Source organism: Desulfovibrio intestinalis, from assembly GCF_014202345.1.
GTDB classification, from domain to species: Bacteria; Desulfobacterota; Desulfovibrionia; order Desulfovibrionales; family Desulfovibrionaceae; genus Desulfovibrio; species Desulfovibrio intestinalis.
On the sequence record NZ_JACHGO010000005.1, the window covers coordinates 230,687 to 288,357 of the forward strand.

Genomic DNA, 57,671 nt, shown 5'->3' on the forward strand with positions numbered 1-57,671 from the left:
TCCCAATGACCTTCAGCCATGAACCGTGTCAGCACTGCCTGTTCGAGCCAAGGAACTGTACATTGAAAATTGGAAAAAATCTCGCGGAATCGCTGATAAAGCTGCGGCGGCAGCACCATATAGGACATTCGCAGTCCTGGGGAGAGCACTTTTGAGAGGGTACCCAAGTAAATAACGCGCCCATTTGTATCAATTGATTGCATTGATGGAATAGGACGCCCACTGTAACGCAGTTCGCTGTCATAATCATCTTCAATAATAAAGGACTCGTTTTCCATAGCCCAATTCATGATCTCCATACGCTTGCTGATGGGCATAATAACACCCGTGGGAAACTGATGAGAAGGAGCAATATGCGCCACTCTGGCAGACGATTTGGCCAGCACGGCAAGGTCCAGCCCGTCCTCCTTTACAGGAACAGCGATGGTGCTGATGTTAAAACATTCATAAACGGCTCTGGCCCCATGATAGCCTGGCTCTTCAAGAGCAACTAAGCTGCATTCTCCTTGAAGCAGGCGCAAAATGGACATAATTGAGGGCTGCAATCCGCTGCATATGATCACCTGTTCGGCAACGCATCTAACCCCGCGGCTGCGATAGAGATATGACGCCAGCTGATGACGCAGCGGCAAATAGCCCGCAGCACCACTATACGAATGCATTTCAGTGGAATAGCCCGAAGCGGCGTCATCATCAGCCAAAATTTGAGATGTCAGTTTTCGCCAGATGGCATTGGGAAAGGTTGAGCCATCAGAATTTTCATAGCTGAAATTGTAGCGGTAATGTTGATTAATCTTCTGTGCATAATCATTGCCCGCAGGGGAAAGTGGTGCAGGCGGGCTGGATTCCATCTGGTGCAAAAGCCCATAAATGGGATTTACCTTGTATCCGCTGCCTGGCGTGGCTGCTATATAGCCTTCAAGGGCAAGCTGGGCATACGCGCTTTCAACTGTATTTTTTCCAATTTGCATCTCTTTGCACATGGCTCGAAGAGACGGCAGCCTTGTTCCTTCAGCTCTTGCCCCAGACAGTATATCCGCCCGAATCTGACAATATATTTGCTGAAAAAGCGGCATGGCACTGGTGGCATCCAACTTTAGCATGTCCCCTCCACAGGGGGAAAAGGAATTTCTTGAGCCACAAACGGCAAATATGTCGGGTGTCAGGTTAAAAAAAGTAAAACTGTCCCTGTTCATTTGAGCAAAAACATTGCTATGATCAGGCCACACAAACATATACGAGGGGTATTATGCAGGCAAGAATGAAAAAATATCCACTGGCGCAGGAAAAAATAGTTGAACTGCTGACCTCAGAACAAATTGGCCGCCTGGCAACCACTGGCCCGGATGGATTTCCCTATATAACGCCCGTGCATTTTGTTTTTATGTCAGACAAAATTTTTATTCATGGGCTGGCTGCAGGAGAAAAGCTTGCCAATATAAAAAATGACGGTCTTGTTGGCTTTGAAATTGATAAAATGCACGGATTTGTTCAAGATGAATTGCCTTGTGATACAAACACAAGCTATGAAAGCGTGATTATCAGGGGACATGCCGCTCTGGTCACGGATATTGACACCAAGATCGCGGTGTTAAACGCGCTTGTTGATAAATACATACCGCAGCATTCGGGTAAATCTTACCCTGATGCGATGTTGAAAATGACTGGAATTGTTGAAATATCTATTCAGTCTTGCACGGGAAAACACTATCCAGCCTGGGCGCAAAAAGAGCTTTTTCAAACATTCGCACATTGGCGAATTTTCGGGTAGTGTTGGCATGAATCTATACATGGCAACACTACCTGTAGAACAGGCAATATGCTTTTGTATGCAAATTGAAAAAGGCGGAGAATTGCCGATTTCTCCGCCCGGTGGTCACGGCCTGCACTGTCCGTTGCGGCGAACGGCCAGGCTTGCAAAGGATTAATATCGGTCCCTTCGCTTGTGCCACCAGCCCAAGGCGCCCGTTGTGTGACTACTACTTGGGCGTTCCCTGCGGGGTTGACGCAGGGCTGATGGGAAAAGCACCTCTCCCCCCTTGATGTGCTCTTGCCATCAGTATCAATATGCTAGGCGTCTCAGCGACTCGTGAGCAAGTAGGCAGACCAGATACAACAGTCATCGCGCTGATTGCCCAAGCTCTGGATATTGTGAGCATGGTCATCTGCTATTTGAAACCGCAGTAATAGAAATTTCCGTGTAGCCAATTTTTTATTCTACAACTGCTATCAATTCATTCAGAAGGTTTTGCATTTTGCCAACAGCAGGCAAATTCGACAAACGATACTGTTGGGCCAGCGAAACCATATTGGGCATTGCAAGGCATGTGGTGCCGCCTTCATCTTCCCACACCAAAATTCGTAATGGCAGTTCAAACGCGACGAGAGGATTTTTTTGCATTAAAAGTGTCCCCTCCATTGGCGATCCAAACACCAGTACCGTCATTTTTCGCAGTGACAGGTTGACCTCCTGAGCATTTTTATGGTGGTCAAATTTTGCAAAAATGGTAATTCCTCTGCGTTCCAATTCACTTTCAATAGCAGCCAGAGCCGTCACGACATCGCTTTTACGGCGTACAATCTGAATGCTGCAAGTTGCCATTCATGCTACTCATTCTTCCCCCGCTTCATGCCTGCAATAACTTCTGTCAGGCCGTGCGCCTGCTGCGCAGTTTGCCTGAAGCCCCATCATATCTACTTCCTCAGCGATGCTGTCTGTCAGAATGGCGACTCATCTCACTGGGCACAATCTGTTCAACTTTACTGTATGCCATACTCGTTTTATTATTAAAATAGTTTGTTCAATTTGAACTATTTTTTGCTCTTATAACATAATTAAATAAATTATTAACTATTATTTAGATAACATGTCAATAATTTAAGATTATATTCAACACAATTATGTACTTAAAAAATAAATCTATCAATGGTAAATTACATTTACCTGTCGCAGTTATTTTTAATTCATTATAAGAATAAAACAAAAAATAAGTTTAAATCCTAAAATTAAAATACATAATGAAAATTTAAAATATTAACCAGATAAAGATTCAACGTGCTTCCAATTAGAACAAAGCCTCATTTGGCATGAGATGGGCCTCAAAAGTCAACCTGAGCAGCACAAAAAGTCTCTTGTAACTTATTGTAATTAATGAAACTGATACTTTCATTTTTGTAGCATACCCTTGTTATCTATCAATTTGACAGAGGAATGTTGTGATATATTATATTTGCAAGACAAAATAAAATTCATACACAATTGTGAGCATCATCACAGAAAATAAATCAGCTCATTTCTACGGTAACACTAACGGTGCCAATTCCAAAAAATCGCCATACGCGGCAAAGGGAATATCATGAAAATACTGCAGCTTGAATCCACACGCGAATTTTCGGCAAATGCCATGAAGCGGTTTTTTCTTGTTGAGGATTCTCCCAACTTCAAGATCATAAACTTCAACCTTGATGCTGGCGTGACTTTTCCCGTTCATTCGCATGATTTGGACGGTGAACTCTCGATACAGATACTTGAAGGTGAGGGGTTCTTCCTTGGGGCGGATGGTGCCAAGCTTCCTGCCGCTGCCGGAGACATACTGATTTCTGAAATTCGTGAGCCGCACGGTGTGGAAGCAACTACACGCATGCGCCTGCTGGTGACCATAACCCCGCCCATCTAGCCAACCGTTGCTTCGGATCGCTCAGACCCGAATATGCTGTATAACAAGCAGAGGTAGCCATGTTGCTGACCAAGGACACCAGTATTTACACCCTCACCAAAGACTATCCTTTTCTCATTGACTCGCTGGCAACGCATAACAAGAGTTTTGAAAAGTTAAAAAATCCTCTGATGCGCCAGACAGTGGGGCGAGTTGCGTCTGTAGAAAAAGCTGCTGGTATGGGTAATGAGAGTGCGCTTTCACTGCTCTTGTTTATTGCTGGCGAAATAATGATCAATACCGGCGAAGCTGTTGAAATTGCGCCTCCTGCCAGTATGAATACGCAGTCGGGTGACAGAAAGTTGCCTCAGAAAGAGCGCATGGCCGCGCTCAAGGAAATAATTAAAGATCTTCACGACGGCGTGGAGTTCAGCAAACTGCAGGACAAATTCAATCAAACCGTTGGTGATATTTCGCCACAGGAAATTGCCGCGCTTGAGCAAACCCTCGTGAACGAAGGATTGCCAGAGGCGGAAATAAAAAGAATGTGTCACCTGCATGCAGCCCTGTTCCAGAATGCGCTGGAAGAACAGCAAATGCCTCCGGTTTCGCCGGGACACCCAGTTCACACGTATTTGAAGGAAAATTCTCAGGTAAAAAAGCTTGTTGCTGAAATAAGAGAAGTTCTGGGCACGTCCAAGGAGCCTGCTGAATCTGAATGGCCTTTTATGATTGGCCGCCTCAGCTTTCTAACTCAGGAGCTGGCAGGCATTCAAACCCACTATGTTCGCAAAGAAAATCAGCTGTTCCCGCTGCTTGAAAAGCATGATCTGAGCGCTCCCGGCAAAGTTATGTGGGAAGTGCACGATGACATCAGAAACAAATTCCGCCGTACGCAGGAGCTTTTAGCTGAAAAAAGCAGAGTGGACGGGGCCGCAGCCTTGCATGACCTGGTTGATGAAGTTGATGAGATGGTAAGGAAAGAAGAAAATATTCTTCTGCCCATGTGCCTGCAACTGCTCACCGAGGAAGACTGGAGCCGCTGCCGCCTGGGTGACGATGAAATTGGCTACTCATTCGGTATAATGCCCGAAGGTGAATGGACTCCGGTAAAACCAGCGGAAACGACAAGCCGCCCAGACCTTGTAGATCTTTCTACAGGACAGCTGCCGCAAGAAATTGTGGATGCCATTTTGTGTAATCTGCCAGTGGATGTCAGCTTTGTTGGCCCAGACGACAGGGTTGCCTACTATTCTGACAGCGTGCATCGTATTTTCCCAAGAAGCGCCGCTGTTATTGGACGAGAGGTAAAAAACTGCCATCCCTCCAAGTCTGTTCATATGGTCACTGAGATACTGGAAGCCTTTAAAAGAGGAGAGCGCGACAAAGCTGAATTCTGGCTGGAACTTGGCGGCAAGTTCATCCATATTCAATACTTGGCGCTCAAAAACAAACAGGGAACATATCTGGGCTGCCTTGAAGTAGGGCAAGACGCCACACACTTGCGGTCTTTGACCGGGCAAAAGCGCTTGCTTGAATGGGAATGACCGGGCAATAGCGGTCAGGTATTTACAAAAAGGGCAAGGAGTATACAACTCCTTGCCTTTTCTAACGTATTTTTTCTCAGTTCTCACTATTGTAAATACTAGCGAAAAACTTCGTTCTGTGCGAAACTCAACTGCTTCTAAAAACAGGGCGAAGGCCTTATTAACGTTCGCGTGCGGAAGGAAATGTATGGAAAAACAGCTGCGAAAAGCCAAGGACAGATGCTTTCTGTATGCCATTGGCGTTTTTTTTCTGGCATGCTGGGTAATTTTGAAACTGCATGGTTATCTTAGCGGACTGGGCTATGAAGACCGCTCAACCCCCATGCTGTTCATTGATTCAATGCTGTATTTTATGCTCTTTTTTGCGGTAATGACAGTACGGCCAGTCTCCAGCTATCTTTTTTCACTGTATTGCAAAAGACTTCAAAAGAAAACGGAAACAACAGAATCCGCTGCGCAAGGTGGCTAGTCCTTCCCGGTCGGTATTCGCTGTGCATGCGAACCTAGCCAGTTTAAACTGAAATTTTAAAACGCCCCACCGACATATCATCGGCGGGGCGTTGCGTTATTCTGTCATGAGATTTTTGAATTTAGCTATGCGCGCTCAGCAAATAGACACCTAAAGAGTAAAAATCTTAAAATATTTCTGCTCGTTGCCCAATCAGATGAGCCGATTTGCCATCGCAACTGTCATTGTTTGGGGCTGATTCGCCATACTCGCGCTTAATAGTTTCCTGCAACGAACATGTTTCTGCGCCTTTAACTGGGCACCGTGGCGTTAATTCCATCATGTTGCTGCCAGCCTTCAAGGTAGCACGCGATGTGCTGACAGATAGCCGCGTGCTCTTCTTTGCCTTGCCCCTGAATATACATAGGTTTGGCGAAAGAGTAGCGCACAGGCATGCCTGGCTTTACAGGCCCCAGTTCTTTTATCTTTCGGCCCTGTCCCCATGCGTCTGTTTTCAGGGCAATAGGAACCACTGGCACCCCTGCCTTACGGGCAAGCTTGACACCAATGGAGTTGAAGTGACTCTGGTCAAAGACCAGCGACCGCGTACTTTGGGGAAAAACAATGATGGATATCCCTTTTTTGAGTCGCTCAAGGCCACCCTCAAGAACAGCAGTCAAATCTTCTCGAGGATTGGTACGCCCCACAACTATGGGGTCACGCGAACACATGACAGGTCCAAAAAGAGGCATGGTCGTTAAGCTTTTTTTAACAACAAAGGTTACGGGCCTCCTTGGCCGTATCATGCCCGGCAACATAAATGTTTCCAGCGTGCTCATATGGTTGGCCACAAAGAGGCAAGGTCCATCCACCTCATTGATGGCATCCATACCCTGTACTTCAATAGGGCAGCCAATGCGCTCCATCAACTCAGAAACCCACACACTGGCGTGTACCCAGGCAGCGTCATCACATTGCCCCTTGGCAGCTTTGGAGCACAACCAGCGCAAAGGCCCACCAAACAGGCGGCTATAAAAACTGATGGAAGGGAATAGGCGGGTGAATAAGCCCACGCGCGCGTCATGGCTCGCATAGGTGTTACCCGTAAGAAATTTTTGCGCAAAAGCGCCTTCAACAAAACGATGCATGCCTAGTCTTCCGTTTTTTTGATTTTATGCAATTTGCGCCACCACTGAGAAAGGCGAGGCTCTTCACCGTTGTCGCGGGGCTGATAGAAGCGGCGTCCTTCCAGCTCTGGCGGCAAATAAGACTGTTCGATCCAAGAATCTGGATAGTTGTGGGGATACTTGTATTCTTTGCCGTATCCCCATTCTTTTTGCAGTTGTGTTGAAGGATTGCGCAGGTGCAAGGGCACAGGGCGTGGCCCGTTTAGTTTGATTTCTCGTTGAGCGTTGAGATACGCCGCATACGACGCGTTACTTTTGCGGGCCATTGCAAGATACGTCACGGTTTCTGCCAAGGGAATAAAGCCCTCCGGCATGCCCACGAACTCCACGGCCTGCTGGCACGAAACGGCCAGGGGCAGCGCATTGGGGTCGGCCAAACCAATATCTTCCGAAGCCGAAAGAATAAGACGCCGGCAGATAAAACGAGGATCTTCACCGCCCTCAAGCAGGCAGGCAAGGTAGTAAAGGGCGGCGTCAACGTCGCTGCCACGAATGGACTTAATAAGAGCTGACGCCAGTTCGTAGTGATTGTCGCCATCCTTGTCATGACGTACCAGCACTTCCGGCAGGGCAGCCTTAATATGCTCAAGCTCACGCAAATCCGCGGGCAAGGCGGCAACGTATTCCACAAGATTCAGCAAAGTGCGGGCATCGCCGTGAGCAACGCCAGCGAGCAAATCTGCCAGTTCCTCGGACATTTCTGTCTGCAAATCTGCAGCGCCACGTTTTGCCAGTTCAAGAAGTTCCGCACGCCCCAGAGGCCGCAACCGCAATACATGAAGCCGTGAAAGCAGCTGCCGTGTGACACTGAAAGAAGGGTTCTCCGTAGTCGTTGCCAGCAGGGTCAATTCGCCTGATTCGACAAGGGGCAGAAAAAAATCCTGTTGCGCCTTGGAAAAGCGGTGCAATTCATCCAGCACTAGAATGTCTACGCCAGAAAGTGAACGGCGCAGGTGTTGCAAGCCAGCTTCAGGGGCGCTGAGACGTAAAAAATTTTTGCCAGTTGATTTCGCCAGCAATAAGGCAAGAGTGGACTTGCCACAGCCAGGAGGGCCAAAAAAAAGAAGACTCGGCAAACGCTGCGCTTGCATGAGTGAACGCAGCCGCCCACCCAGATGGGTTTGGCCTAGAAAGAGAGCCAAATCATCCGGGCGCATACGCTCGGGCAGGGGCTTGTTCACCGTCATGAACGCTCCGTCCCGGGAAGAGAAGCCTTTGGCAACTGTGACGCCCACCAGTGAATGCCAAGACAAAGGGTTGCCGCTGTTTCACAGCGCAACACACGAGTCCCCAGGCTCACAGCAGAAAAACCTGACACTCTGAGAGTATCCAGTTCACGAGCAGAAAAGCCGCCTTCGGGGCCGATAACATATACGGTCAGGCCGGGTTGTCCTGCCATATTGGGTGAAAGCATGGGTACATTGTCCTGGGCTTCCCACGGCAAGATGCGATAGTCTGCATTGGCTGCATACTTGGCGAGATCGTCCACTCCGCCTTTAAGTATCTTCACCTCAGGCAACCAGGGGTTGCCACACTGCTTGGCTCCGGCAATGAGCTGCCCGAGACAGGCCTCCTGCACAGAGGCGGAAAGGCTGCCCTGACTGTGATCGCCTTGCCACAACCATATGCCGGAGGCTCCCAGTTCCACAGCTTTTTCCATAAAAAAGCCCCGTCGCACGGCCTTGCTGAAAGCAAGAGCCACTATCGCGCGGGCTTCGGGCTGAGACTGAAAATTTTCGTCCACACGTTCTAGGTCGACATTTTTTTTGCCAACCTTACGCACAACAAAACGGCCCTGCCGCCCCTGACCATCCAGAAGTCCCACTTCGCTGCCAGGGGCAATCCGCAAAACCTGACTCAGGTGACGGGCTTCCTGACCTTCAAGCCGCACCTCATGTCCCCACAGTTCAGGGGGAAGATAAAATAAAGCCAAACTCATGCTAAAATGCTTTCCTTACCCACCCGCGCCTTGCGCACAGCTTTAAAGCCATCTTGCAAGGAAACGAGGCGTCCATAATTTTTTCGAATCTCAATCCCGGCAGGAGTCAGACTGTCCTCCGGGGGGTCAAGGTACTGGCGCTGGAGATAGCGATCACGCAGCATCTTTTCAACGCAGTCAATGATACTGTCCACCAGTACCGGAAAGAAATTGACAACTTCAAATTTCAGTTCATTGAGCAGCGCCACGGCCTCGCTAAGCATCTGCCTGTAGGTGATGTGAACGCCCTTGCAGCTACGCGTGCACAAATCCTCAAGAATGCGAACTCGCCGAGCCTGTTGAATATAGCTGAACCGAGTGCACACTTCCTGATAGAGGTCACGCAAGCTTTCAAAAGCTTCGTCATTGTCAGGAGAATAAAGATAGTTACACAACACCTTGCTGACATTAGAAAAAAACTCGTCGCTATAGCTTATCATGCGGCGCTGATGTTTGGTCAGCCAGCTATACAGAAATTTGAGCCTTTTTTCATGCGTATCGGTGTTTTCCACCACTTCAGTACGCTTGAAGGTAATACGTCCTGTGAATTCACCGCGCACAATATCGTTGAGGCGCAGGAACATATTGGAAGTATCTTTAATCAGGTTCAGTCCAGTAAGCGGTTCCCCTGTAAGCGGGTGCAGTACTTCCTGGGCCACTACTGAAAGGGCGCGGTCTTGGCGTACGTTGCTAGAATCAAAAGTATGCTGGCGATATTTAACGCGCAGAATCACCACACGCCGAGGCTTATCAAGAAAAAAACCATCGCGGTCTATAATTTCAAGAGCTTCGTCATGGTCGGCATCTACAGCCACCAGAGCAATTTTTTCCAGCATGGGATACCGCTGGTTACCACCTGTAGATATATAGGTGGTCAAGGTGCGGTCAGTTTGCCCAAGAACCCGCAAAAGAAAATGCTCGCCCATTTTGTGCAGTTTACGCGTAAAAAGCGCACTGGAAGTACGCCGTTCCGACACAATAGGAAAGCCATAAAGCTCCATAAGATACTGATATACAAACATGCGGTTTCGTTCATAAATTTCGCTATCACCATAAACAAACTTGCCTATGCGAATGCCGAACCGCTTGAGTTCACTGTCAATATCAGAGGGAAAAGAAGCAAAAACGCCAGCCAGGTGAAATTGGTTATCCGCATCCCAGGCCAATACCTGAGCCCTGTCCATATTGAGAAGGTAGGGCATAAGGGCAGGATAACTTTCAAGCTGTACGGTATCTGTAGAACGAAACTGCTGGCGAAAAACATCCTGATGAATACGCGGCAGGCGTGAGGCAAGGGTTTGCAGGTTCTGACCCATTACCTGATTTTCCAGTGGGCAACTCGCGCCTTCACCTTCAGTAATGACCGGGTGCAGCCTGTCAAATTGAAAAATTTCAGAAAAATAATCCAGCTGGCGTGCAAAGGCCACCATAGCAAAGCCCGGCAGCTCTCTGTACTCAAACATGTCGTTGTCAAAGGAGGGCAGAAGTTCACGTCCCTCCACAACTGGATAGTTCTTGTTTTCCTGGTAGGGCTTCACCAGGCAAAATCGCACATGCACAGCATCAAGAAAATTTTTGAGAGGTTCGAGGTCGCTGATGGCAACAGGGGCGGACAAGCACGTTGCATCCCGCCAAGGTTGACCATTCTTGCTGAAAACCTCTTGCCACTTAATCATTTGTACACCTGCATATCAGTCTTTCACAATTTTTTATACTTATTTTAAAAATAATTCCAGTAGTCATACTTGATAAATAAATATTTCTCACAAGAGTCAAGCCCTTACAGGTATCAATATTCCATTTTTGTGATTTTTCCGTTTACTTTTTTTGACTGCTCAACTTGGCCTGCCGCCTTAAGTGTAAAAGAGCAGTTGCGGGGGGCGATACGCTTTGCTACAAGAGATGAGCTTATTTAATATATTGGGCGGCCAGTCCGCATCACCATAAAATCGACAGAACCATGACTGAAAATCCATTGGAAAAGCATATACTCAGTATTGTTTGCAGCGTTTTTGACGCATACTCGGTTGTTTTATTTTTGCCTGACGAAGAAGGCGAAGGGCACCACCTCGCTGCTTCCTTCAGCCTTGGCGACAAGGTTGGAGCCAACGCTACCATATTGCCTGGCAAAGGCTTGGTGGGCTGGATCATACGCAACAGACAGCCGCTTCTTGTGCCCAATTTCGATCAACGGCAGAGCAATCTCGGCTATTACTCCGGTGGCGAAGAGGCCAGCATCAAGGCCTTTATGGGGTGCCCCGTACCAACCGGGGGCGCGTTGTGTGTTGACAGCAAAAGGCAGTATTCTTTTTCAGACAAAGATCACAAAATATTGCAGATGTTTGCCGAGTTGATAGCGCGGCAGCAGGGCAGCAGGGGCCGTCAGGATATGGCTGGCAACATTCCACGTTATTTTGTGGAGTTGGGCGTCATACAGGATTTGCGCTTCCGCTATAAGCGCTGGCCACAATTCTTGCAGAACTATCTGCGCATAATGGTTGAAGCTACTGGCTTTGACTACTGCGCATTTGCCTCAGTGGACACTCCTGGCGAAACATATTGTGTTGAGGCAGAATCGGCACGCCTTCTTCTTGAAGGGCCGGAGCCTCTCATCCTGCCAATGGGCAGCGGCATAACCGGCTGGGTTTTTCATAACGACCAGCCCGTTGTTGCAGAAGGTGTAGAGGGAGCCCCCTCAGCCGTACTGTTTGGCAAGCTGCCCGATATGCCCGATTTTCAGGCGGCAATCTGCATGCCCGTTATGGTCAACAAAAGTACTCGTGGGGTGTTGTGCTTGGCGCACACCCAACCCCGCCAGATTGACGAATCGATGCGCAGCTTTGTGCGCCAGGCAGTCGACCACCTCGCCCTTTTTCTGGAAAACCTATACCTCAAAGTACGTTTGCGTACCATGCTGCCCAGAGCTCGTGTGCACAGCGACGGCCCTCAGGCATATGACCCTGACAGCGCCCCCATGCCACCTCAAAAAGAATACTAGCTATGTTTCTGCGGCGCTTTTTCCGTTTTTTGTCGAAAGACATAGCCATGGATCTTGGCACCGCCAACACCCTGCTTTACACCAGGGCGCATGGCATTGTCGTCAATGAGCCGTCAGTTGTGGCCCTTGACGCCCAAACGGGCAAAGTCCTGTCTGTTGGAACAGCAGCCAAAGAATATATTGGCCGAACGCCACAGCGCATCCGTGCAGTACGGCCAATGAAAGATGGCGTTATTGCGGACTTTGACGTCACTCGAGCCATGATTTCCTACTTTGTGCGCAAGACCATCACAGGCCTTCGCCTGGTCCGGCCTTCCATGTCCATCTGTATACCCACAGGTATCACCCAGGTTGAAAAAAGAGCAGTTATTGATGCGGCCATGCTGGCTGGCGCTGTTGATATTTCTATGATTGAAGAGCCGATGGCCGCGGCCATTGGAGCGGATTTGCCCATTCACGAACCCTTGGGCAACCTGGTTCTGGACATCGGGGGCGGTACGAGTGAAGTGGCAGTTATTACATTGTCCGGCGTTGCCAACACCCAATCTGTGCGTGTGGCTGGAGATGCGATGAACGTAGCTGTACAGCGCTTTATGCGTGATGCTTTTCGTATGGAAATTGGCGACAATACGGCTGAAAATGTAAAAAAAATCATCGGCTCAGCCATACCCATTCCCAATGCTCCCATCCTGGAAGTCTCAGGCAAGGATATGGTACGCGGCGCCCCGCGAGTGGTTAAAGTAACAGAAGCCCATATTCGTGAAGCCTTACGCGAACCAGTTCAAGCCATTCTTGAAGTTGTTTTGCGCGCCCTGGAAAAAACACCTCCTGAATTGGCCGCTGATATTTACCGCAACGGCATGCTCATGGCTGGCGGCGGTTCGCTGCTCAAGGGGCTCGACCAGTATATTGCCCGTGAAACTCGACTCAAGGTCTTTGTGGACAAAGATCCCCTTACCACAGTGCTTCGTGGCACGGCTAAAGCGATGCTTGACCGTGAAACTTACCGGTCCGTCTTTATCAACTAGAGCAGATTAATTTTGAGAATATAATATATTCTCGAAGGTTAAGACACGCTCGCTACGTCGCTCAACCTAGAAAACTATTTGCAGTTACGCCTTCACGACGGGCGTCTGCTCGCGCAGCCGCAGAGTATTTCAAAGTTAAAATACTCTAATCGTCACCCAAATGCCATGAGCGTTTAAGCAGAAGCGTAGAAAATAAATTGAAAACTTGTTTTACTTGTGTCTGATTAAAGTGATGGCAAGCACGCCCTCGCTATCTTGAAATAAGGATTTCTTATGATTGATGCTCATTCAATTCTCAAAAACTGTGTGGACATTGTACTGCAAAGCGGAGAAATCATACGCGAACACTGGGCACTACCCAGCAATGTACGGCATAAGGGCAGCATTGATCTTGTCACTCAGACCGATTTGGCCGTAGAGGCCTTTTTGAAGGAAAAACTGGTGGATCTGGTGCCAGGAGCATGCTTCTTGGCAGAAGAAAGCAGCGAAGACGATGAAGCGCCTGCTGATCTTTGCTGGATTATTGACCCCGTTGACGGCACAACCAACTTTGTACACCGCATCCCTCAAGTAGGAACTTCTGTAGCCTTGTGGCACAAGGGGCGCGTTGAGCTTGGCATTGTCAATGTACCCATGTTGCATCGCTGCTACTGGGCAGTACGGGGGCAAGGGGCTTTTTGCAATGGCGAACCCATTTCCGTAAGTGGAGTGGACAGCCTTAACGACGCTCTGGTAGGCACAGGGTTTCCCTATGACATCGCCAAACGGCTGCCGGAAGTAATGGAGCGGCTTGCTCTGGTATTGCCCATAGCTCAAGGCGTACGACGCATTGGCGCGGCATCGATAGATCTGGCCTATGTTGCCAGCGGGAAACTGGATATTTTTTACGAAGCAGGGCTCAAGCCTTGGGACTTCGCAGCAGGTATCCTGCTTGTGGAAGAAGCGGGAGGACGCATCAGCAACCTTACTGGCGCACCTTTGCGCTTTGGCGACCCGCTTCTTGCCAGCAACGGTCGTTTGCATGCTTTGGCTGTTGATTTGTTGAGCCCAACAACATAGCCACAGAAATTTACAGGCCAGAATCTGCTGCTAGCCATCAACGAAAAAGATACCCGCCCCCGATGGCAGCGCGCATAATGGGAGAGAGCAGGTCGCCGAAGTGCGCCTCCAGCCCCTGTAGTTCATCCTGATCTACCAACAGATGTCTATCGCGTGCGGCAGCTCTTGAGGTAACAATAGAGCGCGACAGACAGGCTGTGTACAAATGCAGAAAAGTCTGACCGTTTTCTTCTGAAGGCGGCATGAGGCCCAAACAGGCAAGTCGACCACTTTCTTGGCCCCATTCTTGAAGCAGAAGTTCTTGAACACAGCTTTCACACGCCATGCCTGCTGGAACATGTCCGTATGACGAAAAACTCCAACCCTGCTCAGACAGGGTTAACAGTGATCGCCCGGTTCTGTCTCGAACAAGCAGCACGATTGTGCGGTGCGGCAAATGCTGACGCAAAACATCTTCTTTTGCCATGACACACAGCGGGATATTGTTGCAATCAACCACTTCTAGAGATTGAGCAGGGTTTTTAAGACCTCTATAAGGAATAGCTTTCATGAATTTGTCCGCAGGGCAGGCGTGTCGCATGCAGCAACTTGAAGCATCCGATGCCGAAAAAATGTCCGCAATTGAGCGGGAGTGTTTTACATTGCCTTGGTCTGAGGAGCAGTGTCGCGCCGCCTTTACGCAAAAAGCTTTTGCTGCTTTTGGCCTTTTTTGCGGCGCAGATCTCGTAGGCTACATCTCCATCTATCATACAGGAGATGAACTGGAAATACTCAACCTGGCAGTGAGGCCGCATATCCGGCGTCTTGGGCACGGAAAACGCATTCTGCGCACGACCTTGCGCCTGGCCCGCAAAATGGATATTCATAGAGTCTTGCTTGAAGTACGAAAAGGAAACAAGGCTGCCATTTCATTATACGAAGGCTGTGACTTTCAACATGTAGGGCAGCGCCGCAACTATTATGCCGATACAGGGGAAGACGCCCTTATCTACCTATGTGAGCTGAACTCCTGTCAGTCTTAACGTGCAAGAGGTATATATGCATAAAATTATCGCCGCCAACTGGAAAATGTACAAGGATCGAACTGAAGCCGCCACTACTGCAGGTGAGATTGCTGCGGCTTTGCCTGACGTTCTGCCCAAAGAACGCCAGGTCGTAATCTTTCCGCCTGTCACTTCCATTGAATGTGTTGCTCAGGCTTTTCGTGGGCACAAATCACTGGCCGTGGGTGCGCAAAATTTCTATCCCGCGCCTGAAGGCGCATTTACGGGTGAAGTTTCTGTTGGCATGTTGCGTGATGTTGGTGCTGAATGGGTGCTTGCTGGACATTCCGAACGCAGGCATATCTTTGGCGAAACAGATGAAATGGTTGCCCGCAAGGCCATATTCTCACTTAGCCACGGCCTGAAAACCATGCTGTGCATTGGTGAAACTCTTGATGAGCGTGAGCAGGGAAACCTCTATGCTGTTCTTGAACGGCAGCTGACAGCTTTTTTTGCGGCCAGGCCAGAAGGAATGACTGGCGACGCCCTGGTAGGGCGCTTGGCCATTGCCTATGAGCCCGTATGGGCTATTGGCACGGGCAAGGTTGCGGGCCCAGGTGAAGTGCGTGAAGCGCATGGCGTTACCAAGGCACTGCTTGAAAAATTTATTGGCAAAACTGGCAAGAAATTGCCTGTTCTGTATGGCGGCAGCGTCAAGCCAGACAACGCCGGAGCTCTTATTGCCCTTGACAACGTGGACGGTCTTTTGGTAGGAGGAGCCTCTTTAGAGGCGCAAAGCTTCCTACAAATTATCGGGGCCTGATGCCCAACTCTTCTGGCGCGCCATCGGGCAGTAGCCGGACGGCGAGGAGGAATACGTGCAGACTCTCATTCTTACACTGCATATCATTGTATGCGTGTTACTCATTATCCTTGTACTTTTGCAATCTGGCAAGGAAGGCATGGGTGTCATATTTGGCGGAGGCAACACTTCTGTTTTCGGCAGCGGTGGTGCTGGCGGCATTCTTGCCAAGCTTACCACGCTCATGGCGGTGATCTTTGTTATCACCTCGTTGAGCTACACCTATGTTACCAGTTCGCGCCCCAGCAGCGAGTCCACCATTCTTAATGTAAAAATTGAAGAGCCTGCTGCGCCCAGAACCACTTCGGTTCCCCCTGTTACTCCTGCAGCACCTGCTGAAACACAGGGCGCTCCGACCAGTACGGTGCCTGCGGGGCAATAGCACATCCTGTCATAAACAAAAAAAGCCGCGGCACGCCGCGGCTTTTTTTTCAAGCTAAATTTAATCGTGGGGTTGACCATGTCCGACTCCTTTGGCGAAAATCCTTTCAAGTCCCTTAATATTAGTACGCTTTCAGAGAAAAAGGCAGCAAAATCCGCCAGCCATCCTGTCGCTACAAACAAGAAAAATAAACGCACAAATCGCGGACTCATTGAAGATGATACACCCCACTGCGACGATGAAGAGCGGGCTCTTTTCTTGCGCTCTGTGGGGCAGGTGCTAGCAACAGAAGCGAAGCAAAGCCGGGGCAAGGCTGATATGCACCATGGCTCTGGCGCTTTTTTGCTTGAGGAGCATGGCGTTTTGCCCGCATCAAAAGAATTGAAAAAAAAGCATACAAAATCTGGCTCTACCATAAAAAAATCGAACCCAACAAGTACTGGAACGCAATATGGAGACCAGAAAGATAAAACGACATATAAGGAAAAACCACTTGCTGACCCCCAAAAATTGGGGACACACAAAAGCCTAGGCGCGCACGGAGCGTCCAAGCCCCCAGCGCAAGGGCAAGACACTGCTTCCGATTCTTGGAATTCGCCAGAGTCCAGCGAAGAAGATTCCATATTCATGCAAGCCGTGGGAGGAGTCATCCCCCTTCAAGGGCGTGGCCGTGATGTGGTTCCTGTTCCAGAAGCGAGCACGCCTCCGCCCAACGGGCAGATCAGCCTTCAGGACTTTATGGAAGGCAAACTGGAGTTTGCCCTGTCCTTTACTGAAGAATATATTGAAGGACATGTTGTTGGTCTGGACCAGATGACCATAAACAAGCTACGCGCAGGTTCTTTCAGCCCCGAAGCGCATTTGGATTTGCACGGGTTAAATGCCGTGCAGGCATTTGAAGCCTTACGCGGATTTCTTCGTGGCAGCTGGTACAAAGGATTACGCACAATACTGGTAGTGCCCGGCCGAGGGCGCAACTCACCTGATGGGGTGGGCATTTTGCGGGAAAAATTGCAAAGCTGGCTAACTCAGGATCCCTTTAAGAGGGTGGTGCTTGCCTTTTGTACAGCACAGCCGCACGACGGCGGAGCGGGAAGTGTTTATGTTCTCTTGCGTAAATACAAGAAAAAAGGACATATTTATTGGGAGCGCACGCCCGCAGATTCCGATCTTTATTAGAGTATTTTAACTTAAAGAAAGTTTAAATGCTCTAACGTTGCACAAAAGAGCAGTGCGCCATGACGCGGCATGAAATTTGATGAAATTTGATGAAAATTGTACTATTGGACAAAATAACAACTTTGAAATAAAAATATTTCAAAGCAAATCCGCCTTAAAGCAATCTCATTTGCGATGTTAATGCCATCTGAATGGCTCTTGTCGCAGGACTTTTAAGGCACGCAAAAGGTGCAAACCTCATGCGGACCCTGTTTTTTCATTGACGGTAGCAGACAGTTTGTCCAGCAATCTATCGTAATAAGGATCATCCTGTTCAAGCTGCAAATGACGCTGATAACGCATTTTGGCGCGAACTACCATAAAGCGCAGCTTTTGCATTTGCTGTACGCGTTCCTGTTCATCCTTGCAGGAGTCCAGCAGATCCACAAGGCGATTCAATTCTTTGCGCTCAGCCAATTCAGGCGGCAGGCATCCAGCATTGCTTAGAATTTTGTAAGCCATGCGCAAATCTTCGGGCACATGACTCATATCCTCTAACTGCAAGGGGCGACCACGCCCTGGCAGGTTATCAAAAATGCCTTGCGCCTGAGCTTCTTCAATGCGCCTTTCTGCAATGAACTGAATGACAGACCAGGGATTAGCTTCAGCCACGGTTTTCTTCCTCACCAGCATCATTCTGACTGCCCGATGGTTGAGCGGAAAGGCCAGCAGAAGAACCACCCCAGAGCTTCTTCCACTCCATAAGCGTTTTTAACGCGTCAAGAGGGCTTAGTTCTTCGGGCTGCATATCACGCAGCAGTTCAACCACTGGATGATCTGCACGCGGGGGAGCCGCCTGAAGGTAGGGCAAGTCGTCCGTTTCTTTGACCTTGGTTTCAGGCAAATCCAAACCAGGCAAGCATACTGCGGATACAACGGCCTTGCGCGCAACATCACGCCCACGTTCCAAGTTGGCAAGGATAGCTCTGGCCCGCTGTACCACAGGGCCAGGCACGCCTGCCAGTCTGGCTACCTCGACACCATAGCTCCGATCGGCAGGACCGGGCACAAGCTTGTGTAAAAAAAGGATGTCGCCACTGTACTCGCTGATGGCGATATTCATTGTAAAAACACCGTCCACGCGCCCCTCAAGGGCCGTTAGTTCGTGGTAGTGCGTGGCAAAGAGCGTGCGCAACTCAGCCTGTGCCCGTTTGGCCAAATCTTCGACCATGGCCCAAGCAAGGGCCACACCGTCGTAGGTGCTGGTGCCTCGCCCTATTTCATCCAAAATGATGAGGCTGCGCCGCGTTGCCTGACGCAGAATGCGCGCTGTTTCCATCATTTCAACCATAAAAGTACTTTGCCCCTGGGCCAAGTTGTCAGAAGCCCCTACGCGGGAAAACAACCTGTCGACCAAGCCAAGTTTCGCCGATGTGGCCGGGACCATTGACCCCATTTGCGCCAAAAGGCAGATAATGGCCACCTGACGCAACACTGTGGACTTGCCAGCCATGTTAGGCCCTGTGAGCAAGCACAGACGGCGTTTATCTTCCAGGCGAAAATCGTTGGGCACAAAATTGGCGCGACCAAGCATGGCTTCGACCACGGGGTGACGGCCTTCGCGAATGTTCAGGTTGGCATCTGCAGTCAATTCAGGGCGGCACCAGCTATTAATACGGCCGACCTGGGCTAGGCTTTGCCAATAATCGAGATTGGCAATCAACTGGGCCATGTGGGTGATACGTTCTCGCTGCTGCGCCATATGCTGACGAAGGTCTTGAAAAAGCGAGTATTCAAGCGATTTGCGTTTGTCAGAGGCAGAAAGCAGCTCTTCTTCAAGACTTTTAAGAGCCTCAGTGGTGAATCGTTCGGCATTGGCCAGACTCTGCCGCCGAATAAAGTGGTAAGGCACGGTGCCGCTGTGCGCAGCCCGCGTTACTTCAAAATAATAACCGAAAACACGGTTGTACCCCAGCTTGAGTTTGGCAATGCCTGTTGTCGTTTGTTCTTCCGCAAGCATGGCCTGCAACTTTTGCTCGCCGTGTTCAGCCAGGTCCAACAATCTGTCCAACTCGGCATTGTAGCCACTCTTGAAAAGGCCGCCATCTGTGATAACCGGGGGCGGACTGTCCACGAGGGCGCTTTGCAGAAGAGCCGTGCAGTCCTCCATTGCGTCCCAGGTCTTAAGAATATCTGCTACGGCGCGGGGCGCCTCCACAGCGGCGCCGCCGATTTGCGTAGCATCGCCATCTTGGTCGGGACGTTGAAGAATGGACGCAACCGAACTGTCGCTCAGAGCGGCCTGAACCTGCGGCAGGGCGGCCAGACTGTTACGCAAGGCGATAAAGTCCCTGGGGCTACCCTGATTGAGGCTTATACGAGTAGACAGCCGCTCCATATCGTACACACTTTTGAGAGCTTCCCGCAGGGCAGCGCGACGGCCATCATCGTCATAAAACCAGGCTACAGCATCTTGAATGCGCGTAATGGGCGAAGCTTCACGCCAGGGGTGGCGCAGCATGTCTTCAAGCAGACGGCCGCCCATTGGCGTCATCGTGTCATCCAGAACATGCCGCAAGGTTCCTTTTCCTTTACGGCCATTAAGGCGGGTAAAAATTTCAAGGTTGCGCTCGGTCACTTCGTCGACCATAAGGCGACGGCTCAAATCAAGACGCTGAAAAGGTTTGAGGTGTTCAGGGTCACGCATTTGCGTTTGCGTAAGGTAGGCAAGTAAAGCGCCGCAGGCACGCATTATTTCATTGTGCCCAGCAAGGCCCAGTGCACCAGCTTCCCGTACTCCCTGAGCCGTCAGCACTCGCTCTGTAGCGCGCTTCAAATCAAAAAGGCTCACAGGCTGACGTACAAGACGCACGCCTTCAAGCAAGGTGCGGGGCGGTGGTTGCAGGCCTTCGGGAACTAACAGCTCGCGAGGCGCCATTTTTTGCACCCACTGCCACAGCTCCGCCTGACGCTTGAAGTCCACACCAGACCATTGCCCCGTGGACACGTCCACCCAGGCAAAGCCGCCACCTTCGGAGTCGGCTCCAGGGCAAAGTGCGCCAAGATAATTATGGCTCTTGGTATTCAAGTTGGCGTCATCTAACACAGTGCCTGGCGTCTTCACGCACGTTACAGCCCTTTTAACAAGCCCCTTTGCTGTTTTGGGGTCTTCTATCTGATCGCAGATGGCAATGTGATACCCCTTATCCACAAGTTGAGCCACATACGCATCCACTGCGTGCCACGGCACACCACACATGGGAATAGGATTTTGAACATCCCTGCTACGGCTTGTGAGCGTAATTTGAAGCTCACGGGCTGCAACTTCGGCATCACTGAAAAAGAGCTCATAAAAATCACCCATGCGGTAAAAAAGCAGAGCATCAGGGTAGTCAGCCTTGATGCTCATATAATGCTCGAACATGGGAGTCATCTTAAATGTGGGTTCAGACATGGCAGTGTTTCATAGCAAGAAGGGTTAAAAGTATCCGGCGCTAATAAGGGGATGGCGCTGCCCGCAATTATCAGGCAGCGCCAAAAAGCGGATATATAAAAATTTTAATGTTTGTCAGGATCAGGCACAAGGGAATCTTCTACGCTCTGTACGGGCTTGGTTTCCACACTCTGAGCGCCTTCGGGTTTTTCCTTGTTTTTGTGAAGAAAACTGAACTTGGAGGCTTCAGCCTCTGATTTTTTCTTCAACTTGGCCATTTCACGCTCAAGATTGCTGATATGCCACTTGTGCTTCATCAGACGGGCAGACAGGTTCAGCTTGTCCCACACAAGGAAGCTAAGAGTAAGCAATGCTCCAAGAGCGAAGGCCACAATCACTAAAAAGTAGAAGGGCAGGGGAATGGAATGCATTGGCGGAATAAAGAAAAGATGGAGCGTCAGCACCATATCTTGAGAAAGGGGCCCCTGATTCTGAAAAAAGAATACGAGAGCAAGAAAAAAAACGACGGCCAGCAAGAGAACCTTGATATACCGCATAAACACACTCCTCGGGCTTAAGCTATCTCAAAAAATCTTCACGGGCTTTTTGAGAATGCCGCCCGCCCCAAAGGGCACAGCCTGCGCTCTCCAGCCGGTTTTTTAACGCCGCCCGGCGTAAAAAAACTTCCCGCCACAGCCTCCGTCAGCCATTCTGGTCAGGATATTAACCTTCCTGATGGGGCAAGGAACCGGCGCTACATGGCTCCCCGGCCATAGCGCCTTTCGTGAAATAGGGCTTCAATGCCGCATAGCTGCGGCTTAGATGTTCGGGCATGGTACGTACTTCATTAAAGACCGCCATAAAGGACGAGTCTCCGGTCCAGCGCGGCACCAAGTGAAAATGTAAATGTTCTCTAATACCGGCACCAGCAGCCTGACCTTGATTGAGGCCGATATTGATGCCTTCACAATTAAAGTGTTTCTTTAAAATTGCGGCACAAGATTGCATGAGGTCCATGATCTCATGCGTTTCTTCGGCGTCAAGATCGGTAAGATTCATGACGTGCCGATACGGACAAACCATTATGTGCCCATTATTGTAAGGAAATTTGTTCATTATAACGAAGGCGTGTTTGCCTCTATAAAGAACCAGACGCTGTTCGTCATCCAACGCGTCTGCGGAAAGGCAGAACACACAGGAATCTGGCTTTGGTCCAAGAATATATTCGATACGCCAAGGTGCCCACAATTGTTTCATAATTTTTTTTATATACACCGCTTGACCACCGGGAGCAAGAGGGAAGCTGCTGCCGCGGGCCAGAAGAATTTTCAGATAGTCAGCATTTTTAAAAAGCGAATAAATCATTATACGTTGTATGCATTCAAAAATTCCGCGATTAAGCCAAGTAGTTTCACTCTCGGCAATGGGGATGCCTGGAACTATTAATTTTTATGAAAATCCACTTCTTGTTTTTCCCGTAAGATAGTAACCGCAAGAGCAAGCTGGGCATCACGTCCAAGAGCTTCACCGTCAAGTTTTGCTTTGAGTGCACTTCGCAAAATATGGCTGTATAGCGGGCCAGGAGGCAACCCCAGCTCTTTAAGATCGTCACCGCTAATATCAGCCTTTTCATGCTGCCATTGCGTGATGTAGCGAGACAGTTTTTTCTGCAGGTCTTCGTCGCCGGTTTCTGCCATAAGATAAAGCAGCGACTCCAGAGACAGGGGGGCAAGAACCTCACAAAGGGCACTGACTTTTGATGTTTGACCATTTTGCCGCTTTTGCCATGCTTCAAGGCGGCCACGCACAGCGCGCATTTGTTCGCGCTGGTTAAGAATTTCTCCACGTTTATTTTCCGGCAACCCCAAACGGAGAAAGAGGTCAGATGTGTCTGCATAGGGCAAGCCGTGGCTGAGGCCCAAAAAATATACAAGCCATGCCTGAGGTATTTTTTCAAAGTACAGCAGGCGATACCAGGACAGCATATCCTGAAGAGTCTGCAGCAGCGCTTTGCGTGTAGGTATCAGCGTGAGTTGCGGGGCAATGGCAGACAAAATGCCCAATTGATCCATGCGCACGAGGCATGCCAGCGGGTTGTCTTCATCGCAGATATGCTTGAACTCGCCGAATAGGCGAGGCCCTGCAAGTTTGTCCATAAGCTTGAGGTCAAGAGCGTTCTTAACCAGCCTTTCCGCACTTGTACTGATACGAAAATCATAGCGCTGCTCAAAGCGTACCGCTCGCAAACAACGGGTGGGATCTTCAACAAAACTCAGCGTGTGCAATACGCGAATGACACGCTCTTTGATATCACGCTGGCCGCCAAAAAAATCGACCAACTGCCCAAATGGGGTACTATCCAACCGTACAGCCAGAGCATTGATTGAAAAATCGCGACGGAACAGGTCCATCTTGATGGATGACAACTCCACAGTTGGCAGGGCCGCAGGGTATTCATAATATTCCAAGCGGGCAGTTGCGACATCAATTCGTGATTCCGCTCCCTTGGCATCCTTGAAAATGACCACAGAGGTCAAAAACTCCTGATGTTCGCGAACCCTTCCGCCAAGTTCCTGGGCCAAGGCCTTGGCAAGGGCAATACCATTGCCCTCAACCACAAGGTCAATATCCTGATTGGGTTTGTTGAGCAAAAGATCGCGAACAAAGCCACCCACGGCATATACAGGCAAGCCAAGTTCGCGCCCCAGTTTTCCTGCCAGATGCAAAAGATCTTTGGCGGAAGGGGGCAATCTGTCCTGAATCAGCTTGCCAACGTGCCGTTCCTTGCTTGGCGAATGCTTGAGCACTGGCAGACTATCCTGCTCATGTGCAAAAACATTGATAAGATCAGTGCGGGTTACAACGCCTATTACGCGCTCTTCCTCAACAATCGGCACAAGCCGTTGCCGTCCGCCAACAATAATTGCGGTGAGATCCTTGAGAACTGCCTCGGGCGGCAACATTTGCACTTGCCCCTGCATATAATCCTCAACCAATGCTCCCCCAAGGCCGTGGGCACTTGCCCGCGAGGCCGTTTGTGCATCCAGCAGACCGTTGCAGAACCGTGTTCCCGGCTTGAAAACAGGCACGGCTTTCAAGCCGAAATGAAGCATGAGCTCATCCGCTTCACGAATGGTGGCTGTAGATTCAATGCCAACTGCCGGAGAAGACATGTATTCACGGGCGGTCTTGTCAGGATGGGCCTGCTCATATAATTGGCGCAAAATGGCTTCACGAACTTCGTGCAGGGTCATATGTCGTATGGAGGCAGAAGCGGCGTAAGCATGGCCACCTCCACCCAGTGCAGCGCATATGTCGCCCACATTAATGGCATCGCTTCTGCTGCGGGCCACGACCTGAATACGATCTCCCATAAGGCCAATGGCAAAGAGAACGGGAAACTTCTCCATCTCAATAAGCCGATGCGCCAAATAGGCAAAGTCGCCCAGGTAATGCTCCATAGAAGCCTCGGCCAAAACAACCTGGGTCCTGTTAATCGTATAGGATTCGGCAGATTCAAGAAGACTGTTCAGGGCTTGAATGTGCAGGCTGGTCAGTTCGTGCGCGGCCAGGTCATTAATGCGGTTAACATCCATGCCTTGCCCAAGTAGCCATGCTGCCGCCTCAAAATCTTCAGGAGTTGTTGAAGAATAGGTAAAGGAGCCAGTATCCCCATAGATGCCCAAACCCAGCAAGGTGGCATCTTCAGGTTCAAGGCGTATATTATGTTCACGCAGCTGCTGCACAAGAAAGCTTGTAACCGAGCCTGTCTGGGCAAGGTGTACTGTGCCAGAAGTAATATCATCACCGGAATCAGGATGATGGTCCCACATTTCAACAATAACCCCGGGGCGGTCAAGCAGGGGGGCCACATGGTTCACTCGCCCACGTTGGCGTGTGTCGACCAATACAAGCCGCTCAAAGGAATCCCAATCAAGATTGCTATTGTCGGCAAAGCTGTAGGCCTTAGTGTCTAGGCTGGCATAAACTTTTTGTAGGCCGCGTTCCTGACTGCCGGGAAAAAGCAGCACATGCGGGCTGTACAGGTGACGGGCTGCAAGCATGGCTGCAAAGGCGTCAAAGTCTGCATTGGCGTGGCAGGTAATAAGTGTAGCTTTAGCAGCGCTCACATCTGGCTCCGAGGGTGAAATTGGCGGTGGATACCGCGCAGGCGCTCTGCCTGAACATGGGTATAAATTTCTGTGGCGCTAATGTCGGCATGTCCCAGCAACAGCTGTACGGCCCTCAGGTCAGCTCCGCCTTCAAGCAGGTGCGTCGCAAAGGAATGCCGAAAGGTGTGTGGTGAAATAGCACGGCGAATATTGGCTTCAAGAGCGTATTTTTTCACCATTTTCCAGATATACTGCCGGGTAAGCGCACGCCCGGAACGATTAACGAAAAGCTGGTTGCCTGTGGGAGAAAACGCCGGGCGCCAATTGTTGATATAATCTTCAAGCAGGCGTTGCATGAAGTCGTGTAAAGGCACAAGCCGTTCTTTGGATCCTTTGCCGAAAACACGCACCAAACCGCGTTGAAGGTCCAAATCTGGTACACACAAACCGCAGAGCTCGGAGACTCGTAACCCTGCTGCGTAAAACAATTCAAGCATGCAACGGTCACGCTGGCCTCCCCGTTCACGCATATCAGGCTGAGCCAGCATTTTTTCCATTTCTTCGCGGCTCAAAACTTCCGGCAAATGCTGTGGAAGCTTGGGATTATCCATCAACTGGGCAGGGTTCACCTTGATGACGCTTTCCTGCAAGGCAAAGTCGAAAAAAGCACGCAGGGCAGACAAGCGTCTCGCCAATGTGCGCCCAGTATTTTGGCGGGCTCTGAGCCACGCCAGATAAAGAAATATCTCCTGTTCGTCAGGCTGGGGCGTCAAAGAAGCGCCGTCTGCCAATTCCTGACGGAAGAGAAAAAAATTTTCAAGGTCCTGGCTGTAAGAAAGAACGGTTTGTGGCGACAAACCTCTTTGAGCCAATAGATGGTCCTGCCACAAAGGCAACAAGGCTGCTAATGGGCAGAGTGAAGAAGATAAAGGCGGTGCGATTTCGGTCATGAATGCATGCTAGCCGCCTTGAGCCCTGCGAGCAAGTTTTTTACAACCACTACGGCTGGATGCATGACAGGGGGCGCTTTTAATCTGAATTGCAGCATGCTACTAGCTTCAATACCCGTATGGAAAAGCTGACTCAGTGAACATTCTGTCCTGAAAAAGGAATAACCACACACATGAATGAGTATTTTCAGGTTTTTGTAAGCTTGGGCTCCAACAGCGCAGACGCAGCAAACATGCTGGATCTTGCCCGTCAGGCTTTGGCAAGCTTGCCCCAAATGCGCCTAGCGGCAGTATCGCCAATTTACAGTACCGCGCCACAAGACTACGCCGATCAGCCTTGGTTCTTGAATCAGGTGGCCGAACTTGTTGTAGATGCCCGATGGCGGCCATGCTCGCTTGTGGATGCTCTGCTTGAAGTGGAAGTCAAGCTTGGCCGTGTGCGCAGTACCGACCCTGCTCTTCGTTTCGGCCCCAGAACCATTGACATAGATCTATTGCTTTTTGGGGAAGAGAGCAGCACCGATGAGCATTGCCTTGTGCCCCATCCGCGACTCACGCAGCGCGCCTTTGCTCTAGTTCCTCTGCTGGACCTCGCTCCTGACATTATGATCAACGGTATTTCCGCAGCAACGTGGCTTTCTCGCCTGCGGTATGCGAAGGACGGGCAAAGAATTTCTCAGTGACGAGAGGGGCTCTCTGTGATAGTGTTCGCAACGGCTTGTAGGCAGCTTGCCGGAGCCATAAACTTCAGCCGATTCGGCACTGTGTCCCGCAGGCCTAAGGAGCATGACTGATGTGGAAATGGCTTATTTTGATTTTGGCGGTTTATGCCCTGTATCGTCTTTTCTCTAATGATGTGCTTAAAAAGAAAAAGGAAAACAAGGAAGAAAACGCCGCTGAGCTGGAACGTAAAATTGCCGCCGGGGAAATGGTTAAAGACCCCGAATGCGGAACATACGTTTCTGCTGAGGGCAATATATCCGTACGCGATGGTGAAACCATCCACCATTTTTGCAGCTATGAGTGTAGAGATAAATTTCTGCAACGCCTGGAAGAAGGCGGCCGCGAGCTGCCCCCACGCGAATAGAATTCTTTCATAGTAAAGTCATGATGGGTGGGAAATGTGCCAATACGGCCATATCCCACCCATCATGTTTTACAGATAGACGTTTTTAATCAATTAGGTTACGCCGCAAAGCTTTTTGGCAAAATCGGATTGATCCTGGAGATCACCCAACCGTAAAAATCCCTGTTTACGGGCCATGTCTCTAGCAATGGCCATGAAAAGACGAATACGATTCAGCTGGTTGGCCTCACTGCTGCCAGGGTCGTAGTCAATGGCCATGATATTTGCCTGAGGAGCCGCGCGGCGTACGGTTTTGAAGGCTCCACGGCCAACGATATGGTTGGGCAGGCAGCCGAAGGGCTGAAGGCAAAGAATGTCCTTTGCGCCGTGGTTGAGAAATTCAAGCATTTCTGCCGGCAAAAGCCAGCCTTCTCCTGCTGCATTTCCCAGTGAAAGCATGCTTTCGCCCATGCGGGCCAACGTGTCCAAATGGGCTATGGGCATGACTTTGTCAGCAAGGGGAGAGCGGGCCAAGGCCTGCCGCATACTGACCCTCAAATTTTCCACTTTTCTGATTGCCAGAGTACTGCCCAACGCTCCCAAGGCACTCCCGCCCTGGCGCTGCCAGTCGTAAATGGAATCTCTCAGGCAATAGAGCATAAAGTTGGTAATGTCCGGCAACAGGGGTTCTCCCCCTTCCTGCCTGATAATATCCACAATATGCCTATTGGCATCAGGATGATAGGTGAGAAGTATTTCTCCCACCACGGCAACGCGTGGTCGATGGTCTCTGTCCAGGCCAATCTGTTCGAAATCACGCACGAGACGATCCATCGACTGGCGGAAAGCCAAATCATCGCCTTGCCGCACAATGGGCGCCAACATGCGCAGCCAGTGGTCAATTCTTTCCTCGGTATCGCCCGAATGCCGTTCGTATGTTCCAGTATGCAGCGAAAGACGCTGCAACATATCACCGGCCAGCATCCCCAGTACCATTTTATGCAGCATCATTCTGTTGGGGCGGAACCCTGGATGACTGTCCACCCCCGTTGTACTCATGGTCAGTATCGGCACGGATTCAAAGCCACATTCAATCAGGGCTTTGCGAAGCAAGGCCGGGTAATTACTGGCCCTGCAGGGGCCGCAGGTCTGGGAAAGCAACAGGGCAGTACGTTGGGGGTCGTGCGCGCCACTTTTCAATGCATGTAAAAGCTGACCAATAGCTACAATAGCCGGATAGCAGGCGTCGTTATTCACATGGGCCTGCCCGAGGCTAATGGCCTCAGGGCTTACACGGGGCAACAGCTTGATATTGTGCCCACTGCCTACGACACCTTCTGTAATCAGAGGAAAATGCAGGGGAGCCATCTGCGGGATGAGAATCAGGTGGGATTTTGCGTCTTTTTTAGAAAAAACAGGCGACGCTGGAGGAGGAATAAACGTCTGCTTGCCGCCTCTGCGCCCTTCGGCTACGGCAAGCAATGACCTGACCCGTATTCTGGCTGAAGCAAGAGCGTTGCCCTCGTCCATTTTGATAAGCGTATACAGCTTACCGTACTGATGAAGCTGTTCACGCACCTGGTCAGAGGTAATGGCGTCAAGCCCGCAACCAAACGAGGTGAGCTGTACAAGCTCGACCCGGGCTTGGCCGTGCTCACCCTGGCCCGCCCAGGCGGCTGCGCGGTAAAGCCTGGCCGGATAGGTCCATTGGTTACGAACTCGCAATCCGGGCACTGCCGTCTTGCGCAACCAATGGCGGGGCAGTGAGTCTTCACTGAGTACGGTAGCCCCCAGAGAAGCTATAAAATCTGGCAATCCGTGGTGTACCTGGGGGTCCGCATGGTAGGGGCGACCAGCAAGTACTACCAGAGTTCCCCCTTGGCGGCGCGCTGCCGTATACAATTTATCGGCTTCATTGCGCAGTTCACGCAGATAATTTTCCTGTTCTTGCCGCGCTGCCCGGATAGCTGCTCGCACGTCCCCTTTGGGCAGTCCCATCTCCTGAGAGAGGTTCCGAACCAGGGAAGCCGTATGGTTAAGATTCACAAACGGCGTGTACATTGATGCACTGCCGTTCACCAGCTCCGGCAGGTTATCCCGCACTACCTGCGGATAACCGCAAGCCACAGGGCAAGAAAAAGCATCGCACATCTCGCTGAATTCTTTGGCTTCACGAGGAACACAGGGCATGAATATGCGAGTGACACCTTTTTCAATAAGAGAAAGCACATGCCCGTGAGCCAATTTTGCGGGATAGCAAACGCTCTGCGAAGGCACCGAGGCCAAGCCCCGGGCAAAAAGTGAACGATTGGTGGGGGGGGAAAGCTCAACCCTGAAGCCAAGTTCAGTAAAGAGCGTGAACCAAAAAGGATAGTGCGAATAGACAGTCAATACCCGTGGTATGCCCAAAACTCCGCGTGGCGCATGTTCGAGAGCCAACGGGTTATACCGGAACACTCGCTGGTGCTTCCAATCATAGAGGTTAGGGGCTTTTGCCGTTTTTTTACCAAGACTATTGGCGAACTTGTCACAGCGGTTGCCTGAAAAATGCCGCGCGCCATGCGAAAAACGCGTTTCTGTGAGCAGGCAGTTGTTTCCGCAATCGCGGCAACGAAAACTGCGACTGCGCATTTGGAAGTCACGCAGGTGTTCGGCTGTGAGGGGTGAGCAGTGTTCCTCATCGGCAGGGCAAGCATCAAGGGCAGTCAGCGCAGCGCCGTAGGCTCCCATAAGACCGGATGAGACCGGGCGGTGCACACTGTGCCCCAAGGTTCGCTCCATAGCGCACAGCAGGGCATCATTGAGAAAAGAACCACCCTGAACAACAACATGCAGGCCCAGTTCATCCGTACTTTTGATGCGCAGTACCTTATCCAGAGCATTGCGAACCACCGAGTAGCAAAGGCCTGCCGCAATATCAGCTGCCTGCATACCTTCTTTTTGGGCCTGGGTAACTTTTGAATTCATGAAAACCGTACAACGTGAGCCAAGGTCTGCCGGATGCTCTGCGTAAAGAGCTGCCTGAACGAATTCCTCCATGCTCATGCCAAGCCCGAGGGCAAAGCTTTCAAGAAAAGCTCCGCAACCTGCAGAGCAGGCCTCATTAAGGCTCACATCCGCAATCACTCCATTTTCGGCTTTGAGGCACTTCATGTCCTGACCGCCGATGTCAATGACATAACTTACTTCAGGCACTATACGGTGTGCCGCCTTGAAGTGGGCCAAGGTTTCGACTGTGACACAATCCAGCTTCAACGCCGCCTCGGCAAGCTGTGCTCCGTAGCCAGTAGCTGCCGTGCCTGCAAGCCATGCCTTGGGAGGAATCTGCTCAAGCATATCGGCAAGAGGCGGCAGGAGGACTTGCAGGGGATTGCCACCATTGGATACATAGCACGAGGCCAGCAAGCGCTGTTGGCTATCCATAAGAGCGGCTTTAACTGTGGTCGAGCCAAGATCAAGGCCCAGATAAAGAGGGCCAGTGGCTTCGCTCATATTTAATCGGGGCAGCCTGTCATCAGAGTGCCGACTTCTAAAAGTTTCGTATTCGCGCTCATCACTGAAAAAACGAGGCAAAGCCTTGGTCAATGGGTTTGTTTGCTCACAGGCCAAGCTTCGGGCCTGCCGGGCCAGTTCATCCAAGCGCACAAGTGATGTTTCCGCTTGCCTGTCCTTTACGCACAGGGCCGCGCCATGTGCGGCTGCGCACTGAGCGTGGGGCAGATAGGCAATTTCATCATTTTCCAGATGCAGGGCAGCAATGAAGAGCTTTTTCAGCTCTGACAAAAAATGTAGCGGCCCTCCCAGAAAAGCTACTATACCCTCAATAGGTCGCCCACAGGCCAGCCCACCAATGGTTTGTTCAACCACTGCCTGAAATATGGAGGCCGCAATATCTTCTCTTGCAACGCCGCCATTAAGCAGAGGAACAATATCCGTTTTGGCAAAAACGCCACAGCGCGAAGCTATGGGGTAAAGAGTGCTGTGGCGTGATGCCAATTCGTTGAGACCTTGGGCATCAGTGCTGAGCAGACGGGCCATTTGGTCGATAAAGGCTCCTGTCCCTCCTGCGCAGGATTCATTCATGCGCAGTTCCACATCCTGACCAAGATAGAGCAGTTTGGCGTCTTCACCGCCAAGTTCGACGGCAACACTGGTTTGCGGAGCTGCCGCGGCCACCGCGCGAGCAGTGGCCAGCAATTCTTGCTCGAACGGCAAGGACAGGGCTTCGCCAAGATCCAGCGCACCTGAGCCCGTGATGGCGCATCGCACAGGTAAAAGGGGATATTTTTGAGCCAGTTCACCCAAAAGATTGGATAACGTAGCTCTAACTGCTGTTCCGTGACGACGGTACATAGTTTCAATAACCATGCCCTCAGCGTCCAGAAGCGCTAGTTTGACTGTCGTGGAGCCTATGTCCAGACCAAGAAAAGCCGCAGGATGTGGAGACACAAATAAGTCCTCACATTTCTGTGTGTTTATGAAGGGGCAAGAAACCTGCCTGCATCAGGCAGAGTTCCTGATTAGAAAAAAGACGAAATATTCTCTAACTATAGATTCAGGATATACTGTAAGCCGAGGCAAAGACAAGCCCTAGTTCGCAAAAAAAAGAAGCGTGTGCCCATTTTTTCAAGCCGTAGTTAGCTGAAAAAATGGCCACACGCTCTGATTCATATTTTTCTACTGGGCCATTGAGGCATCAAGTCTGTCAGTAATGTTGTCGCGTATCCATTTAGGATCAAGCCACTCCAAGGGAGTCACTTCAACGCCACCCACCATGATGCCAAAGTGCAGATGGTCACCAAAGGCCAGCCCTGTGGTGCCAGTGTGTCCAAGAAGCTGCCCCTTCTGCACGACTTCGCCCGCGTTAACCACGGAGTCATTGAGGTGAGAGTAAAGGGACATGAGCCCCAGGCCATGATCGAGTACAACTATATTACCGTAAATACCCAGGTCGCCGCTGAAAATCACGCGGCCACTATTGGCGGCAGGCACTTCGGCGTTACGCACCGAGGCAAGGTCGAATCCCAGATGATAAGACTCGCCGACCTGCTTACCTTGGTAACTGTAAAAGCGGTGGTCTGCAAAACCCGCGCGCGGGGCCGAGCGGGGCATGCGTGTAAAAACACCGCTCCACAGCATGGCTGATGCCGAATCTCTGCTTATATTACGCAAATCATCGACATTGGCGGCGCGAATCTGATTATTGATATAGAGGTAACACTCAAGAGGGTTGGCAGCATTGGGTGCCAGGTGGCGCAATTTGCCCTCTACACCCAGCAAAAAATTATCGGTCAGTTCAAGGCTGTCGCTTTTGAATACGCGCTCAAAGGCCATAACCGTCAAGCGGTTTTTGGCAACGTTGCCTGCAAGGTCCGTAGCAGTGATTTCTACACTATTTTTGTAATCCTTCGCCGTCATCGTGTAGGGGAAGGGGAAAAAGCAAATATAACTGCCGTCTTTTTGCAGATAGCCCGGCACAAAATAACCCGCCACAAGAACGCCGCTGGTTGTTACGTCCTCATCAATGGTATAGCGAACAACCGCAGCGCCGCCACGGCGCACGTTGGGGGGCAGTGTTTTGACCGAAATACGAGGGGGCTGCGTATCAAGACGCATTGGAAGCTGCAAAGTACGGGTATTCCCCTGACCAAAGCCAGCCAGCGACCCGTCTGTGGAGCGTACTTCAAGATCAAAAGCTCCCTCACGAAGGTTGGCGTCCCTAAGGGTAACTTCAACCGTACGTTCGGGTAAGTATTGATCAAAGTGTTTGCTAAAAATAACATTAAGTACGTTATTTTTTTTCACACCGACTGTAACGGATCTAATTCCTGAGACATCCCGCATAGTAATCTTAAGTACACTGGCCGGAGACACCCTGCCAGTATTGGGAGAAACTTCAATAATGGGACCTTCAAGATCCTTAAAGAAAGTATAGCCGCCCACTCCAAGAACGGCCAAAACAAAAATACCAAGCACAGTAGAAAACATATTTTTTTTTCGCATTGCGGGCTCCTCATTAAACTCAAGGGAAAGCCTTGCATAAAGGCCGTCAACTTTCAAGGAAAAGTCTGGAACATTTATAAAGACCATGAAAGCATCGCATGCATTGACTTGGCAGGAAAAATCTGTTCTCACTTCCGCAGTATGCAGAACGGTAGATATTCAGGCATAAGGGCGCATGAGCGCATGACAACCGCCGCGGTGGATCCCAAGCGACTGCGGCGGCGCATGGTGCGTGACCAACTTGAAGCCAGAGGAATAAAAAATGCTGAAGTATTGGCAGCCATGAGCGCCGTGCCTCGGCATCTTTTTGTTCAGGAAGCTTTGCGCGCTCAAGCTTACGAGGACACGCCGCTCCCCATTGGTCATGGACAAACCATTTCGCAGCCCTATGTAGTAGCTCTGATGAGTCAGCTACTTGAGGTGAGCAGGGGTATGCGCGTTCTGGAGATTGGCACCGGGTCCGGTTATCAGGCTGCGGTGCTGGCAACTATGGGCTGCACTGTTTTTACGGTAGAACGCCTGAAAGAACTCTATCAAAGCACAGCAGGACTCTTGCGGCAGCTGGGCTTGCGCGGTATCCACATGCAGCGGCGTGACGGAACGCTGGGAATGCCCGAAGCTGCACCCTTTGACAGAATTATTGTGACAGCAGGTGGCCCGGAAGTTCCGCGCCCCCTGACCGACCAGCTGGATGAAGGCGGAATTTTGCTTATTCCGGTAGGGCCTCGCCCACGAGCTCAACGGCTTATGCGCCTTCGCAAAGAGCAGGGGCGTCTAACAAGTGAGGACTTGGGACCTGCCATTTTTGTGGACCTGGTGGGCGACCACGGCTGGTAACAACCAGAAGATATACCCATCAAAAACAAGGAGATATCATGGCTTCCTGTTCCTCCTGTTCTTCGTCTTCCTCTTGTCCCAGTGCTACGGGCAAGGGTGGAGACGGAAAATGCAATGACCCAATGGCCCAACAAGACAAAATTATTGCCGACAGGCTCGGGCACATTCGGCATAAAATCTTTGTCATGAGTGGCAAGGGTGGGGTGGGCAAAAGCTCCGTTACGGTGAATACAGCCGCAGCACTTGCCCGGCGTGGCTTCAAAGTGGGCATTCTTGATGTCGACATGCACGGTCCGAGCGTCCCCAACCTTCTTGGCCTTACCAGCACTGTTGAGATGGACCCCAATGGCGAACTGATGCTGCCAGCGGCGTACAACGAAAATCTGGCCGTCATCTCTATGGATTCGCTACTTCAGGATAGAGACCAGGCCATTTTATGGCGCGGTCCCAAAAAAACGGCAGCCATCCGGCAGTTTATTTCTGATGTGAAGTGGGGAGACCTGGATTTTCTGCTTATTGACTCGCCTCCCGGCACTGGCGATGAGCATATGACTGTTATGCAATCTATCCCCGACGCGCTCTGCGTGGTAGTTACAACACCACAAGAAATTTCCCTTGCTGATGTGCGCAAGGCCATAAACTTCCTGCAGTATACCAACTCCAACGTGTTGGGCGTGGTAGAAAATATGAGCGGCCTTGTCTGCCCGCATTGCCACCAGGAAATTGACCTGTTTAAAAAAGGCGGCGGCGAAGAACTCGCCAAGCGTTATGCGCTGAAATTCTTGGGTGCGATCCCCCTGGATCCCACCACAGTAGTCGCAGCGGACCGTGGCGTCCCCGTTGTTTATCTTGATGCAGAAAGCCCGGCAAAAACTGCCTTTCTGGATTTGGCGGATGCCATAGCATCCGCATGCGACAACAGCCTGGAAGCCTTGGCCAGCACACACGCTGGCAGCTAAAGCTGACGTGAACATATCGCTGGGACGCGTGATTTTTTCGCGGACAGCTCATGTTGTTCCCTGTGGCATTTCGTGCCGATAAGAAATAAACTCCTCTGCAGGGCTTTAAGGCCCCTTGCAGGGGAGTTTTTTCTTCTTTTCTCCTGTTTGCTTTTATGTTATTTGGACAAAAAATCTTTGGGAGCATCAAAAGAACTACATGCTTAATCTTGCTAATAAAATTACGCTATTACGTATTCTTATGACCCCATTGGTGGTTTTGCTTCTCTATTTTGAGGGCCCGATCACCTGTAAGCTTGCAACATTGGCTTTTATTTTTGCCTCGCTGACCGACTGGGCAGACGGCTATGTAGCCCGACGTTCAAATATGGTAACAAGCATGGGCAAATTTCTTGATCCCCTGGCAGACAAGGTACTTATCTGCTCTGTGCTCATCATGTTCGTCAAACTGGGCTGGACGCCAGCTTGGGTTGTTATCATCATGGTCTGCCGTGAGCTAGTAGTTACTGGCCTGCGTACCATTGCCATTGATGAAGGTATTGTGCTTGCAGCTGACAAATTCGGCAAAGCCAAAACCATTATGCAAATTTTTGCCATTGTGCCCCTTATGCTGCATTATCCCCTTTGGGGCATGAACCTGAGCCCCATAGGTGAGTGGCTGCTTTATGCCGCCTTGGCGTTGGCCCTCATATCAGGCTCCAACTATTGCTATGATTTTTATTGCCGCACACGCATAAATAAGGAATCCGGCAAGGCATGAGTAAATTGCAGGTACGCCTTAAAAACTGTATCCAAACTATTTTGGAACTGGAGCCCGATATGAAAGCCGGGGTCTGGGGGCGTTATTTTGATATGGAACTCAGCTCCCTCAAGGACTATCTTTCGCAGGTAGACCAGATGGATCTGGCTGAAGAAGATGTGAAACGACTTGAAAACGCCACGGCAACATTTCTGTCTGAGCTCAAGCTTTCCCGCAAGGGAAATATACGCAAAAAGCGATTGTTGCAGTAATGTTCTGGCGTTCTTTTATTCTTGTAGTGCTTGGTCTTGTGAGTGTAGTGCTTTTCAGCCGTATGGTGTGGGGCCCTACTGGCCTGCTGGAATATCGCGAACTCAAAAAACAATACTCTGACCTTGAAAAGCAAATAGCTGACCTGGACGCGGAGAACATGGCTCTAAGCCGTGAAATTCGCCTTTTGCAATCAGACAATCAATACGTTGAAAAAGTAATCCGGCAGCGCCTGCACTATGTGCGCGATAACGAGGTGCTTTACCTCTTTGACGCATCGGTCAAGCCTCATCGGGAGCCGTAGCATATGACGGAAAAAATTGAGTGGTATAAAGAGGTTCTGGAACTTGAGCCCAACTCAAAGGTTTTTTTTCCTCTGGCGCGTCTGCTAGTTGAAGAAGGTCGTACTGAGGAAGCTACTGGTATTCTGGAGCTTGGCCTGGCGCGACACGACGAATTTCTTGAAGCGCGCCTTTTTTTGATTGAGCTGCTATACAAGACGGGGCAACAGAACGCCTGCGAAGCGCAAGTGAAAAAGCTCAGTCGCATGTTTTCTGCCTACTCCGGATTCTGGCAGGCGTGGGCATCAACTCTGGCCGCTGAGAATCAAGGGGCCGACACTGCAACTGTAATGCGCTTTTTGGCGCTCAACTTTGCTAAAGGCCCTGTATCGTTGAGTGACGTGCTGGAGCAAGGCGTCAACAGCCTGCTTGGTCATGGAACTGCGCAAGCTGGACAGATCAATGCCAGCCCAGTACTTGATCAGGAACCAATACGGGTTCAAGCATCACATGAAGATTTTGCAAAAAATGAAACAACCAACGCACGTGAGTCTCAACTTGCCCCGGAAGATGGCCTGACAGCACAGCTTTCAGACCATCAGGATTTCATTCAGGCTGTTGACGTTCCGGCGCAACTGCTTGCACCAAATGATATAAACGCACCCTTTGCCGATCAAAATACCCACAACGGCGGGGCTCATGAATATCTTCCACATGATTCTATGCAAGGTGACGATCTTTCCCACAAAGCATTGAGCGAATTTGACCCGGAAGACATGACGGACGAGGATGCGGCTTTGCCTGAAGCTTCTATGCAAACCGCTGATACCGCACCTTCCAGTGTTGGGGCATATGAACCCGAACACGCAGCGCTGAGCGAAAATGAACCTTCAGCTTCAGAAGCGGTTGCCGAAGGACTGACAAACTCCACAGGCGAAGAGACCGAAGAAAGCGAAGAGCGCTTTTCATTGCGCACTCGTTCTATGGCTGAAGTGCTGGCTGAGCAGGGTGATATCAAGGGAGCTCTGGATATTTATCATGAGTTGGCCGCTGCGGCCACGGCTCCTGAAGAAAATGCCGACCTGCGGCAGCGTATAGCCACGCTCAACGCTCGGTTGGGCAGCGCACAACCAGTGGAACAAACGCTTGAAACTGCCGAATCGGGGGCTTCCACCGGCAAAGACAAGCTTATAAGCATGCTTGAAGCGCTGGCCGAACGCGTTGAGGCCAGGGCGCACAGCTAAACTATTTCAAGGCCTATATTGTAGCCAGAGGCAAGGTAGCTGATCTTTGTCCGATGGCTTTTACCATTCGCGCGGGGCAATGCCGATTACGAGCGAACTGCCCTAAAGCTGAGGGAGAATAAGGTGTTCAAATCATACCTGCGGACCATACTCATGCTGGCCGCCGCTGCTTTTCTGATTTCGGGATGCAGCTCATACCAGCCAACCAAAAATGCGTGGAAGTCTACCAAGGGCTTCTGGAATACCTACGTCAGCCCGCCGGCATCGGTGGACTATGACGAAAAGGGAGAACTGTCGCCGCAGGCTCTGGCCCTGACGCACAGCATGATGGGCATTGACATTGAATTGAGTCGCCTTGAGCGTGTCATGATGAACGCGGACAAACCGCCGACCCGTGACTGGATAGTTTCGTTTTTCAGCAATTTCCCTTGGGTTAGCGGTTTTGCTGGCGTAAAATACGACGGCACAATCCTTGGGCAGGAACCTGCCACCCCGATGAAGCAGCTTGATTTCATTCCCTTGCTTTACGAAGATAAAAAACAGAACAGCCGTGCCCTTCGTGCCGACGTTCAGCCTTCGCCACTTGGCCCTGAAATCCTTCTGGCCGCCCCCTTATATGATGGCGTGGACTTCTTGGGCGTAGTCGCCACATATTTTGATATGCGGGCGCTTATGCAGTATTCTGAAAACTCCAAGAATGTGGTCATTCTCTCTCCCAATGCATTGCTGTGGCCCGGAAAATACGACTTTGCAGCAACGCCTTTGGCGGGTGTAGACTGGCACGAAGTTGTTACAAAAAGTTCTTCTGGCACCTGCACCAATGTAAATGGCACGTTCTATTATATGGTACGCTACCTGGGTAACCTGCCTCTTATTTTTGCTGTAGCTGAAAAGGGCACCTTCCCTGAAGGCGATGGCAATGTGGCGCAAGGTTTGGCCTTTTTCCCAAAAGAGCGTGAAAAGCTGCCTCCGCCGCCTCAGCCTGAGCGCAAGCGTAAAACGCTGGACGGTCCCGACGCAGTCGCCATGCCCACACCCGCCGATGCGGTCAGTCCTTCGGGACAGCCTGTACAGGGTGCGGCTGGAGCATCGCACGATATTCAGCCTGGCAGCGGCGACAGTGTACTGCTCAAGAACAAAAGGGCTGAGAAAGCCAAAGTTCAAGAACGTCAGCTCGAAGGTGATAACGTTCAAGTTGAAAAGGCTCAAAGGCCAAGACGTGAGGCTGTTGCGCCTCAGTCCCAGCCCAATGCTGAGATGGAAACACCGCGCGTAGTTGCGCCAAGCCCCTTCGGTCCGCGTGAAGAACGTCCGACCGTGGTAGCGCCGAGTCCCTTCGGCCCGCGTGACGGCGATGAATCCGAAGCCAAACCCGCTGATGCGAAGCAAGAGGCTCCTGCAACGGACGCCAAAGCTGTCGAAACCGAAGCGAAGCAGGGTGCAGTAAAAGAACCTGCAACAAAGAAGCCGGAAACTTCTGCCCCCGCGGAAGTGAAAGCACCGTCTGACTCCGGCGGGGCTTCGCCCAAAGCCAGCGAACCGTCGGACAAAGCTGCTGAAACAGATACTTTGCCAGGCGGACGGCCAAGTCCATTTGGGCCACGGAACTGACGCATATCAACTAACGCTTGCGCCGCCCCGGGGCGGCGCAAGTTTTTCTGTTCACGGAACTTTTTTCTGTTGCAGGAGGCCATATGGCTGACATCACGGTCACGGAACATCTGCTGCTGCACCAAAAGCGCACCCCACAAGCTACAGGACAATTCACCGGCCTGTTGTACGACCTTATTCTTTCCGGCAAGAGCATTTCTCGCCGGATCAATAAAGCTGGACTTTTGGATATTCTTGGCGGCACAGGGGAAGTAAACGTTCAGGGCGAAAACGTACAAAAAATGGATACTATCGCCAACCGCATCCTGCTTTACCGCATGGAGCGTTGCGGTGCTTTATGCGCCATGAGTTCGGAAGAAGAGGCGGAACTTATCCGCGTCAGCCCTGAATTCCCGCGCGGCGACTACATCCTCATTTTTGACCCTCTGGATGGTTCGTCCAACATTGATGTGAACATCAATGTCGGGACCATTTTTTCCATTTTGCGACGCCCTGAAGGACACTCGGATGAAGTAACTTTGGACGAAGTGCTCCAGCCTGGCCTGAAGCAGGTAGCTGCCGGCTACATGTTGTATGGTCCTTCCACCATGCTGGTTCTCAGTACAGGGCAGGGAGTACACGGCTTTACTTTGGATCCAGGTGTGGGTGAATTTTTACTTTCCCATCCCAATATGTGCATCCCGGAACAGGGGCAAATTTACTCGGTCAACGAAGGCAACTGGAAGAATTGGGATGCTCCTGCACGCGAGGCCGTCAACTGGTTTCACGGCTGTGAGACCTCGGACGGCAAACCCTACTCCTCACGTTATGTAGGAGCCCTTGTTGCCGATTTTCACCGTACCCTGATCAATGGCGGCATATACATGTATCCGTCAGACGCCCACAAGCCCCAAGGCAAGTTGCGCCTCATGTGCGAAGCCGCTCCTCTTGCTTTTCTGGCGGAACAAGCTGGTGGCAAAGCCAGCGACGGCAGGGGGCGTATTCTCGAACGGGTGCCTGACCGTCTGCATGCGCGTACTCCATTGTTCATCGGTTCCGTTAAAGACGTTGAAGCAGTGGAAAATATTTATGCACGTCATGCCAATCTTGCTATCTGACAGTACTGAATTGATTGCTATTCAGAAGCCACGCATGGCGCGGCTTCTTTTTTTGTGTAAAGTGAGACCATATGCTTTGCCTTGGAGTTGAAAGTTCCTGTGATGAAACTGCGCTGGCGCTGGTGGAGGACGGGGTATTATTGCACTCCGTGCTCGCCACCCAGGCCGACATGCACGCTCTGTTTGGTGGGGTTGTCCCCGAACTGGCCTCGCGCGAGCATTACCGCTTTGTCGGCTCTCTATTTGATGAGCTGATGCAGCGCACAAGTAAAAGGGCTTCTGATATCGACCTAGTGACAGTAGCTCGCGGGCCGGGGTTGCTGGGCAGTCTTCTGGTGGGTGTAGCCTTTGCCAAAGGCCTTGCTCTCGGCCTCGGAGCCCGTTTTTTAGGCGTCAATCACCTCCATGCTCACTTGCTGGCAGCAGGTCTGGAACAACCCCTGACCTTTCCGGCGCTGGGCTTGCTCGTCTCTGGCGGGCACACCCACCTCTACCACATTGAGTCCCCCTGGAAATGCATCCCCCTTGGTCGAACCCTAGATGATGCGGCAGGAGAGGCCTTTGACAAAGTGGCTAAAGTGCTGGGGCTTTCTTATCCCGGTGGAAAACTGATGGATGCCTTGGCAAGAGAAGGGCGGGCTGACAGTGTTGTCTTTCCACGGCCCTACCTTGACAATGATAACCTCGACTTCAGTTTCAGCGGGTTGAAAACAGCGGCCAGCAGCCACATACAGCAAGCGCTTCAAAGCCCGACATGGCCGCGCCCCTTGTGCTCTGTAGAAGAAGCCCCACACCAGTTGAAAGACTGCTGCGCGGCATTCAATGCTGCGGTTGTTGATACTCTTTGTAAAAAAACAAAAAGGGCACTGGATAAAATTCCGCAGTTACAAACGCTGATTTTGGCTGGCGGCGTGGCGTGCAATTCACTGCTGCGCCAACGCATAACGGCGCTTATGAAAAGCAGGGGGGGCAGAGCCCTCATTCCCAGCCCGCACCTGTGCACAGATAACGCCGCCATGATAGCATATGCAGGATGGCTTTTGGGAAAAGAGGGATTTTACCACCATCTTAATATGGAAACCATCCCCCGAGGACGCGCTGTACCCGATGATATGCAGCGTCGTCCATAATGCGCTGAAGACCAGTCTAAAACATGAGATTATCTTGACAGTCAGGTCGTTGGAACCTACTCTTACTCAATACAGAGGCCTATGTTTTTTGGCCCTTGGCTTCGTTTTTCTTTTCTGCGCGCTCCCGAGAGCAGCAGTGCTACACATAGCAACATAAGGAGTATAGTTATGGCTGAACAGGTCACAGACGCCACCTTTGAAAGTGTTGTTCTTAAGTCCGATCTGCCGGTTCTGCTTGACTTCTGGGCTCCCTGGTGCGGCCCTTGCCGTGCGGTTGGTCCCATTATTGATGAACTTTCCACTGAATATGCTGGAAAGGTGCGCATTGTAAAAATGAATGTGGATGAAAACCCCGCCACTCCCACAAAGTTTGGCATCCGGGCCATCCCCACACTGGTGCTTTTCAAGAACGGTGAAACTGTTGAACAGATTACTGGCGCGGTAACTAAGGCTGCCATGAAAGACCTGCTCGACAACAAGGCTCTGGCATGAAATCGTATGATGCCGTTGTGATCGGCGGCGGCCCTGCCGGCGTCACCGCAGCCATGTATTTGGCGCGGTCCGGTTGCAGCGTTCTTCTGCCCGAGCGACTGACCTCAGGTGGCCAATTGCTACAGACCGAGGCGCTGGAGAATTATCCGGGCTTTCCCAAGGGCATCAAGGGCTACGAACTTGCTGACCTTTTCACAGAGCATCTTGAAGGTTTGACGGTAGACAGGCCCGCCATTGTAGTGGAGTCCATTACCGGTTCGGCGGGCCAGTTTACCGTGCACACTGATGACGAAGATTACCTGTGCAAAACTGTGCTTGTATGCTCCGGCGCCAAGCACCGTACCCTTGGCCTGGAGGGCGAAGAAAAACTGCGTGGGCGCGGTCTTTCTTACTGCGCCCTTTGCGATGGAAATTTCTATCGCAACCAGACCGTAGCCGTGGCTGGCGGCGGAAATGCTGCCCTGGAAGAAAGTCTTTATCTTTCCAAAATTGTCGGCAAAATACACCTTATTCATCGGCGTGACAGCTTCCGCGGGCTCAAAGTCTATGAAGACAGGCTCGAAAGTATGCCAGAAAAGGTAAATATCATGCGCAGTTCGGTTATTACCAAACTGCACGGTAATGATGCGCTGACAGGTCTGACCGTAAAGAATCTCCAAACCGGCCATGAAGAGCTGTTGCCAGTTGATGGGCTTTTCGTTTATGTAGGCTTTGCTCCTGTTACAAACTTTCTGCCGCAAGGCATTGAGCTTGATGAACAGGGCTTTATAGTGACTGATACAGAAATGCGCACCAATATCCCCGGCATCTTTGCCGCTGGCGACATTCGCTCAAAGCTGTGCCGCCAGGTTATCACTGCCGCCGGCGATGGCGCAACCGCCGCACAAGCGGCATTTGTATTCTTGGAACAGCTCCATGCATAAAAAATTGTTACGCTCCTTTCTGCTTGCCATGAGTATATTCATGGTATCCGGTTGCGGCATCATTGACATGATTTATTTGCCGCCCGCCGAAGACACTGCGCAGGAAATTTTTGAAGCCGCCAACGACGCCATGAGTGAAAAAAATTATGTGCGTGCCGTGGAGCTGTATAACAAACTGCGTGATACTTACCCATTCAGCCCTTATACCATAGATGCAGAACTTTCTTTGGGTGACGCCTACTTCCTTGATGAGGAGTACGAGCTTGCCACTGAAAGCTACAAGGATTTCGAATCCCTGCACCCAAGGCATGAGGCCATCCCCTATGTGCTGTACCAGACGGGCATGTCCCTGATGAAGCAGTTCCGTTCCGTTGACAGGGCCACTACAGAGCTTCAGGAAGCTTACGATTACTTCAATCGTTTGCACCAAATGTATCCCGACTCTCCCTACGCCAAGGGCGCGGAAGAACACATGCTGACTTGCCGCAAACTCATGGCTGAACACGAGCTTTATATTGCTGATGTGTTCTGGCACATGAAAAAATACGGTCCGGCATGGCATCGTTACGAATTTATCATGAAGAACTTCCAGGATGTGCCGGAAGTGGCTGAGCATGCCAAAGAAAAAAGCTTGGTGGCCTACCACAACTACAAGGAAGAACAGGCCAAAGAGACACGCCAGAAGCGGCAAGGCTCTTGGCGAGACTGGTTCAAATGGTTGTAAGAACGTAAATTAAAGCCCCTTCGGGGGCTTTTTTTTACCAATGGAGTTACTCAATGGTTGAGTCTTTGGAAGCTGGTGCTGAAAAAAAACGGGCGGCGCTCACATCGCTTTGGGCCGCCTTTGCCCTCACAGCCGTTAAACTTATCGTTGGCTTGCAAACCAACAGCCTTGGCATCCTGTCAGAGGCTTTGCATAGCGGCCTGGATCTTCTGGCTGCCGCCATCACATTGGCAGCTGTGCGCATAGCTTCCAAGCCAGCTGACGCGCGCCACCCGTATGGCCACGGCAAGGTAGAAAATCTTTCGGCACTGGCCGAAACTCTGCTTTTGTTCCTTACCTGCATATGGGTTGTTTATGAAGGTGTACAGCGCCTTATGGCTGGCGATACCCCTGTGACACCTTCATTATGGGGCGTGGGCGTTATGGCCCTGTCTATCATTATTGACGTGAACAGAGTGCGAATCCTGCGCCGTGTGGCTAAAAAATACAAAAGCCAGGCGCTTGAAGCAGACGCGCTGCATTTTTCAACAGATATTCTGTCTTCAGCTGTGGTACTTGTGGGCGTTCTTGCGGTTTGGGTTGCTTCTGAACTCAGCCTGCCAGCCCCTTTACATGAAATGCTGGTTCAGGCCGACACGGTTGCAGCTTTACTGGTGGCCTTAATCATTTTTCGGGCAAGCGTTCGCATGGCGATGCAAGCGGTCGATACGCTGATGGATTCAGGATCTACCCGTGAACGACTGGCAATCATTGCAGCTGTGACAGAAGTGCAAGGCATTACCGATGTCCGGGATGTGCGCCTGCGCTCCAGTGGGCCCATCAATTTTGTTGATCTGACTGTAGGCGTGGAGCCGGGAATCAAGGTAAGCGAAGGACATCGGCTGGCGCATGAAGCGGAACAGGCGGTAGCTCTGGTGCTGGATGGGGCAGATGTTACCATTCATGTTGAACCGCACAGTGCCGACGAAGCCAGACATTGTGACCCCTTTGCTCTGGTGCAGCACACGGCATGGAGTCATGGCCTTGCCGTGCACAACGTGCAAATTCTGCGTTCACCTGAAAGTTGCCATATTGAGCTGCATATTGAACTGCCCGGCAGCATGCCCTTTGTTCAAGCATACAAGCGAGTCAAAGATTTCGAGGATGCCCTGCGTGCGGCAATTCCCCAGGTCGAGGTAGTGAGTCACCTTGAGCCAGAGGGAGCGGCCTGTGCCTTGGCCTACGGAGCTTCGGTGTCCCTGTCCTATGCAGAAATGGCGTGGCGTGAAATTGAAACCGCTGTGGCCAAAGAACCCCTGGTCACAGCCCCTCACAAATTCTCAACGTACGAGCTGCCGGAGCAGGGGGTTTGCATTTCCTTTCATTGCGATGTTGATCCCGTTTTGAATGTAGAAGAGGCGCACACAATATGCATGCGCCTCGAAAAGCAGTTACGAATCAGCATCCCACAGCTGGGACGCATTATTATACACATGGAGCCCGGCACAAAGCCCGCAGCATGAAGAACCGAAAATATCTTGCTACAGAGCTTTAAAGGTCGGTTCTTCAACGCCAGCGGCTTCAGCCAATGAACGCCACAAATTTTCAATACCAAAGCGACTGCTGGATGACGTCAACACGGGGCAGATACCAACGATGTCTTGCCACTCTTTTTGCCTGAATGCGCGTTCCTTCTGGTTGCATTTATCAACTTTAGTCAGAATGGGCACCAAGTGCAGGCGATTTCTTTGGGCAAACGCAGCCAGGTTCAGATCAAGCTGCTGGGGTGGCAGGCGGCAGTCAAGCAACAAAGCCAAAGCCTTAAGGCTGGAACATTCAACCAAATACTTCTCCAGCAGCCGAGCCCATTTTTCTCTTTCACTGTGGCTGGCGCGTGCGTAGCCATAACCAGGCAAATCCACAAGGTAAAAGCCCAATGGCTCTACCATGTAAAAATTGACAGAGCGCGTTTTGCCTGGCGTCGAGCTGACCTTGGCCAATTTCTTTCTCCCTGCCAGTGCGTTGACAAGAGAGGACTTTCCTACATTTGACCGACCAGCAAGGGCTATCTGTGCTTCAGGCCGGGCCGTCAGCTGATCCAATGTATAAGCAGTGCTTTCCAGCGTAAGACTGATAGCCATAAAAACCTCATGTGATACTTGAGAGTTGAGTGTTGACAACCGTTCGACTTTCGGCAAATATTTACTGTTCGGAAACGTGATTTTCTTAAAATTGCTTCTGAACAAGGTAGCCGCTCTTGCCCTTGTTGGCAAATGTCCGGCCTTACTGCCAGTTTATGCCGGTACGCGGCGACAAGTAGGAGGTAACTATGTATTCAACCACGGATTTTCGCAAGGGCCTTAAAATCGAAGTCGAAGGCACGCCCTACGAAATTGTGGATTTCCAGCACTTCAAGCCCGGCAAGGGCGGTGCTATGGTGCGCACCAAGTTGCGCAACATTCTCACTGGACGCATGCAGGACATCACGTTCCGGTCCGGCGAAAAGGTCGGCAAGCCTGACCTTGAAACCCGTGACATGCAGTTCCTGTATCGCCAGGATGATGAACTCATTTTTATGGACATGACCACCTATGAGCAAATTCAGATGCCCATCTCCACCACGGATGGCAAAGAAGGCTTTTTGAAGGATGGTCAAGAGTGCCGTGTGCTGCTTTACAGGGGCAGCCCGCTTGATATCGACATCCCCGTCAGCCTGGTACTGACTGTTGTGGAAACAGAGCCGGGCGCCAAGGGTGATACGGTCAGCAACGTCACCAAGGCCGCCAAGCTTGAAACAGGTCTTGTAGTGCAGGTGCCCATTTTCGTAAACGAAGGTGACCGCGTTAAAGTGGACACCCGTTCCAAGGAATACCTGGGCCGGGAATAATGACTGGTTCGGGAGGGTAGCCCTACGGACGCCCATAAATTTAGCCGCGAACTTCTAGGCCTTTTTCTGCTTTTCTGGGCACTGTTGCTTTTGCTCAGTTTGCTCAGCTTTGACGCAGCTGACCCCAGCCTCAACCATGTGGTTAGCGGGACTGTTGACGTACATAACAAAGCAGGACTCTTTGGCGCATACACCGCTGGCTTTCTTAACGATGTGTTTGGCGTGGCCGCCTTCCTGTGCCCATTGGTTTTCGGGGCACTGGGAGCGGCCTACGTTTCTCCGGCCTATGGCATGCACTGGTGGCGCTGGTGCGGCTTCTTTTTTCTGACAATCTGCCTGCTTGTAGCTGGCGCCGCTTGGGATTTCTCCATCGGCGACGTCTGGGGCGGCGGCATGGTTGGCAGCGCATTGCACAGCAACGCCAGCCGCTATCTCAGCCCTGGCGGCTCGGCCCTTGTCTGGATTTTCATTTTTCTTGCTGGTCTCCAGTTGGCGTGGAACATATCCTGGTTCAGCTTGGCGGGGCGCCTGCTTCATATACTGCGCGACAAGCTGGAAGCCCGGCTTGAATCGGGGGATGATGGAGAAGCCGCAGCCAAACAAGAAAAACCAGCAAAAACAGATTCAAAACAGACCCGAGGCCGTCTCCAGGTACAGCCAGAAATTGTACAGCACTCTCTTAGCCCAGAGCTTGAAGAAAAAGCTGTTGCCAAAAGAAGCTTCAAAATTTCTTGGCCCAACTGGTCTTTTCTGGCCCGATGGCGTGATAAGTTGGGTGACATTCACCCAACGGCCGAATCTCTGCCTGACGTTTATGATGAAAAAATTTCTGCTTCTGACAGACCATGTATGGATAGCGTTGAGTCCACGGCTCCCTTGGTGCCTGCACACGAAACGCATGATGACGATCCATTTGCAGTTGCCCAGGACTTAAACGGACAACCACTGGTGAAAGAAGGAAACAAGTCTGCTCACCGTCTTCAAACATCATCGACGAAAACGACTTCGCCGGAAAGCTCAGAGGCTCCGTACGTTGAAACCGACAGCACTTTTTCGGACGATGAACCTGGCGATGTTGCAACTACAGCCGAAAATAACTCCCCAGTAAAACGACAGGCTTCTTCGTCTGAATCAGGACTCGTAGCCGCAGTTACTGCTCCTTTTAGAAAAAAAGCGGCAATCCCCTTGCCGGGTCTTGACCTGCTGGCTCCGCCATCGCAGCAGGCGGGGGGGCTCAGCCGTGAAGATCTTCAGGCGCGGGGCCAGGCTCTGATGGCTTGCCTTAATGATTTTGACATTCAAAGCGAACTTGTGCGCATCACCCCCGGTCCGGTGGTTACCATGTTTGAAGTTCGCCCGGCTCCTGGTATTCGGGTAAACCGTATATCAAACTTGACCGACGATCTGGCGTTGGCCCTCAAGGCGGTGGCCATACGCATTCAGGCGCCTATCCCTGGTTCAGATACTGTTGGCATCGAAATTCCCAATGAACAACGCGAAACCGTGAACTTTCGGGAGCTGGCCGCCTGCGAAGCATTCCGCACCGGTTGCGGCCCCTTGACGATGATCCTTGGCAAAGACATTGCAGGCAAGCCCTTCATGGCCGACCTGACCCGGATGCCGCATCTTCTTGTGGCTGGAGCCACAGGCGCAGGAAAAAGTGTATGTCTTAATGGCATCCTCGTCAGTTTGCTTTACCGCACTCAACCGCAGGACATGCAGCTTTTACTCATTGACCCCAAACGGATCGAAATGGCTGTATACGCTGATGCCCCCCATCTGGTGCATCCTGTTGTTACAGAAATGAGCGAGGCCAAAAACGCTTTAGAATGGGCTGTGCACGAAATGGACCGCCGATATGCGGCCATGGCCCGGCTTGGCGTTCGTAATGTTTCTAGTTTTAACCAGAAACTTGCCGCCTATAAGAACGATCTGCCGCCAGATTTTTCGGATCTGGAGCCTTTGCCTTACCTTGTTATTGTTATCGATGAATTGGCCGACCTTATGATGACAGCTGCACGCGAAGTGGAAACAAGCATTGTGCGCCTGGCGCAGCTTGCGCGCGCTGCTGGCATTCATCTTATTTTGGCAACACAACGCCCCAGTGTGGACGTGGTCACAGGCCTTATCAAGGCAAACTTTCCTTGCCGCATTTCATTTCAGGTCACCTCCAAGCACGACTCTCGCACAATCCTTGATCAGGTTGGTGCAGAGCACCTGCTTGGACGCGGCGACATGCTGTTCAAGCCCAGCGGTGGGCGGTTGCAACGCTTGCATGGCCCTTTCCTGAGCGATGAGGAAGTACAGAGTGTGGTTGACCACTGGAAGCGCCATTTGAGCCCATCCTACAAGGTTGACTTCGCTCAGTGGGGTCTTGATGCCGCAATGGGTGGCGCAGGGGGCGGAGGTGGAGACGCTGCCAGTGATCCTTTGTATGGCGAGGTACAGGCCTTTGTGAGCGAGCAGGGCCGGGCGTCCATATCTCTTGTGCAGCGTCGCTTCAAGATTGGTTTCAACCGGGCGGCACGCCTGGTGGAACAGCTTGAACATGATGGCATCATAGGGCCTGCGGACGGCAGCAAACCTCGCGCAGTTGTAAAGTAAATTCAGACTATAAAGTATTCTGCCATATGTTTAAGGCCCTGTGCGGGCCGCGGAGGTTATATGCGGACAGTACGCGCAATCGTGGCAACAGTAGCCCTGAGCCTTTTCATCGCCCCGCCAGTATCGGTCCAGGCTCAGGACATGGCTGCAGCCATCCAGGCCAGATACGAAAAACTGGGCTCATTTACTGCGGACTTTGAGCAGACTCTTACCCATAAAGAAAGTGGTTCTGTAGAAAAACGGCAAGGCAAATTGCTGTTCAAAAAACCGTTGCTGATCCGCTGGCAAACGGCCAGTCCTCACGAAGAAACGTTGGTGGTTACAGGTAAGGAAATTTGGAATTACCTGCCTGAAGAAGACGTAGCCTATCGCTACCCCCCCAGTTTGGTTCAGGATTCACGCAGCATTATTCAGGTGATCACCGGTCAGGCGGCCCTGAACAAAGATTTCGAAGTAAAGCCTGAGGGCAAGGAGGGTGGCTTGTCAAAGCTACGCCTCTTCCCTAAAGAGCCCGCGCCACAAATGGTTGAAGCCATAATATGGGTAGAACCGGAAACAGGGTATATTCGCCGGGCCAATATTTTGGATTTTTATGGCAACGGCAACGAAATATTGTTCACACGCTTCACTCCTGACGTCAGCATAAAAGCTTCGGAATTCACGTTTACGCCTCCCAAAGGCGTAGAGGTTGAAGACCGCATTGAAAGCAAGGTGCCTGAGAAGGAATTATTCCAGTAAAAAACACTACAGCGGTTACTAACTGAGAATTGCAACAGAGCAACTTCGCAACAAGCCTTCACCACGCAGTACATGGACATATTCAACCAACTGATTATAAACATTTTTGAATAATAGAAAGGCCGTGACGCCGAAGTGCGCCACGGCCTTTCGCCATTGGGCAGCCTTGGCCGCTATTTTGTCAGTGGCAAGGACTTCAAGAACGTCATTGTAGGACAGGGCAGATCAACGCCGCAAACCATGTGTAAAATATTTTATCTTTGCAAAATATCAAACAAATGTTGCGCCAAAGCAGACAAAACATCGTTGTTTTCTGACGGCGTATAAAGTATTATCATCAACTTGAGCAATTAGCCCAGCTTTAAGGAGCAGGAAATATGACCGAGGAAAAATTCGCGGCCTCCATGCAGGAGGAAGGCGTTGAGGATTTTGCCGCTATGCTGGCAGCCCACGAAACATCTGGACACCGCCTTCAAACGGGGCAAAAAGTTACTGGTACTGTTATTGCCGTAACTGGTGACAGCGTTTTTATTGACGTGGGCATAAAGGTTGACGGCATCATGGAGCGTAAAGACATCCTTGACGCTGACGGCAAGGAAACCGCGGGCCCCGGCGACACCGTGGAAGCATGGGTTGTCGGCGTGTCTTCCCAAGAAATTCGCCTTTCCCGCTCCATGAGCGGCAGCGGTGTAGCTGCGCTTGAGGAAGCCCGGGATGCTGGCCTTCCCGTTGAGGGCCGAATCGCAGGCACATGCAAAGGCGGTTACACCGTTGAAGTTATGGGCAAAACCGCCTTTTGCCCTGGTAGCCAGATTGGTCTGGCGGCATCGGAAGAAGCGGATTCGCTTGTAGGCCGTATGCTGCAGTTTCTTGTTATCAGGGTTGAGAACAGGGGACGCAATATCGTAGTGTCCCGCCGCGCCCTGCTTGACCGCGAACGCCAGGCCCAACTTGAAGTTCTGCTTGAAAAACTTGAAGTTGGCGCTACTGTTGAAGGTAAGATATCACGATTTGCGCCTTTCGGTGCTTTTATGGAACTGGACAGCGCCGTTGAAGGCATGATCCACCTTTCCGAACTTTCATGGTCTCGTGTGGGCACCCCCGATGAGGCCGTATCCTTGGGCGACACGGTTCGCGCCAAAGTTCTTTCCATCAGCAAAAACGATAAGGGACAGGTTCGAATTTCCCTTTCGCGTAAGCAGGCTGAAGGCGACCCTTGGCAGGATGTGTCACAAAAGCTTGAAGCTGGTACAGTTGCGCAGGGCAGAGTAGTTCGCCTGGCTCCTTTTGGCGTTTTTGTTGAAATTCTGCCGGGCATTGAAGGTCTTGTGCATATTTCAGAATTGTCATGGACCAAGCGTGTAACCAAGCCTGAAGAAATCGTTCAGGCTGGTGATAACATTGCCGTAAAAATCAAAGACATTAACAGTGAAACCCGTCGCATATCCCTGAGTTTGCGCGAAGCAGAAGGGGACCCCTGGCAGGACGCCGCACAGCGCTTTGCTGCGGGCTCTCTGGTACAGGGTATAGTGGAAGGGCGCAGCCCCCACGGCCTTTTCATTACATTGGCACCTGGCATTACTGGCCTTTTGCCTGCTGGAGTTATCAAGAATTCTAAAAACTCTGGGCAGTACAGCAAATTGGACAAGGGCGACAGCGTGGCCTTAATAGTACAAAATATCGATACCGCCATGCGCCGCATCAGCCTTGCTCCTGAGGGCACTGAAGCTTCGCCCGCTGCTGACGATAAGGCTTGGAAACAGCACGCCAACCTCGGCGCAACTTCTGGAAACACGGGATTAAACACACTGGCACAAGCTTTGCATAAAGCCATGCAAAACAAGTAACTAGGAGTTTATCCATGCTTATAAAAAAATGCCTAACGGCTCTGCTAACTGTTACCTTCGTGGTAGGTTCGCAGCTTGCCCAGGCAGCCAACCTGCCGGACTTCAGCGAACTGGCCGCAAAAAGCGGCCCTGCTGTGGTTAACATCAACACTGAAAAGATGGCCACCAATGGTGGCTCTGAAGAGCTTTTTGGTGAGATGTTCCGCAATATACCTCCCGGCTTTGAAAGGTTTTTTGACCAGTTTGGTGGCAAGCGCGATGGCAAGCGCCCCCAATCCAAACAAAAATCGCTCGGTTCCGGTTTTTTGGTGTCGTCTGACGGCTATATAGTCACCAACAACCATGTGGTGGCAGATGCAGACGTTATTCGCGTTACCTTGGACCAGGATAATGGCAAAAGTGAATCTTTCACGGCTAACCTTATTGGCGCTGATGAAGAAACAGATTTGGCTCTGCTCAAGGTAGACATCAAAAAAGATCTGCCGTTTTTGAACTTTGGCAATTCTGATGAACTTAAGGTCGGCGAATGGCTGTTGGCCATCGGCAACCCTTTTGGTCTTGATCATACCGTAACTGCGGGTATTCTATCGGCCAAAAACCGTAACATTCATGCCGGTCCTTTTGACAACTTTCTTCAGACTGACGCATCCATTAACCCTGGCAATAGCGGTGGCCCGCTGTTGAACATGCAGGGCCAGGTGGTGGGCATCAACACTGCCATTATTGCCAGTGGACAGGGCATTGGTTTTGCCATCCCCAGTAATATGGCTGCCAAGATCATCGACCAGATTAAAAGCGGCAAGAAAGTCAGCCGTGGCTGGATCGGCGTGACCATTCAGGATGTCGAGGAAAACACTGCAAAGGCCCTGGGCATGAAAGACGCCAAGGGTGCCCTTATTGGCAGTGTTATGGAAAATGAACCTGCAGCCAAGGGCGGCATGAAGGATGGCGACATAATTCTGGCCGTAGACGGCAAGAATATTGACGACGCATCCGCTCTGTTGCGTGCTATTGCTGAAAAGGTTCCTGGCAGCCAGGCTATCATAAAAGTTTGGCGTGACGGTAAAACACTTGACCTCACAGTCACGCTGGGTGAACGCCAGTCTGCATCTCAGGCTTCTGCTGGAAACAAAGGCGAAGCCAAACAAAACGAAGGCATGCTGGGCATTTCTGTTCGTCCCCTCAACGAGACAGAACGCCGGGATATGAAGATTGACAAAAACGAAGGACTGCTCATTGTGGATGTGGCTGCAAATAAGCCCGCCGCCGAAGCAGACCTGCGTCCCGGTGATGTGATCCTCAAGGCTAATTTGAAGCCGGTGAATACATCTGCGGCTCTGTCAAAAATTGTGAACGACGAGGGCGTCAAGCGCGGTGCTATCATGCTGCAAATTTCGCGGCGTGGTGATGTTTATTTCCGCACTGTGCCTCTTGGCAAATAGCGTCGGCAATAACGCTGACTCTTGATCTTTGGGCCGCTCCACATAGGGGCGGCCTTTTTTATATTTAACGCCGAACGAATGTACGAATACATTGAATACTTTTGTGCCCAGCGTTCGGGCAGTACCCGTATTTTGACCCGTTCTGCGCGTGACAACCCATAATCCACTATGTTATTTGCAGTGATAGTGGAGGTTACGCCATGCCCGTAGTTCATGCCAAAGCTGGCACACTGCCTATGCCGGAAGATCTGGAAAACATTCCGGCTCTTGTCAGTGCCTATTTTACCGAATTTCCCAATCCCACAGATCCTGCGCAACGTGTTTCGTTCGGCACGTCTGGACATAGGGGTTCTTCGTTACTGCACACTTTTAATGAAGAACATATTTATGCCATCACGCAGGCCGTGTGTGACTATCGCAAGAGCAATGGAATAGACGGGCCGCTTTTTCTCGGTGGAGATACGCATGCCTTGTCTGAAGCGGCGTTTCGCTCAGCGCTTGAGGTCTTGGTGGCCAACGACGTGCAGGTTTATGTGGCTCCATCCGGGATGTACACAGCAACTCCTGCCATCTCACACGCCATATTGCGGTGGAACACGGGCCGAACTACAGCGTTGGCCGACGGCATTGTAATTACGCCCTCGCACAACCCCCCGCGTGATGGAGGTTTCAAATACAACCCGCCGCATGGCGGGCCAGCGGAAACTCATGTTACGGATCAAATTGAAAAAAGCGCCAACATCTACCTTGAAAAAGGTAACCGCGGCGTTCAGCTGACGCATTTGCGAGCTGCTCTCAGCTCACCACTGGTGAAAGAATACGACTTCATCCGCACATACGTTGAAGATTTGCCTAAAGTGCTGGATATGAAAGCCATTGCAGCCTCGGGATTACGGCTCGGGGTAGATCCGCTGGGCGGTGCAAGCCTGCAAATGTGGGAACCGATAGCTGAAGCATACGGCATTGAAATTACTGTTGTTAACAAGGCGATTGACCCCACATTCCGCTTTGTGCCTTTTGACAAGGATGGAAAAATCCGCATGGATTGCTCCTCCCCCTATGCTATGAGCGGCCTGCTGAAAATGCGTGACTGCTTTGACCTGGCTGTGGCCTGCGATCCCGACTCTGATCGGCACGGCATTGTCACCAGTCAGGAGCTTATGAATCCCAACCATTTTCTATCTGTGGCTGCATGGTACCTGTTCCGCACACGGCCAGCCTGGCCTACTGACGCTGGCATCGGAAAAACTCTTGTCACCAGTGCCTTGCTGGACAGAGTAGGGCAGGATATTAAACGCCCAGTAGTGGAAGTGCCAGTGGGATTCAAATGGTTTGTGCCTTATCTTTTGAATGGTCGTTGCGGCTTGGGCTGCGAAGAAAGCGCGGGAGCATCTTTTCTGTGCTTCGACGGCAGCCCCTGGAGCACAGACAAGGATGGCCCTCTTATGTGCTTGCTGGCCGCAGAAATGATGGCAGTAGAGCAGTCATCCCCCTCAGAGCTGTATGAAAAACTCACGGGCAGACTGGGTAGCCCGGTGTACCAAAGGCTGGACGCGCCAGCCGACGATCAGGTAAGGGCCAAACTTAAGGCGTTAACTCCAGAAAATGTCGAACTGACAAGTCTTGGCGGTTCACCAGTTACCGAAATCATTACCAGAGCACCTGCTAACGATGCTCCCATTGGTGGAGTAAAAGTTTCCAGTGCTGATGGCTGGTTTGCTGTTCGCCCATCGGGTACGGAACCAATTTGCAAGGTGTATACAGAAAGTTTTAAAGGCGAGGACCATCTGTCAGCTATTCAGAAAGACGCCATTGATTTTATGGAACACCTGCTTAAATCCTGACAGCGAATCAAAATACAATTGCTACAATAAAAGTCCGGCCCTAGGGCCGGACTTTTATTTGTCACAAAAAAGCGCATTCCGCTTACTGGATGAAATAGCCAACAGTTCGCCAAACTCCGTCAGCCTCTTTTTGCATCAGCAAGGCCTCTGATGCACTTTTTTTATTGGCAAAGCTTGTTTGAAAACGAAAAATCACATACTCGCCATCAGCAACCCCTGGCAGCGTAGTGGTGATCTCAGAAGATTGAAGTTTCCTGCTTGTTACTTCACCCAAAGGCTGTCGAGCCTGTGGTAAAGTCTTTTCCCAGTCTTTCTGTTCAATACCAGCTTTAAATGCTCCAGCGGCCTCATGCCACGTGGCTTGTGCGTCGCCTTTATCTGCCAGAGCAAGCCACGCCTCAGCTGCTTCCGTTGCCACATCCGGCGCTGTTGTTGCTCCAAAAGCAACGGCACTATGAACACAAAGGCCGAAGGCGATCAGAAAAACCAGAAAGAGCTTCCGCATTCCTATCTCCTATAGTTCAACACTCTTTTTTAAAGCCGCGACTTCAGCTTGAGTCAACTGGCGCGCCGTCCCAACAGCAAGATCTCTCAGTTCCAGCGGCCCCTGCGCGACACGCTTGAGGCTAAGAATTACAAGACCAAGGTCACGGCACATGCGGCGTATCTGACGATTTACGCCTTGATGGAGAACCATTCGTAACAAGGTTCGCCCCTGAAGTGGCCGTGCATCCACTTTTACCGGCATGAGTTTTTCACCCTCAGCCAATAGCATTCCGCGGCGCATGGTAACCAACACCGCCTCTGGCACAGCTCCACGCACAAAAACTTCATAGGTTTTGGGCTGATGATGCCGAGGATGGGTAAGGCGTTGTGCAAGCTGACCGTCATTGGTCAATAACAATAAGCCTTCCGAAAAGTAGTCAAGACGCCCAACAGGGTAGAGTCGTAGTTTGCGCAACGGTTCTGGCAGGTAATCCATAACAGTGGGACGCCCTTCAGGATCACTGACGGTACAGACCACCTGCACTGGCTTGTAAAGCATAAGGTAACAGAAATTTTGTGCGCCAGTGAGCAGTCGCCCATCAACAGCAACTGCGTCTTGTGGCGACACCTGCCTTCCCGGATTGACTTCAGGCACACCGTTTACGACCACACGGCCAGCAAGGATGAATTCATCAGCCTTACGGCGCGAACATAATCCTGATGCGGCAATAGCCTTGTTCAGACGCATGGCCGTATCAGAAGATTCAATCACCTCATGAAAAGACGGCTGTGGGGCTTTGGAGGTACCACCTGCACGAACATCAGATCCTGGGGCGGACTGCGAAGACATTTTTCTTGCAGGTTGTTCGAATTTGCGGCCATTTTTTGCGTCAGGACGCGTATCGCGTGAAAAATCGTTTTTATGACTGGATGAGGTTTGTTTTTTTTCAGGCCGATGCGAATGATTATGAGATGCCACAGTCTTCTCCTTGAATGCATACCTACAGCGCATGGTGCAGGTAATAGGGGGGAGAGGTCAAGGCTTGTATTTGAGGTCCTTTTATACAAAAGTTTACATAATTATCATTATGGGACATTTGAAATAGCAATCAAGAAGGACCTCCTCACATCCAAATCCTTCAAGCCAGCGGCCTTTCTTTAGAAAAAACATCTGACCGCGTGCCTCGCATCTTTTCTGCCCACCTGACGTACTTGCTCACAGGACGGCTCTGACGTACAACACAAACCAACGCCAACCAACTTGGCCATGCTTCCAATCAAGGAGTTTTCATGGGCTTTGCCAACAGTGCGTGCAGCTTTACCCGCTTTCGCATACTTGATCCGGTTCCGACCGAACTCTGGTCACAGATCCCCGACAAGCTTAAGCAGTTCGCTTTTCGAGATATTGACGACATTCCTGAAATGCAGGCCCAGGGATGGGTTTGCTATGAAGACATGCTGGATACCGAATGGGTTACGGCACCACCTCAAAAAGGTGCGTATATTGTCTTCTCTTTACGCTTTGATATTCGCCGCATTCCTGCGGGCGTCATCAAGAAGCATCTTGCTGTGGCTTTGCGCGACGAGAAAAACCGCATGAATGAACAAGGCAAGACTTTTATTTCGCGGGAACGCAAAAAAGAACTCAAAGAACAGGTAATGCTTCGGCTGCGCGCCCGTTTTTTGCCTATCCCCAGCGAGTTCAACGTGCTTTGGTCCATTGACAGGAACGAGGTTTGGTTTGCTTCCACCCAAAACAAGATGATTGACCTTTTTGTGGAAGAATTTCTTAAAACCTTTGAGCTGAAGCTTGAACAATTGACGCCCTACAATCTGGCGGATTCCATGCTTGATGAGGAAAGCCTTGCGCGCCTGGATCAGCTTGAAGCCACACAGTTTGCCCCCCTGTCTTAGCCGCGGAGCCAGCACATGAGTATGCCTTATCTTGGAGAATCCACAGACATTGTTCTTGGCCAGGAATTTCTGACATGGCTTTGGTACCAGAGCGATACAGCCCCCGGCGCGTTTACTGATAAAGAAGGAGCCCCCTTCTCCGTTTCTATGGAGCAGAGAATTGTGGTTCAGGGTGGCGAAGGCGACGCGCGCGAGACTGCCTCGGTTTCAGGCTCGCTCTCCCCTCTTCGTGAAGCGCGTTTTGGTCTCGGCACTGGCAAAAAAGTCAGCCGCGCCCTTATTCGCCTTGAAAAAGAAGAGTTGGCGTTTCAGGTATCGCTTAAAGCTGAAGACTTCTGCCTCAACAGCCTGAAAACGCCCAAGCTTGATAAGGGCGACAGCGACGATGATCCTGACGCCCTGCTACTTGAGAAATTTTACCTCATGGAAGTGTGCACTAACCTTCTTGACGCCCTGTACGCCCGTTTTCTTGGTTTACGTCTTTCTTCCCAGTGGGTTAAGGAAGTTGAAGACATGCGCCAGTGGATGACCCGCACAGAATAAAGAGCCATTGATGTCCCCTCTGCCCTCGCACACCGGCCGAGCCAGACTGGCTGGCATAATCACCAACATCCTGCGCAAAATGTTCTGGATGTTGGTGGTGCTATGGGGCATCACGCTTATCAGCTTTTGGGTTATTCACCTTGCTCCTGGCTCGCCTACGGATATGGAAACAACCCTCAACCCCCTTGCGGGTGAAGCTGCCCGGCAAAGACTGGAGGCATTATACGGTC

Annotated in this window: 52 protein-coding genes (2 of these 52 running past the window's edge); 34 read left to right on the top strand and 18 right to left on the bottom strand. The window is 51.1% G+C overall.

All coding sequences use genetic code 11. The features are described from left to right. Positions 1–1,103, bottom strand: the 5' portion of a protein-coding gene (gene pdxR / locus HNQ38_RS09330; protein WP_183719726.1) for a MocR-like pyridoxine biosynthesis transcription factor PdxR. 322 nt of this gene lie to the left of the window's left edge; the window shows 1,103 of its 1,425 coding nt (coding positions 1–1,103); its start codon is at positions 1,101–1,103; its stop codon lies off the left edge, out of view. 158 nt (positions 1,104–1,261) lie between these two features. Between pdxR and HNQ38_RS09335 the strand changes: the two genes are divergently transcribed. Then, positions 1,262–1,771, top strand: coding sequence for a pyridoxamine 5'-phosphate oxidase family protein (locus HNQ38_RS09335; protein ID WP_246388082.1), 510 nt, complete (start codon positions 1,262–1,264; stop codon positions 1,769–1,771). A gap of 441 nt (positions 1,772–2,212) precedes the next feature. Here the strand turns inward: HNQ38_RS09335 and HNQ38_RS09340 are convergent, their stop codons facing one another. Continuing rightward, positions 2,213–2,602 carry a DUF302 domain-containing protein gene (locus HNQ38_RS09340; RefSeq protein ID WP_183719730.1) on the bottom strand — a complete coding sequence of 130 codons (390 nt, stop codon included), beginning with the start codon at positions 2,600–2,602 and terminating at the stop codon, positions 2,213–2,215. A gap of 754 nt (positions 2,603–3,356) precedes the next feature. On the opposite strand from HNQ38_RS09340, the gene HNQ38_RS09345 reads away from it, so the two are divergent. After that, on the top strand, positions 3,357–3,677 hold the full coding sequence (locus HNQ38_RS09345; protein WP_183719732.1) for a cupin domain-containing protein: 321 nt from the start codon (positions 3,357–3,359) through the stop codon (positions 3,675–3,677). A 59-nt stretch (positions 3,678–3,736) separates the two neighbouring features. Then, on the top strand, positions 3,737–5,203 hold the full coding sequence (locus tag HNQ38_RS09350; RefSeq protein WP_183719734.1) for a DUF438 domain-containing protein: 1,467 nt from the start codon (positions 3,737–3,739) through the stop codon (positions 5,201–5,203). Positions 5,204–5,962: 759 nt separating this feature from the next. Here HNQ38_RS09350 and HNQ38_RS09355 read toward each other — a convergent pair. The 4 genes from HNQ38_RS09355 to HNQ38_RS09370 are packed head-to-tail and all read right to left on the bottom strand — an operon-like array spanning position 5,963 to position 10,492. Beyond that, on the bottom strand, positions 5,963–6,799 hold the full coding sequence (locus HNQ38_RS09355) for a lysophospholipid acyltransferase family protein (RefSeq protein WP_183719736.1): 837 nt from the start codon (positions 6,797–6,799) through the stop codon (positions 5,963–5,965). Between the two features lie 2 nt (positions 6,800–6,801). After that, positions 6,802–8,025, bottom strand: a complete 1,224-nt coding sequence (locus tag HNQ38_RS09360) for a replication-associated recombination protein A (protein WP_183719738.1) — start codon at positions 8,023–8,025, stop codon at positions 6,802–6,804. Next, positions 8,022–8,777 carry a 16S rRNA (uracil(1498)-N(3))-methyltransferase gene (locus HNQ38_RS09365; protein WP_183719740.1) on the bottom strand — a complete coding sequence of 252 codons (756 nt, stop codon included), beginning with the start codon at positions 8,775–8,777 and terminating at the stop codon, positions 8,022–8,024. The genes HNQ38_RS09360 and HNQ38_RS09365 overlap by 4 nt, the downstream gene beginning before the upstream one ends. Next, positions 8,774–10,492 carry a hypothetical protein gene (locus tag HNQ38_RS09370; RefSeq protein ID WP_183719742.1) on the bottom strand — a complete coding sequence of 573 codons (1,719 nt, stop codon included), beginning with the start codon at positions 10,490–10,492 and terminating at the stop codon, positions 8,774–8,776. Before HNQ38_RS09370 ends, HNQ38_RS09365 begins: the two co-directional genes overlap by 4 nt. Before the next feature lie 284 nt (positions 10,493–10,776). On the opposite strand from HNQ38_RS09370, the gene HNQ38_RS09375 reads away from it, so the two are divergent. The 3 genes from HNQ38_RS09375 to HNQ38_RS09385 all read left to right on the top strand — a co-directional run bounded on the left by HNQ38_RS09375 (position 10,777) and on the right by HNQ38_RS09385 (position 13,901). Then, positions 10,777–11,814 carry a GAF domain-containing protein gene (locus HNQ38_RS09375; protein ID WP_183719744.1) on the top strand — a complete coding sequence of 346 codons (1,038 nt, stop codon included), beginning with the start codon at positions 10,777–10,779 and terminating at the stop codon, positions 11,812–11,814. A gap of 2 nt (positions 11,815–11,816) precedes the next feature. Next, a complete protein-coding gene (gene mreB, locus HNQ38_RS09380) occupies positions 11,817–12,842 on the top strand; it encodes a rod shape-determining protein (protein ID WP_183719746.1) in 1,026 nt (341 codons plus the stop codon). 273 nt (positions 12,843–13,115) lie between these two features. Next, positions 13,116–13,901 (top strand): inositol monophosphatase family protein, encoded by a 786-nt coding sequence (locus HNQ38_RS09385; protein ID WP_183719748.1) that lies wholly within the window; start codon positions 13,116–13,118, stop codon positions 13,899–13,901. A 37-nt stretch (positions 13,902–13,938) separates the two neighbouring features. Here the strand turns inward: HNQ38_RS09385 and HNQ38_RS09390 are convergent, their stop codons facing one another. Next, positions 13,939–14,451, bottom strand: coding sequence for an NUDIX hydrolase (locus HNQ38_RS09390; RefSeq protein ID WP_246388083.1), 513 nt, complete (start codon positions 14,449–14,451; stop codon positions 13,939–13,941). A 28-nt stretch (positions 14,452–14,479) separates the two neighbouring features. Between HNQ38_RS09390 and rimI the strand changes: the two genes are divergently transcribed. From rimI to HNQ38_RS14215, 4 genes are all read left to right on the top strand, one after another. Continuing rightward, positions 14,480–14,923 (top strand): ribosomal protein S18-alanine N-acetyltransferase, encoded by a 444-nt coding sequence (gene rimI / locus HNQ38_RS09395; protein WP_246388084.1) that lies wholly within the window; start codon positions 14,480–14,482, stop codon positions 14,921–14,923. Positions 14,924–14,939: 16 nt separating this feature from the next. Further along, entirely contained in the window at positions 14,940–15,707 is a 768-nt protein-coding gene (gene tpiA, locus HNQ38_RS09400) for a triose-phosphate isomerase (protein WP_183719752.1), read from the top strand. Between the two features lie 55 nt (positions 15,708–15,762). Beyond that, on the top strand, positions 15,763–16,128 hold the full coding sequence (gene secG / locus HNQ38_RS09405) for a preprotein translocase subunit SecG (RefSeq protein ID WP_183719754.1): 366 nt from the start codon (positions 15,763–15,765) through the stop codon (positions 16,126–16,128). Between the two features lie 627 nt (positions 16,129–16,755). Then, the gene (locus HNQ38_RS14215; RefSeq protein ID WP_246388085.1) at positions 16,756–17,307 is read left to right on the top strand and encodes a Smr/MutS family protein; all 552 of its coding nucleotides are present in this window, start codon (positions 16,756–16,758) and stop codon (positions 17,305–17,307) included. A 237-nt stretch (positions 17,308–17,544) separates the two neighbouring features. Here the strand turns inward: HNQ38_RS14215 and HNQ38_RS09415 are convergent, their stop codons facing one another. The 6 genes from HNQ38_RS09415 to xerD form a co-directional block, all read right to left on the bottom strand. Next, positions 17,545–17,958: a DnaJ family domain-containing protein gene (locus HNQ38_RS09415; protein ID WP_183719758.1), complete on the bottom strand. Its 414-nt coding sequence runs from the start codon at positions 17,956–17,958 to the stop codon at positions 17,545–17,547. After that, positions 17,951–20,740 carry a DNA mismatch repair protein MutS gene (gene mutS / locus HNQ38_RS09420; protein WP_183719760.1) on the bottom strand — a complete coding sequence of 930 codons (2,790 nt, stop codon included), beginning with the start codon at positions 20,738–20,740 and terminating at the stop codon, positions 17,951–17,953. The genes HNQ38_RS09415 and mutS overlap by 8 nt, the downstream gene beginning before the upstream one ends. A gap of 104 nt (positions 20,741–20,844) precedes the next feature. After that, positions 20,845–21,276 carry a LapA family protein gene (locus tag HNQ38_RS09425; RefSeq protein ID WP_183719762.1) on the bottom strand — a complete coding sequence of 144 codons (432 nt, stop codon included), beginning with the start codon at positions 21,274–21,276 and terminating at the stop codon, positions 20,845–20,847. 166 nt (positions 21,277–21,442) lie between these two features. Next, entirely contained in the window at positions 21,443–21,976 is a 534-nt protein-coding gene (locus tag HNQ38_RS09430; protein WP_183720121.1) for an HIT family protein, read from the bottom strand. A 185-nt stretch (positions 21,977–22,161) separates the two neighbouring features. After that, complete coding sequence (locus HNQ38_RS09435) at positions 22,162–24,849, bottom strand: CBS domain-containing protein (protein ID WP_183719764.1); 2,688 nt, start codon at positions 24,847–24,849, stop codon at positions 22,162–22,164. Continuing rightward, positions 24,846–25,781: a site-specific tyrosine recombinase XerD gene (xerD, locus tag HNQ38_RS09440; RefSeq protein WP_183719766.1), complete on the bottom strand. Its 936-nt coding sequence runs from the start codon at positions 25,779–25,781 to the stop codon at positions 24,846–24,848. Before xerD ends, HNQ38_RS09435 begins: the two co-directional genes overlap by 4 nt. Before the next feature lie 173 nt (positions 25,782–25,954). Here xerD and folK point away from each other — a divergent pair, with 173 nt between their 5' ends. After that, entirely contained in the window at positions 25,955–26,464 is a 510-nt protein-coding gene (folK, locus tag HNQ38_RS09445) for a 2-amino-4-hydroxy-6-hydroxymethyldihydropteridine diphosphokinase (RefSeq protein ID WP_183719768.1), read from the top strand. 110 nt (positions 26,465–26,574) lie between these two features. Continuing rightward, the gene (locus HNQ38_RS09450) at positions 26,575–26,868 is read left to right on the top strand and encodes a transcriptional regulator (RefSeq protein WP_183719770.1); all 294 of its coding nucleotides are present in this window, start codon (positions 26,575–26,577) and stop codon (positions 26,866–26,868) included. Between the two features lie 93 nt (positions 26,869–26,961). Here HNQ38_RS09450 and HNQ38_RS09455 read toward each other — a convergent pair whose 3' ends face one another. Both HNQ38_RS09455 and HNQ38_RS09460 read right to left on the bottom strand, forming a co-directional pair. Continuing rightward, the gene (locus HNQ38_RS09455) at positions 26,962–31,296 is read right to left on the bottom strand and encodes an acyl-CoA dehydratase activase (protein ID WP_183719772.1); all 4,335 of its coding nucleotides are present in this window, start codon (positions 31,294–31,296) and stop codon (positions 26,962–26,964) included. Between the two features lie 228 nt (positions 31,297–31,524). Further along, positions 31,525–32,850, bottom strand: coding sequence for a M23 family metallopeptidase (locus HNQ38_RS09460; protein ID WP_183719774.1), 1,326 nt, complete (start codon positions 32,848–32,850; stop codon positions 31,525–31,527). Positions 32,851–33,033: 183 nt separating this feature from the next. Between HNQ38_RS09460 and HNQ38_RS09465 the strand changes: the two genes are divergently transcribed. The 13 genes from HNQ38_RS09465 (at position 33,034) to HNQ38_RS09525 (ending at position 44,659) form a co-directional block, all read left to right on the top strand. Continuing rightward, positions 33,034–33,687, top strand: coding sequence for a protein-L-isoaspartate(D-aspartate) O-methyltransferase (locus tag HNQ38_RS09465; RefSeq protein WP_246388086.1), 654 nt, complete (start codon positions 33,034–33,036; stop codon positions 33,685–33,687). 38 nt (positions 33,688–33,725) lie between these two features. Continuing rightward, complete coding sequence (locus HNQ38_RS09470; protein ID WP_183719776.1) at positions 33,726–34,646, top strand: Mrp/NBP35 family ATP-binding protein; 921 nt, start codon at positions 33,726–33,728, stop codon at positions 34,644–34,646. Positions 34,647–34,845: 199 nt separating this feature from the next. Then, positions 34,846–35,406: a CDP-diacylglycerol--glycerol-3-phosphate 3-phosphatidyltransferase gene (pgsA, locus tag HNQ38_RS09475; protein WP_183719779.1), complete on the top strand. Its 561-nt coding sequence runs from the start codon at positions 34,846–34,848 to the stop codon at positions 35,404–35,406. Continuing rightward, a complete protein-coding gene (locus HNQ38_RS09480; protein ID WP_183719781.1) occupies positions 35,403–35,657 on the top strand; it encodes a hypothetical protein in 255 nt (84 codons plus the stop codon). Before pgsA ends, HNQ38_RS09480 begins: the two co-directional genes overlap by 4 nt. Next, positions 35,657–35,959, top strand: coding sequence for an FtsB family cell division protein (locus HNQ38_RS09485; protein ID WP_183719783.1), 303 nt, complete (start codon positions 35,657–35,659; stop codon positions 35,957–35,959). Before HNQ38_RS09480 ends, HNQ38_RS09485 begins: the two co-directional genes overlap by 1 nt. A gap of 3 nt (positions 35,960–35,962) precedes the next feature. Then, complete coding sequence (locus HNQ38_RS09490; protein WP_183719785.1) at positions 35,963–37,180, top strand: tetratricopeptide repeat protein; 1,218 nt, start codon at positions 35,963–35,965, stop codon at positions 37,178–37,180. A gap of 123 nt (positions 37,181–37,303) precedes the next feature. Beyond that, a complete protein-coding gene (locus HNQ38_RS09495; RefSeq protein WP_183719787.1) occupies positions 37,304–38,791 on the top strand; it encodes a hypothetical protein in 1,488 nt (495 codons plus the stop codon). An 83-nt stretch (positions 38,792–38,874) separates the two neighbouring features. Beyond that, positions 38,875–39,888 carry a class 1 fructose-bisphosphatase gene (gene fbp / locus HNQ38_RS09500; RefSeq protein ID WP_183719789.1) on the top strand — a complete coding sequence of 338 codons (1,014 nt, stop codon included), beginning with the start codon at positions 38,875–38,877 and terminating at the stop codon, positions 39,886–39,888. 71 nt (positions 39,889–39,959) lie between these two features. Continuing rightward, positions 39,960–41,018 carry a tRNA (adenosine(37)-N6)-threonylcarbamoyltransferase complex transferase subunit TsaD gene (tsaD, locus tag HNQ38_RS09505; protein WP_183719791.1) on the top strand — a complete coding sequence of 353 codons (1,059 nt, stop codon included), beginning with the start codon at positions 39,960–39,962 and terminating at the stop codon, positions 41,016–41,018. 168 nt (positions 41,019–41,186) lie between these two features. After that, positions 41,187–41,510, top strand: coding sequence for a thioredoxin (trxA, locus tag HNQ38_RS09510; protein WP_183719793.1), 324 nt, complete (start codon positions 41,187–41,189; stop codon positions 41,508–41,510). Next, on the top strand, positions 41,507–42,433 hold the full coding sequence (gene trxB / locus HNQ38_RS09515) for a thioredoxin-disulfide reductase (protein ID WP_183719795.1): 927 nt from the start codon (positions 41,507–41,509) through the stop codon (positions 42,431–42,433). Before trxA ends, trxB begins: the two co-directional genes overlap by 4 nt. Next, positions 42,426–43,157, top strand: coding sequence for an outer membrane protein assembly factor BamD (locus HNQ38_RS09520; protein ID WP_183719797.1), 732 nt, complete (start codon positions 42,426–42,428; stop codon positions 43,155–43,157). Before trxB ends, HNQ38_RS09520 begins: the two co-directional genes overlap by 8 nt. Positions 43,158–43,210: 53 nt before the next feature. Then, a complete protein-coding gene (locus HNQ38_RS09525; protein WP_183719800.1) occupies positions 43,211–44,659 on the top strand; it encodes a cation diffusion facilitator family transporter in 1,449 nt (482 codons plus the stop codon). An 18-nt stretch (positions 44,660–44,677) separates the two neighbouring features. Here HNQ38_RS09525 and yihA read toward each other — a convergent pair whose 3' ends face one another. Further along, on the bottom strand, positions 44,678–45,277 hold the full coding sequence (gene yihA / locus HNQ38_RS09530) for a ribosome biogenesis GTP-binding protein YihA/YsxC (RefSeq protein WP_183720127.1): 600 nt from the start codon (positions 45,275–45,277) through the stop codon (positions 44,678–44,680). Between the two features lie 188 nt (positions 45,278–45,465). Here yihA and efp point away from each other — a divergent pair, with 188 nt between their 5' ends. The 6 genes from efp to pgm all read left to right on the top strand — a co-directional run bounded on the left by efp (position 45,466) and on the right by pgm (position 54,498). After that, positions 45,466–46,023: an elongation factor P gene (efp, locus tag HNQ38_RS09535; protein WP_183719803.1), complete on the top strand. Its 558-nt coding sequence runs from the start codon at positions 45,466–45,468 to the stop codon at positions 46,021–46,023. Positions 46,024–46,089: 66 nt separating this feature from the next. Further along, the gene (locus HNQ38_RS09540) at positions 46,090–48,627 is read left to right on the top strand and encodes a DNA translocase FtsK (RefSeq protein ID WP_425485993.1); all 2,538 of its coding nucleotides are present in this window, start codon (positions 46,090–46,092) and stop codon (positions 48,625–48,627) included. Positions 48,628–48,687: 60 nt separating this feature from the next. After that, positions 48,688–49,365 carry an outer membrane lipoprotein periplasmic chaperone LolA gene (gene lolA, locus HNQ38_RS09545; protein WP_183719806.1) on the top strand — a complete coding sequence of 226 codons (678 nt, stop codon included), beginning with the start codon at positions 48,688–48,690 and terminating at the stop codon, positions 49,363–49,365. A 377-nt stretch (positions 49,366–49,742) separates the two neighbouring features. Next, a complete protein-coding gene (locus HNQ38_RS09550; protein ID WP_183719809.1) occupies positions 49,743–51,212 on the top strand; it encodes a 30S ribosomal protein S1 in 1,470 nt (489 codons plus the stop codon). A gap of 14 nt (positions 51,213–51,226) precedes the next feature. Then, positions 51,227–52,654 carry a DegQ family serine endoprotease gene (locus HNQ38_RS09555; protein WP_183719812.1) on the top strand — a complete coding sequence of 476 codons (1,428 nt, stop codon included), beginning with the start codon at positions 51,227–51,229 and terminating at the stop codon, positions 52,652–52,654. A gap of 200 nt (positions 52,655–52,854) precedes the next feature. After that, positions 52,855–54,498 carry a phosphoglucomutase (alpha-D-glucose-1,6-bisphosphate-dependent) gene (gene pgm / locus HNQ38_RS09560; RefSeq protein ID WP_183719815.1) on the top strand — a complete coding sequence of 548 codons (1,644 nt, stop codon included), beginning with the start codon at positions 52,855–52,857 and terminating at the stop codon, positions 54,496–54,498. 82 nt (positions 54,499–54,580) lie between these two features. On the opposite strand, the gene HNQ38_RS09565 is transcribed toward pgm, so the two are convergent. Beyond that, complete coding sequence (locus tag HNQ38_RS09565) at positions 54,581–55,003, bottom strand: DUF4019 domain-containing protein (RefSeq protein ID WP_183719818.1); 423 nt, start codon at positions 55,001–55,003, stop codon at positions 54,581–54,583. A gap of 9 nt (positions 55,004–55,012) precedes the next feature. Beyond that, on the bottom strand, positions 55,013–55,732 hold the full coding sequence (locus HNQ38_RS09570) for a pseudouridine synthase (RefSeq protein ID WP_183720133.1): 720 nt from the start codon (positions 55,730–55,732) through the stop codon (positions 55,013–55,015). 542 nt (positions 55,733–56,274) lie between these two features. On the opposite strand from HNQ38_RS09570, the gene rdgC reads away from it, so the two are divergent. The 3 genes in view from rdgC to HNQ38_RS09585 are tightly spaced (at most 15 nt apart) and all read left to right on the top strand, a layout consistent with a single transcriptional unit that may run on beyond the window. Then, positions 56,275–56,898 (top strand): recombination-associated protein RdgC, encoded by a 624-nt coding sequence (gene rdgC / locus HNQ38_RS09575; protein WP_183719820.1) that lies wholly within the window; start codon positions 56,275–56,277, stop codon positions 56,896–56,898. Positions 56,899–56,913: 15 nt separating this feature from the next. Continuing rightward, positions 56,914–57,441 (top strand): hypothetical protein, encoded by a 528-nt coding sequence (locus HNQ38_RS09580; protein ID WP_183719823.1) that lies wholly within the window; start codon positions 56,914–56,916, stop codon positions 57,439–57,441. 10 nt (positions 57,442–57,451) lie between these two features. Continuing rightward, a protein-coding gene (locus HNQ38_RS09585) for an ABC transporter permease (protein ID WP_183719826.1) crosses the window boundary here: on the top strand, positions 57,452–57,671 show its beginning. 812 nt of this gene lie beyond the right edge of the window; 220 of the gene's 1,032 nt are visible here — the first part of the coding sequence; the start codon lies at positions 57,452–57,454; its stop codon lies off the right edge, out of view.

What these genes read in the sequence shown, in the direction of transcription:
- HNQ38_RS09335 (WP_246388082.1), top strand. Translation starts at nt 1,262, where the DNA reads ATGAAAAAATATCCACTGGCGCAGGAAAAAATAGTTGAACTGCTGACC.
- HNQ38_RS09340 (WP_183719730.1), bottom strand. Translation starts at nt 2,602, where the DNA reads ATGGCAACTTGCAGCATTCAGATTGTACGCCGTAAAAGCGATGTCGTG.
- HNQ38_RS09345 (WP_183719732.1), top strand. Translation starts at nt 3,357, where the DNA reads ATGAAAATACTGCAGCTTGAATCCACACGCGAATTTTCGGCAAATGCC.
- HNQ38_RS09350 (WP_183719734.1), top strand. Translation starts at nt 3,737, where the DNA reads ATGTTGCTGACCAAGGACACCAGTATTTACACCCTCACCAAAGACTAT.
- HNQ38_RS09355 (WP_183719736.1), bottom strand. Translation starts at nt 6,799, where the DNA reads ATGCATCGTTTTGTTGAAGGCGCTTTTGCGCAAAAATTTCTTACGGGT.
- HNQ38_RS09360 (WP_183719738.1), bottom strand. Translation starts at nt 8,025, where the DNA reads ATGACGGTGAACAAGCCCCTGCCCGAGCGTATGCGCCCGGATGATTTG.
- HNQ38_RS09365 (WP_183719740.1), bottom strand. Translation starts at nt 8,777, where the DNA reads ATGAGTTTGGCTTTATTTTATCTTCCCCCTGAACTGTGGGGACATGAG.
- HNQ38_RS09370 (WP_183719742.1), bottom strand. Translation starts at nt 10,492, where the DNA reads ATGATTAAGTGGCAAGAGGTTTTCAGCAAGAATGGTCAACCTTGGCGG.
- HNQ38_RS09375 (WP_183719744.1), top strand. Translation starts at nt 10,777, where the DNA reads ATGACTGAAAATCCATTGGAAAAGCATATACTCAGTATTGTTTGCAGC.
- mreB (WP_183719746.1), top strand. Translation starts at nt 11,817, where the DNA reads ATGTTTCTGCGGCGCTTTTTCCGTTTTTTGTCGAAAGACATAGCCATG.
- HNQ38_RS09385 (WP_183719748.1), top strand. Translation starts at nt 13,116, where the DNA reads ATGATTGATGCTCATTCAATTCTCAAAAACTGTGTGGACATTGTACTG.
- HNQ38_RS09390 (WP_246388083.1), bottom strand. Translation starts at nt 14,451, where the DNA reads ATGAAAGCTATTCCTTATAGAGGTCTTAAAAACCCTGCTCAATCTCTA.
- rimI (WP_246388084.1), top strand. Translation starts at nt 14,480, where the DNA reads ATGCAGCAACTTGAAGCATCCGATGCCGAAAAAATGTCCGCAATTGAG.
- tpiA (WP_183719752.1), top strand. Translation starts at nt 14,940, where the DNA reads ATGCATAAAATTATCGCCGCCAACTGGAAAATGTACAAGGATCGAACT.
- HNQ38_RS14215 (WP_246388085.1), top strand. Translation starts at nt 16,756, where the DNA reads ATGCAAGCCGTGGGAGGAGTCATCCCCCTTCAAGGGCGTGGCCGTGAT.
- mutS (WP_183719760.1), bottom strand. Translation starts at nt 20,740, where the DNA reads ATGTCTGAACCCACATTTAAGATGACTCCCATGTTCGAGCATTATATG.
- HNQ38_RS09425 (WP_183719762.1), bottom strand. Translation starts at nt 21,276, where the DNA reads ATGCGGTATATCAAGGTTCTCTTGCTGGCCGTCGTTTTTTTTCTTGCT.
- HNQ38_RS09430 (WP_183720121.1), bottom strand. Translation starts at nt 21,976, where the DNA reads ATGAAACAATTGTGGGCACCTTGGCGTATCGAATATATTCTTGGACCA.
- xerD (WP_183719766.1), bottom strand. Translation starts at nt 25,781, where the DNA reads ATGACCGAAATCGCACCGCCTTTATCTTCTTCACTCTGCCCATTAGCA.
- folK (WP_183719768.1), top strand. Translation starts at nt 25,955, where the DNA reads ATGAATGAGTATTTTCAGGTTTTTGTAAGCTTGGGCTCCAACAGCGCA.
- HNQ38_RS09450 (WP_183719770.1), top strand. Translation starts at nt 26,575, where the DNA reads ATGTGGAAATGGCTTATTTTGATTTTGGCGGTTTATGCCCTGTATCGT.
- HNQ38_RS09460 (WP_183719774.1), bottom strand. Translation starts at nt 32,850, where the DNA reads ATGCGAAAAAAAAATATGTTTTCTACTGTGCTTGGTATTTTTGTTTTG.
- HNQ38_RS09465 (WP_246388086.1), top strand. Translation starts at nt 33,034, where the DNA reads ATGACAACCGCCGCGGTGGATCCCAAGCGACTGCGGCGGCGCATGGTG.
- HNQ38_RS09470 (WP_183719776.1), top strand. Translation starts at nt 33,726, where the DNA reads ATGGCTTCCTGTTCCTCCTGTTCTTCGTCTTCCTCTTGTCCCAGTGCT.
- pgsA (WP_183719779.1), top strand. Translation starts at nt 34,846, where the DNA reads ATGCTTAATCTTGCTAATAAAATTACGCTATTACGTATTCTTATGACC.
- HNQ38_RS09480 (WP_183719781.1), top strand. Translation starts at nt 35,403, where the DNA reads ATGAGTAAATTGCAGGTACGCCTTAAAAACTGTATCCAAACTATTTTG.
- HNQ38_RS09485 (WP_183719783.1), top strand. Translation starts at nt 35,657, where the DNA reads ATGTTCTGGCGTTCTTTTATTCTTGTAGTGCTTGGTCTTGTGAGTGTA.
- HNQ38_RS09490 (WP_183719785.1), top strand. Translation starts at nt 35,963, where the DNA reads ATGACGGAAAAAATTGAGTGGTATAAAGAGGTTCTGGAACTTGAGCCC.
- fbp (WP_183719789.1), top strand. Translation starts at nt 38,875, where the DNA reads ATGGCTGACATCACGGTCACGGAACATCTGCTGCTGCACCAAAAGCGC.
- tsaD (WP_183719791.1), top strand. Translation starts at nt 39,960, where the DNA reads ATGCTTTGCCTTGGAGTTGAAAGTTCCTGTGATGAAACTGCGCTGGCG.
- trxA (WP_183719793.1), top strand. Translation starts at nt 41,187, where the DNA reads ATGGCTGAACAGGTCACAGACGCCACCTTTGAAAGTGTTGTTCTTAAG.
- trxB (WP_183719795.1), top strand. Translation starts at nt 41,507, where the DNA reads ATGAAATCGTATGATGCCGTTGTGATCGGCGGCGGCCCTGCCGGCGTC.
- HNQ38_RS09520 (WP_183719797.1), top strand. Translation starts at nt 42,426, where the DNA reads ATGCATAAAAAATTGTTACGCTCCTTTCTGCTTGCCATGAGTATATTC.
- HNQ38_RS09525 (WP_183719800.1), top strand. Translation starts at nt 43,211, where the DNA reads ATGGTTGAGTCTTTGGAAGCTGGTGCTGAAAAAAAACGGGCGGCGCTC.
- yihA (WP_183720127.1), bottom strand. Translation starts at nt 45,277, where the DNA reads ATGGCTATCAGTCTTACGCTGGAAAGCACTGCTTATACATTGGATCAG.
- efp (WP_183719803.1), top strand. Translation starts at nt 45,466, where the DNA reads ATGTATTCAACCACGGATTTTCGCAAGGGCCTTAAAATCGAAGTCGAA.
- lolA (WP_183719806.1), top strand. Translation starts at nt 48,688, where the DNA reads ATGCGGACAGTACGCGCAATCGTGGCAACAGTAGCCCTGAGCCTTTTC.
- HNQ38_RS09550 (WP_183719809.1), top strand. Translation starts at nt 49,743, where the DNA reads ATGACCGAGGAAAAATTCGCGGCCTCCATGCAGGAGGAAGGCGTTGAG.
- HNQ38_RS09555 (WP_183719812.1), top strand. Translation starts at nt 51,227, where the DNA reads ATGCTTATAAAAAAATGCCTAACGGCTCTGCTAACTGTTACCTTCGTG.
- pgm (WP_183719815.1), top strand. Translation starts at nt 52,855, where the DNA reads ATGCCCGTAGTTCATGCCAAAGCTGGCACACTGCCTATGCCGGAAGAT.
- HNQ38_RS09565 (WP_183719818.1), bottom strand. Translation starts at nt 55,003, where the DNA reads ATGCGGAAGCTCTTTCTGGTTTTTCTGATCGCCTTCGGCCTTTGTGTT.
- HNQ38_RS09570 (WP_183720133.1), bottom strand. Translation starts at nt 55,732, where the DNA reads ATGCGTCTGAACAAGGCTATTGCCGCATCAGGATTATGTTCGCGCCGT.
- rdgC (WP_183719820.1), top strand. Translation starts at nt 56,275, where the DNA reads ATGGGCTTTGCCAACAGTGCGTGCAGCTTTACCCGCTTTCGCATACTT.
- HNQ38_RS09580 (WP_183719823.1), top strand. Translation starts at nt 56,914, where the DNA reads ATGAGTATGCCTTATCTTGGAGAATCCACAGACATTGTTCTTGGCCAG.